Origin of the sequence: Paludibaculum fermentans, from assembly GCF_051172195.1 — a bacterium.
Lineage (GTDB): Bacteria > Acidobacteriota > Terriglobia > Bryobacterales > Bryobacteraceae > Paludibaculum > Paludibaculum fermentans_A.
Map to the genome: position 1 here is coordinate 2,249,157 of NZ_JBPJAQ010000001.1, position 57,671 is coordinate 2,306,827.

Annotated in this window: 35 protein-coding genes (1 of these 35 only partly in view); 9 read left to right on the forward strand and 26 right to left on the reverse strand. The window is 59.7% G+C overall.

Going from position 1 to position 57,671, the window contains the following annotated elements; all coding sequences use genetic code 11:
• The 6 genes from ACR9Y2_RS09095 to ACR9Y2_RS09120 all read right to left on the reverse strand — a co-directional run.
• Positions 1–71, reverse strand: partial view of a hydrogenase gene (locus ACR9Y2_RS09095; protein ID WP_435040811.1) — the 5' portion only. It extends 616 nt beyond the left edge of the window; 71 of the gene's 687 nt are visible here — the first part of the coding sequence; its start codon is at positions 69–71; its stop codon lies off the left edge, out of view.
• Between the two features lie 8 nt (positions 72–79).
• Positions 80–1,021 carry a respiratory chain complex I subunit 1 family protein gene (locus ACR9Y2_RS09100; RefSeq protein WP_435040813.1) on the reverse strand — a complete coding sequence of 314 codons (942 nt, stop codon included), beginning with the start codon at positions 1,019–1,021 and terminating at the stop codon, positions 80–82.
• Positions 1,018–3,063 carry a hydrogenase 4 subunit B gene (hyfB, locus tag ACR9Y2_RS09105; protein WP_435040814.1) on the reverse strand — a complete coding sequence of 682 codons (2,046 nt, stop codon included), beginning with the start codon at positions 3,061–3,063 and terminating at the stop codon, positions 1,018–1,020. Before hyfB (ACR9Y2_RS09105) ends, ACR9Y2_RS09100 begins: the two co-directional genes overlap by 4 nt.
• A 303-nt stretch (positions 3,064–3,366) precedes the next feature.
• Positions 3,367–5,403, reverse strand: coding sequence for a hydrogenase 4 subunit B (hyfB, locus tag ACR9Y2_RS09110; RefSeq protein WP_435040816.1), 2,037 nt, complete (start codon positions 5,401–5,403; stop codon positions 3,367–3,369).
• Between the two features lie 237 nt (positions 5,404–5,640).
• On the reverse strand, positions 5,641–7,044 hold the full coding sequence (locus ACR9Y2_RS09115) for a sigma-54-dependent transcriptional regulator (protein ID WP_435040817.1): 1,404 nt from the start codon (positions 7,042–7,044) through the stop codon (positions 5,641–5,643).
• A complete protein-coding gene (locus ACR9Y2_RS09120) occupies positions 7,034–8,329 on the reverse strand; it encodes a two-component system sensor histidine kinase NtrB (protein WP_435040819.1) in 1,296 nt (431 codons plus the stop codon). The genes ACR9Y2_RS09115 and ACR9Y2_RS09120 overlap by 11 nt, the downstream gene beginning before the upstream one ends.
• A gap of 848 nt (positions 8,330–9,177) precedes the next feature.
• Here ACR9Y2_RS09120 and ACR9Y2_RS09125 point away from each other — a divergent pair.
• The gene (locus tag ACR9Y2_RS09125) at positions 9,178–10,869 is read left to right on the forward strand and encodes a SulP family inorganic anion transporter (RefSeq protein ID WP_435044843.1); all 1,692 of its coding nucleotides are present in this window, start codon (positions 9,178–9,180) and stop codon (positions 10,867–10,869) included.
• A gap of 321 nt (positions 10,870–11,190) precedes the next feature.
• Entirely contained in the window at positions 11,191–11,940 is a 750-nt protein-coding gene (locus ACR9Y2_RS09130) for a hypothetical protein (RefSeq protein ID WP_435040820.1), read from the forward strand.
• Between the two features lie 116 nt (positions 11,941–12,056).
• On the opposite strand, the gene ACR9Y2_RS09135 is transcribed toward ACR9Y2_RS09130, so the two are convergent.
• The 12 genes from ACR9Y2_RS09135 to ACR9Y2_RS09190 all read right to left on the reverse strand — a co-directional run bounded on the left by ACR9Y2_RS09135 (position 12,057) and on the right by ACR9Y2_RS09190 (position 34,009).
• On the reverse strand, positions 12,057–13,403 hold the full coding sequence (locus tag ACR9Y2_RS09135) for a sigma-54 interaction domain-containing protein (RefSeq protein ID WP_435040821.1): 1,347 nt from the start codon (positions 13,401–13,403) through the stop codon (positions 12,057–12,059).
• A gap of 376 nt (positions 13,404–13,779) precedes the next feature.
• On the reverse strand, positions 13,780–14,010 hold the full coding sequence (locus ACR9Y2_RS09140; protein WP_435040822.1) for a DUF2934 domain-containing protein: 231 nt from the start codon (positions 14,008–14,010) through the stop codon (positions 13,780–13,782).
• A 69-nt stretch (positions 14,011–14,079) separates the two neighbouring features.
• The gene (locus ACR9Y2_RS09145; RefSeq protein WP_435040824.1) at positions 14,080–14,733 is read right to left on the reverse strand and encodes a response regulator; all 654 of its coding nucleotides are present in this window, start codon (positions 14,731–14,733) and stop codon (positions 14,080–14,082) included.
• 610 nt (positions 14,734–15,343) lie between these two features.
• Complete coding sequence (locus ACR9Y2_RS09150) at positions 15,344–16,027, reverse strand: hypothetical protein (protein WP_435040826.1); 684 nt, start codon at positions 16,025–16,027, stop codon at positions 15,344–15,346.
• Positions 16,028–16,203: 176 nt separating this feature from the next.
• Positions 16,204–19,557: a Swt1 family HEPN domain-containing protein gene (locus ACR9Y2_RS09155; RefSeq protein ID WP_435040827.1), complete on the reverse strand. Its 3,354-nt coding sequence runs from the start codon at positions 19,555–19,557 to the stop codon at positions 16,204–16,206.
• A gap of 17 nt (positions 19,558–19,574) precedes the next feature.
• Positions 19,575–22,274, reverse strand: a complete 2,700-nt coding sequence (locus tag ACR9Y2_RS09160; protein WP_435040829.1) for a DUF1156 domain-containing protein — start codon at positions 22,272–22,274, stop codon at positions 19,575–19,577.
• Positions 22,275–22,397: 123 nt separating this feature from the next.
• Positions 22,398–24,038: an ATP-binding protein gene (locus tag ACR9Y2_RS09165; RefSeq protein WP_435040830.1), complete on the reverse strand. Its 1,641-nt coding sequence runs from the start codon at positions 24,036–24,038 to the stop codon at positions 22,398–22,400.
• Entirely contained in the window at positions 24,035–27,556 is a 3,522-nt protein-coding gene (locus tag ACR9Y2_RS09170; protein WP_435040832.1) for a helicase-related protein, read from the reverse strand. The genes ACR9Y2_RS09165 and ACR9Y2_RS09170 overlap by 4 nt, the downstream gene beginning before the upstream one ends.
• Before the next feature lie 1,944 nt (positions 27,557–29,500).
• Entirely contained in the window at positions 29,501–30,091 is a 591-nt protein-coding gene (gene traF / locus ACR9Y2_RS09175; RefSeq protein ID WP_435040833.1) for a conjugative transfer signal peptidase TraF, read from the reverse strand.
• Positions 30,030–30,464 carry a single-stranded DNA-binding protein gene (locus ACR9Y2_RS09180; RefSeq protein WP_435040835.1) on the reverse strand — a complete coding sequence of 145 codons (435 nt, stop codon included), beginning with the start codon at positions 30,462–30,464 and terminating at the stop codon, positions 30,030–30,032. The genes traF and ACR9Y2_RS09180 overlap by 62 nt, the downstream gene beginning before the upstream one ends.
• A 3-nt stretch (positions 30,465–30,467) precedes the next feature.
• Positions 30,468–32,450 (reverse strand): type IV secretory system conjugative DNA transfer family protein, encoded by a 1,983-nt coding sequence (locus ACR9Y2_RS09185; RefSeq protein WP_435040836.1) that lies wholly within the window; start codon positions 32,448–32,450, stop codon positions 30,468–30,470.
• 14 nt (positions 32,451–32,464) lie between these two features.
• Entirely contained in the window at positions 32,465–34,009 is a 1,545-nt protein-coding gene (locus ACR9Y2_RS09190) for an ArdC family protein (RefSeq protein WP_435040838.1), read from the reverse strand.
• 454 nt (positions 34,010–34,463) lie between these two features.
• Between ACR9Y2_RS09190 and ACR9Y2_RS09195 the strand changes: the two genes are divergently transcribed.
• The 4 genes from ACR9Y2_RS09195 to ACR9Y2_RS09210 all read left to right on the forward strand — a co-directional run bounded on the left by ACR9Y2_RS09195 (position 34,464) and on the right by ACR9Y2_RS09210 (position 35,815).
• Entirely contained in the window at positions 34,464–34,946 is a 483-nt protein-coding gene (locus ACR9Y2_RS09195) for a hypothetical protein (protein ID WP_435040839.1), read from the forward strand.
• Entirely contained in the window at positions 34,925–35,167 is a 243-nt protein-coding gene (locus ACR9Y2_RS09200; RefSeq protein WP_435040840.1) for a transposase, read from the forward strand. Before ACR9Y2_RS09195 ends, ACR9Y2_RS09200 begins: the two co-directional genes overlap by 22 nt.
• Positions 35,168–35,179: 12 nt before the next feature.
• Complete coding sequence (locus tag ACR9Y2_RS09205) at positions 35,180–35,377, forward strand: hypothetical protein (RefSeq protein ID WP_435040841.1); 198 nt, start codon at positions 35,180–35,182, stop codon at positions 35,375–35,377.
• A gap of 72 nt (positions 35,378–35,449) precedes the next feature.
• The gene (locus ACR9Y2_RS09210; protein ID WP_435040842.1) at positions 35,450–35,815 is read left to right on the forward strand and encodes a hypothetical protein; all 366 of its coding nucleotides are present in this window, start codon (positions 35,450–35,452) and stop codon (positions 35,813–35,815) included.
• Positions 35,816–36,135: 320 nt separating this feature from the next.
• On the opposite strand, the gene ACR9Y2_RS09215 is transcribed toward ACR9Y2_RS09210, so the two are convergent.
• Complete coding sequence (locus ACR9Y2_RS09215) at positions 36,136–36,624, reverse strand: PEP-CTERM sorting domain-containing protein (protein WP_435040843.1); 489 nt, start codon at positions 36,622–36,624, stop codon at positions 36,136–36,138.
• A 195-nt stretch (positions 36,625–36,819) separates the two neighbouring features.
• Complete coding sequence (locus ACR9Y2_RS09220; protein WP_435040844.1) at positions 36,820–37,152, reverse strand: YfhO family protein; 333 nt, start codon at positions 37,150–37,152, stop codon at positions 36,820–36,822.
• Positions 37,153–37,753: 601 nt separating this feature from the next.
• Between ACR9Y2_RS09220 and ACR9Y2_RS09225 the strand changes: the two genes are divergently transcribed.
• Positions 37,754–42,415, forward strand: coding sequence for a hypothetical protein (locus tag ACR9Y2_RS09225; protein WP_435040846.1), 4,662 nt, complete (start codon positions 37,754–37,756; stop codon positions 42,413–42,415).
• A 1,270-nt stretch (positions 42,416–43,685) separates the two neighbouring features.
• Here ACR9Y2_RS09225 and ACR9Y2_RS09230 read toward each other — a convergent pair.
• The 4 genes from ACR9Y2_RS09230 to ACR9Y2_RS09245 form a co-directional block, all read right to left on the reverse strand.
• Positions 43,686–44,051 (reverse strand): hypothetical protein, encoded by a 366-nt coding sequence (locus tag ACR9Y2_RS09230; RefSeq protein ID WP_435040847.1) that lies wholly within the window; start codon positions 44,049–44,051, stop codon positions 43,686–43,688.
• Between the two features lie 1,000 nt (positions 44,052–45,051).
• Positions 45,052–49,227 carry a DUF3472 domain-containing protein gene (locus tag ACR9Y2_RS09235; protein ID WP_435040848.1) on the reverse strand — a complete coding sequence of 1,392 codons (4,176 nt, stop codon included), beginning with the start codon at positions 49,225–49,227 and terminating at the stop codon, positions 45,052–45,054.
• 764 nt (positions 49,228–49,991) lie between these two features.
• Positions 49,992–52,451 carry a response regulator gene (locus tag ACR9Y2_RS09240; protein ID WP_435040850.1) on the reverse strand — a complete coding sequence of 820 codons (2,460 nt, stop codon included), beginning with the start codon at positions 52,449–52,451 and terminating at the stop codon, positions 49,992–49,994.
• 481 nt (positions 52,452–52,932) lie between these two features.
• Complete coding sequence (locus tag ACR9Y2_RS09245) at positions 52,933–53,154, reverse strand: hypothetical protein (protein WP_435040851.1); 222 nt, start codon at positions 53,152–53,154, stop codon at positions 52,933–52,935.
• A gap of 422 nt (positions 53,155–53,576) precedes the next feature.
• Here ACR9Y2_RS09245 and ACR9Y2_RS09250 point away from each other — a divergent pair, with 422 nt between their 5' ends.
• A complete protein-coding gene (locus ACR9Y2_RS09250) occupies positions 53,577–54,764 on the forward strand; it encodes a sensor histidine kinase (RefSeq protein ID WP_435040852.1) in 1,188 nt (395 codons plus the stop codon).
• 229 nt (positions 54,765–54,993) lie between these two features.
• Positions 54,994–55,506 (forward strand): PilZ domain-containing protein, encoded by a 513-nt coding sequence (locus ACR9Y2_RS09255; RefSeq protein WP_435040853.1) that lies wholly within the window; start codon positions 54,994–54,996, stop codon positions 55,504–55,506.
• A 36-nt stretch (positions 55,507–55,542) separates the two neighbouring features.
• On the opposite strand, the gene ACR9Y2_RS09260 is transcribed toward ACR9Y2_RS09255, so the two are convergent.
• The gene (locus ACR9Y2_RS09260; RefSeq protein WP_435040854.1) at positions 55,543–56,784 is read right to left on the reverse strand and encodes a DUF3363 domain-containing protein; all 1,242 of its coding nucleotides are present in this window, start codon (positions 56,782–56,784) and stop codon (positions 55,543–55,545) included.
• 193 nt (positions 56,785–56,977) lie between these two features.
• On the reverse strand, positions 56,978–57,418 hold the full coding sequence (locus ACR9Y2_RS09265) for a hypothetical protein (RefSeq protein ID WP_435040855.1): 441 nt from the start codon (positions 57,416–57,418) through the stop codon (positions 56,978–56,980).
• Positions 57,419–57,671 lie beyond the last annotated feature (253 nt).

Sequence of the window (57,671 nt, forward strand, 5' to 3'; positions counted from 1 at the left end):
AACACGAGGACGAGCGCGGCCATCAGTGTGATCATCCGTTCGCCGAATTGAGGGTCCTGATAGAAGTACATAGGGTCGCTTAGAACAGGAAGGTCGAGATCAATGCGAGAGCTCCAAGGATGAATGCAACAGCCAGCAATTCCGGGACCCGGAAGAGCCGCATTTTTGCGTTTGAGGTCTCCACCAGGACGATGAGCACCGAAAGGAGCACCAACTTGAGGAGGTATGAGCCCAAGCCGATCGCGATGCTCACTGGAGTCATGGCGGTGCTCAATCCAAACGGGTAGAAGGTGTTGATGAGCAGCGTCATCAGAATGAGTTGCTTGATTGAAGCGCCCCACTCAATCAAGGCGAGGTATGGGCCCGAGTATTCGAGGATCATCGCCTCGTGAATCATCGTCAGTTCGAGGTGAGTTGCGGGATTGTCCACCGGTACACGCCCAGTCTCCGCAATCAGCACAATGAACAGGGCGGCGAAAGCGAGGATCTGCGAGGGTGCCAGGAAGCGCCAGCTTTGTCCGATGGCCGAACGCGCCACCTCACTCAGATTTGTAGAGTTCGCGCTGAGTGCCACTGTGAAGATGGCCAGCATCATCGCAGGCTCGGCCAGGGCCGAGATCGTCATCTCTCTGCTGCTGCCCAATCCTCCGAACGATGTACCCGTATCCAGGCCGCCCAGCGCGAGAAAGAACCGGCCGAGTCCAAGAAGGTAAACCACAGCCAGAACCCCACCGAACAGGCTGAGGGGAGCATCGGCGGACACCATCGGGATCATCAGACCTACCAACACCGCGGTTGAGAACACGATGATGGGTGCCGCACTGAAGATCCACGAAGCGCTGCCGGGGATGACCATGCCCTTTCGCAGCAGCTTGTTGAGATCGTGGTAAGGCTGCAGGACGCCCGGGCCTCGACGGGTCTGCAAACGCGCCTTGAGGGTCTTGATGATTCCGCTAATCAACGGAGCGATGCTCAGGATGAGGATCAGCTGAAGTGTCGTCGATAACAAGAATGAGGTCATGAGCGCACCGCGAACAAAAGGAGGATGACCAGAGTGATGAAGATATAGGCGAGGTAAGCGTGGATGCTGCCGGCCTGAATGGCACGGAGGCGGCCAGCGCGTTCCAGGATCTTGTCTTTGAACGGCACATAGATCCGGCTCTCAAACGTCTGCTCGACTTCGGACTCGAAGACGATGGACTTCGGGTAATAGGGCGAGACGTCGAACTCCGCCTGTATTTCCCGCTTTGGCTGGTAGAGCGCCGCGAAGATCATGCGCAGCGGCTTAGAGAACGCGGTCGCGGTGTACTCATTTTCGGCCGTGAGGCCGGGCAACCCGCAGTCCCAAGTAGGGCCGCTTCGGCACACTGAGCTTCGCAATCCTTTCCTGGTCAACAGGACGGCGGCGGCGGAAAGGAAGATCAGGAGGCCGGCAATTACTGAAATGGAGATAGTTCCGCCACGCACTGTGCCCGACGAAAGAACCAAGCCCCCAAAGGCAGTCAAGCTGCTCGAAGGCCGCACCGACAGTAGTTGCTGGGTGACGGTGTCGAGGGCCGGCAGCAGCCAGGTGGAGCAGAGCCCGAGCACCAGACAACCGACGGCAGGGACCCCCATGCCCGCCAGCATCGTCCAGTGCGATTCGTGGGCGTGTTCGGCCTCCGGGCTGCGTGGCAACGCCAGGAAGCTGATTCCGAACGCCTTCACAAAGGTGGCCGCGGCCAGTGCTCCAGTCAAGGCCAGCAACGAGCCCGCCACGGGAAACACCAGCCTGATCAGGCTATCGGTGCTTCCGTATCCGGCCAACAGCGCCTGATAGGTGAACCATTCGCTAACGAAGCCGTTAAGCGGCGGGAGGCCGGAGATGGCGATCGATCCGACAAGGAATAGGGCTGCGGTTGCGGGCATCACGCGCAACAAGCCACCCATGCGCTCCATGGCGCGGGTTCCGGTCCCGTGAAGCACTGACCCGGCGGCCAGGAACAAGAGCGTTTTGAAGAGGGCGTGATTGACGATGTGGGCAAGTGCGGCGACCAGCGCCAACGCCGCAAGAGTCGGCCTGGAGAGGGAGTTGAAGATCAGCGACGCCCCAAATCCAATGAAAATGATGCCGACATTCTCGATAGTCGAGTACGCGAGGAGCCGCTTAAGGTCCGTCTCGATCAGGGCATAGAGAACACCCAACAAACCGGAGCAGATGCCTACGGCGAGGACTAGCATAGCGGCCCACAGAGGCGGCGTTCCAAGGAACTCAAAACAGACCCGCATCAGACCGTAGATGCCCGTCTTCACGACGATGCCAGACATGAGGGCAGACACGTTACTTGGCGCCACAGGGTGGGCAGCGGGAAGCCAGATGTGCAGCGGAACGATGCCCGCCTTGACACCAAAGCCGACGAGGAAGAGGACGAAGAGAGTAGCGTACTGAAGCGGCTGAGAAATCCCATGGAAGGAGCTGAACTTAAAACTCCCGGTGAGGGTGTGGAGGACGAGGAACCCAAGGATGAGGCAGCCCGTACCGACATGGGACATGACGAAGAAGAGAAGTCCAGCGTCGCGGGTCTCTTCTTTACGGTGCTCGAAGCTGACCAGACTGTAGGCCGCGAGGGCCATCACTTCCCAGGCGATGAGGAAGAACACTGCATTCGACGCCGTGAAGACCAGGCTCAAGCTCAACATCTCCAGGTTGAGAAAGAAGCCGATGACTCCGGGGCGGCTGTCCTGTGAACCCGCCAGGTATCCGAACGAATAGAGAGACACTGCAACTCCGACCACACCCAGAGCCAGAAGGAAGACCGCGGCCAAAGGATCCAGCCGGAAACTGATCTCCAGCAATGGGACGTAGGAAGGAGTGGACCAACTGATCGTGTTGCCGTCCAGCAAGACCGTAGCAGAGCTCCAGACCTGCAAAAGGCCCGCCACAACCCCAAGCGCCGAGGAGATGAGCCGAGCGCCGTTGGCGTTGCGAAGGCACAGAAGCGAGCCGATGGCGGCGGCCGCATAGGCAAACCAAACAGCCATCCAGGAGTCGATCATGACCTCTGAGACGAGACCGTCAATCACGCTTCACCCTCGCAACGGTTCTCGAAGATGAAGACGCCGGCAATCCGTCTTCGTCGCCCACAATTCTTCCTTTCTGAGTCTGCCAGACTCGCGCGCGCTTCGATCACGGGTTGGCAACTCGCCCGGACGGCAGTACATTCATCCATCCCACTGCAACCAACCTGCCAATTGACGGCACCGCCGTTGAGTTGTGATTCAGCAGACGGTTAGCGGCGATATCGAACGAGCGGCCAATGGCCCTTCGACAGCGCGCCGGCTCCTCCCTGCAAATGTTGCAGCACAGATCAGACTGGGCCTCTTCGGTCAAGCGCGCAGGGTGTAAAGCAACAGTACAATCAGGGTCACAAAGATATACGACAGATAGAGATGGATACTGCCGGCCTGGATGGCCCGCATTCTGGACGAAACCCAATAGACCATCGACTGAATCGGCTTGTAGATCCTGTTTTCGAACGTCGGCTCAATCTCGCTCTCAAAATGGATGGCCTTTGGGAAATAGGGTGAGATGTCAAAGACAGCCTGGATCTCCCGCCGAGGTTGGTAGAGCGCGGCAAACACCATGCGCAGCGGTTTTGAGAAGGCGGTTGCCGTAAACTCATTCTCCGGACCAAGACCAGGCAGTCCGCAATCCCACGTAGGGCCGGTCCGTCGAAGTGTGGTGCGCCGGGCAAAGAGCCACGCGGGGATCGCCCCCACTGCGATTAGCATGGCCGCGATGGCAGCGGTCGAAACACTGCCGCCATGGGGCGCTCCGGATGAGATCACAAAGCCATTTGCCAGGGAGAGGTCGCGACCGACGGCTGCGCCTACCAGTTGGGTGGTGATTCCGTCAAACATGGGCAAGAGCCACGACGCTCCAATGCCCAGGCCAAGGCAGGAGACCGCCAGAATTGCCATCCCGGCAATCATTGTGCCCGACGACTCTTGGGCGTGCTCAGCCTCGGGACTGCGAGGTAGAGCAAGGAAGGTGATCCCGAAGGCCTTAACAAAGCACGCGGCCGCCAGAGCGCCAGTAAGCGCCAGGAGTGAGCCTGCGATCGGGAACATCAGGCCGACAATACCCTTGGCCGCACCATAGCCGGCGAGCAGACTCTGGTAGGTGAGCCACTCACTGACGAAGCCATTCAGAGGAGGAAGCCCGGAAATTGCGATTGCTCCGACGAGGAAGCACGCCGCGGTCCACGGCATCCGGCGGTTCAGGCCTCCAAGCTCTTCCATATTCCGGGTGTGAGTCGAATGAAGGACCGAACCCGCGCCAAGAAAGAGAAGGCACTTGAAGACGGCGTGATTGACGGTGTGGAAGAGGCTGGCGATCACGGCCACGGCCGCTAGCCGTGGATGTCCTGCCGTGCGGAACATCATTGCGGCCCCAAGGCCAAGCAGGATGATGCCGATGTTCTCGATGCTGTGGTAGGCCAGCAGACGTTTCAGGTCGTGCTCCATGAGGGCGTAGAGAACGCCGAGGATCGCTGAAGTCACAGCCACGACAATCACGACGATGCCCATCCAGTTCGGAACAACCCCCAGGAATTCGAGGAAGACACGGACCATCCCGTAGATGCCGGTCTTGATGACGATTCCGGAGAGCAAGGCGGATGCATTTGTCGGCGCAACGGGGTGGGCCGCCGGAAGCCAGACATGGAGGGGGATGACACCTGCTTTGATACCGAAGCCGAGGAAGAACAGGAGGAAGGCGGCTGTCTGGTGTTGGGGCGGCAACCGGGAGGCCGCTTCGCGGAGTGCGGAGAAGTCCAGACTCCTGGCGTTGCTGGCGAGTAGGGAGAACCCAAGCAGGAGACAGCCGGCGTCGACGTGCGACATGATCAGGTACAGCAAACCGGCGCTTCTGCTCTCCGATGAGGTGTGCTCAAACGTCACCAGCGCATAGCCAGTGAGAGCCATCAGTTCCCAGGCGATCAGAAACAGGAAGGCGTTCGAGGCCGTGAAGATGACAGCCAGGCTGAGAAGGAGAGCGTTGTAGAAGAAAGACAGGAGCCCCAGATTGTGTCGCGCGTCCATGGGTGCCAGGTATCCAAGGGAGTAGATCGAGACGGATGCTGAGAGCAGCGAGAGGGCACAAGTAAAGAGCGCGGAGGTGGCGTCCAAAGAGAAGCCGAATACGAAGAGCGGGACGCCTGACGGGACGGACCAGGAGACGGAGGCTCCGAGCAAAGCGGCGAGACCGGCGGCGCCCTGGAGGAGACCGCCCACCAGAGCGAAACCGCAACCGGCGCGGCGCGCGTTGGCCGAAGTATTCCTCAGGAATAGTCCTGAGACCGCCCCAAGAGCATATGCGGCGAGACCGGCGACAAAGACCTCACCCGTCGGAAAAGAGTTCATCTATGGCAGGCGCCCGACCGCCGGAAACACGGAGGCGCACCTTCTCCGGGAGAATTCCTGCAACTGAGCGGCCAAGTACAGTGCTCGTGCTGTGTGAGGTCGAAATGGTGGCATTCGGCGGGAAACTTGCCCGCACGACGGCCTGTGGGCGTTTCCAGAGTCGTCCTCCTGCAAATATTGCAGCCACCCGAGTCGAATCCGTCCAGGCGGGCACCTTTGCCTGAAGAGCGTTAGCCATTATCCATTCTTCGAAGTATCCCCGGGGTCCGCCGGGCGTTCGACCACACCCTCGCTCTCGATGCCCATCCGGCGCAGCTTGTAATGCAGCGCGCGCGGGCTGATCCCGAGAATCGCGGCCGCCCTTTCCCGGTGGGTCGTAATCTCCGCCAGAGTGCGGCGGATCAGGAGTTCTTCCACTTTCTCCAGTGTCTCGCCGAGGGGGACCAGGATCGTTCGCAGAGTGGGCTGGGCCGGGCAGTACTCGTCCGGCAGGTCCTCGGTCCGGACGAGTGTATCGTTCGTGAGCACGGTGAGCCGCTCCATCAGATTCTTTAGCTCGCGGACGTTGCCCGGCCAGGAGTGGCGCAGCAGCGTTTCCACCGCGTCACGGGTCAACCGCTTGGTTGGCCGAGAGTAGGCCGCGCCGAACTCCTGAAGAAATCGATCGGCCAGCAACGGGAGGTCGTCCAGCCGCTCACGGAGTGGGGGAACCGTTACAGGCACGACATTGAGGCGGTAGAACAAGTCTTCGCGAAACCTGCCCGCGGAAACCTCCTCGTACAGGATCTTGTTGGTCGCGGCCACGACGCGAATGTCCACCTTTACGAGCTTCGCTCCGCCGAGCCGCCTCAGTTCACGGGATTCGAGAACGCGAAGGAGCTCAATTTGCGTCTTGGGGTTCATCTCGCCGACTTCGTCCAGAAATAAAGTGCCCCGGTCGGCCATCTCTATCTTCCCTTGCCGGGCACTGTCGGCTCCCGTAAACGCCCCTTTCTCGAAGCCGAACAACTCGCTTTCCAGCAGGCTTTCCGGTATGGCGCCGCAGTTGAGCGAGATCATCGGTCCGGATGCGCGGGCACTCCGTTGGTGTATGGCACGGGCAATCAATTCCTTCCCTACACCGCTCTCGCCCTGAATCAGGACCGTCGCTGGCGTGGGCGCCAGCATTTCGATCATTTCGTAGAGCTTGGCGATTTTGTCCGATTTTCCAACCAGATTTCCATACTCTTCTCGCGCCGAGATCACCTGTCGCAAGCGGAGGTTGTCTTCCGCGAGCGACTGTTTCTCAAGGACGCGTGAGAGCAGGATTGGAAGGCGTTCCTGATTGATCGGCTTCTCGATGTAGTCGTAGGCCCCATCCTTCACGGCCTCGACCGCCGACTCAATTGTGCCGTACGCAGTCATCATGATGACGTCGACCAGGGGATCAATATTCCTGATTTGGCGCAGTAGCTGCAATCCATCCTGACCCGGCATTCTCAAGTCGCTGATGACGATCTGGAAGCGCGCATGACGAAGGATGTCCAACGCTTCAGGCACGGCGGCGGCAGTCTGGACGGTGTGGCCGAGCCTGGCGAGCAACTTTCCCAGCGCCGTGCGGATATTCGCCTCATCGTCGACGACCAGGATCCTACCGGTCATGACGCTCATTGTCCCCGTTTGCAGGAGTCAGAGTGGTGGCAAGCGGCAGCCGCACGGTCATCGTCGTTCCCTCGCCAGGTGTGCTTTCAACAAAGATCCCCCCTCCGTGGTCGGAGACGATCCGGTCGGCGATGGCCAAGCCCAGCCCCGTTCCATCCGGACGGGTGGTGAAGTACGGATCGAAGAGCCGTTGCATATTCTCTTTAGGTACCCCTACACCCTGATCGGCGACGACAATTTGCACGCAGTCACCCGCCTCGCTCGTTGTTCGGCTGCAGGAGATGTGGATCACTCCTCCTTGCGGCATCGCCTGCATGGAGTTGATGAGGAGATTCAGACACACCTGCTCGAGCTTGGTGGAGTCGCCGAGTACCTCAAGTCCGCCGCCCGGCAGGTCCAGCGAGAATGACACGCCTTTCGCGGTCGCCTCAGACTCCAGCAGACGAATGACCTGCTTCAGCGGTTCCTGAATCGGCACCCTCATTTTCGTGATGGGTTCCGGCCTGGACAGTTGTAGAAAACTGGAAGTGATCCTGTTCATGCGCCGGGTTTCCGCAAAGAGCACATCGAAGTACTCTTCCAAGTCGGAACGACCGGGGGACAAGACCTCATCCCGTAGAAGCCGGAGATTGAGCTCGATGGCGCTGAGCGGGTTGCGGATCTCGTGCGCGACGCCGGCCGCCAGGGTTCCGGCTGTCACCAACCGGTCTCTTCTTCGCAATTCCTTCTCCAAGGCGATGATTCGCGTCACGTCCTTGACGAGCACGACCAACCCGACCCTCCGTCCGGATTCGTCGACCTGGGCAGAAACGGTTGTCCGGAGGATTGAGCGATCGCCCCGCGAGTTAGCGAACGCCACATCATCGTCCTGAACATACTCGTTGACCTGGAGGGCCTGACGGATCACTTCCGCAAGCCGAGGATGTCGCACTGCCAATGTCGCAAGATCGGGGTATGGAGCCTGGGAGGGCAGTTCCAAGATCTTACTGGCCGCACGATTGATGATCGTGATCCGCGCTGCTACATCGACCGTCAGGACTCCGCCGACGAGACTTTCGAGAATTGCCCTGGAGGTCGTCTGAATTCTTGCGAGGCGCTTTCTGGTGGAGAAGTAGGAGAAGACCGTGAGAACTGAGGCGGTGAGAATGACACCGAGAAGCGCCGAGAGTACAAAGAGCCTGATCCAGCTGTGGTGAAAGCGTTCGAACAGATCGCTGACTGCCGTCATACTCTGCCCCGGCGTCGGGATGGAGGGCAGAGTCAGCGCCATCAGTGAGACGATCACGAACGCAACGATCGTTAGGGAGACCAGGACGGTCCGGTACCTCAGGCCGAAAAGGCGGATCTCCTGGGTTTCGCTCAACATCTTTATGGAACGAGTCTATCGTTTCGGACGAACGCATCTGCAACGCTGGCCGGATCGAGGCGGCGTAAGGGCTATCGGCGGGGCCATATCCGCCTGGCGATCACAAGGGCCGTCCCGGTCGCGTTCGCAGGCACAATTCCAACAATTTGCGGGCGTCCAGGTGATTGGGGAACATTACGATAACGCTTCGAAGCATGTCGATGGCCTCGTCGAGACAGGAGGCGTCGACGAGTTGCCGCGCAAGTTGGCACCGTAGCTCGGGGTCGTGAGGAGCAAGTTGCACCAATCGGCGCAGCCGTGCCAGTCGTTGTTCCGATGTTTCCGCAGACACCGTTTTAGGGTCCCCTCTTATCCCTGCATGCCCGAGTTGTGCGGCCTTGCCGCAGGTTTGAAAGAAGGCATTTTGTTCCTCGTGTTGAATGTGCTCGGCGATGTTGTGTTCCCTGTGCCTTGGCCTCAATCCCGTTCCCATGCAAGCGTCCAGCCAATTCGCTCAAAGCGCCTCCCTTGCATCGCATTTGAGACAGCGGTGAGGTCCTCCCTGAGATCGGGCCACATTCGTCCAACTTGCTTGTCTGCAACTTTTGCAGATCTGTGCGAGAAACGACTCCGAAAGCTTCCGCGATCCACCCCCACATTCCAGGAAATCGGCCATGAAGGACGCTTCGATCACATTCCGCACTGTGGCTGGCCGCTTGCATACAACCAGGAAAGCGAATTGAGCCTGATCAGGATTAGCCCCTTGGCCTCACGAGGCACACATGCAGATGAACTGGCTTTGGACCCCGCGCGATACTTGGAAGCCAAGTTGGCTGGGCTGCGTTTCCGGGTATTCCGGAAGCCATTTGACTTGCGACCTGGTGGCTGGAGCCACCGCCGCCTCCGTTGCGTTGCCAATTGGAATGGCCGTTGCCATCAATTCGGGGTTTCCACCAGAGACCGGGATCTACTCGGCGATTGTCGCAAGCTTATGCGCCTCGCTCCTTGGCGGCTCGAGATTTCAGATCGGTGGCCCGAGCGCAGCGTTTGTTTTCTTCTCACCGGGCGTCGTCAGGCTGTACGGTGTACACGGGCTTCAAATGCTTACGCTAATGGCCGGATTCATGCTGATCTTCCTGGGGCTAACCAGGCTCGGTAGCGCCGTCAAACTGCTTCCTGCTCCCGTCCTCATCGGGTTTGCAAACGGCATCGCGATTCTGATTGCTGCAAAACAGGTGGGGCTGGTTCTTGGATGGGGGGCGATGGGTGAGCCGGGAGAGACGCTTCCCCTACTGATGAGATTCATCGAACACCCGAGTTCTGCCAATCCTGTGTCGTGTGCTGTGGCGGTCGGCTCCCTTATCGTGATCCTCCTTGCCCGGAAGGTGACCAAACGACTTCCAGGCTCTCTGATTGCCCTTGTCACGACTGCAGGGGCAGTCCGGCTCTTTGATGCACATGTGGAGACAATTGGGAATCGGTTCGGCGGGATCCCGGCCGGCCTGCCGGCGTTCACCCTCCCATTTTTCCACCCGGACCTGATTGCGGCGTTGCTGGTCCCCGCCTTCGCCGCTGCGATCCTAATCGCGATGGAAAGCCTCATGGCTGCAGCCGTGACGGATGTAGGGAGCGGCGATCGTCACAACTCTGGTGCGGAGTTGGTGAGTCAGGGGGTTTCCAACTTTCTTGTTCCGATGTTCGGGGGAATTCCCGTCGCCGGGGCCGTCGCGCGTACCCTCGTCAACGCCAGGTCCGGCGCGAATACTCCCCTCGCCGGCTTGGTCCACGTAATTACTCTATCCCTCGTATTGGTCTTTGGCGCACCATTGGCTGGGTTTGTCCCAATCGCCACACTCGCCGTGGTCATGCTGGTGCTCGCCTTCAACTTGAGCCTCTGGCGGGAGGCTCTTTCGATTATTCGGCTCGATCTCATGGCCAAGATCTCCTGGACAGCAACTTTGGTGCTCACGATCAGTGCCGGCTTAACGGTCACCGTCGAGGCAATGCTGGTCCTCGCTGTTCTTCATTGCGTACAGCGCGTATCGGTTGCAGCTCGTGAAACTGGGGCAGTTGTTTCGGACAAAACGACCGGCACACGAGTCCTGGACGTGGCAACAATTCTCTCAGGCATGAGCGAGGGTGCCGATCACAAGCCGAGTCTAATAGGTCGCAGATACCCAGGAGTGGAGAAACTTGCGCCAATTGTGATTCTGTCCATGGAGGACATCGCCACTTCGGATCTGGATCGCCTGGAGGGGTTCTGCGACAGTCTCAAAGACTCGGGGCGGGTCCTACTGATCTGCGGAATCTCCCGTCAGTCACCTGCCTTGAAGCGGCACCCGGAATTCGTGGAGCACATTGGTATGAGAAACGTCCTACCACACCTACCGGCCGCGATCAGACGCGCGTCGGAAATCAGTGATCGTTTCCTCGGAGTCGGCGAGAGGCTGGCACACAGCTTGGCGGAGGCCGCGCTGTAGATCCAACAGTTGGTCCGCTCTAGGCGGAAACTCCGCCAGGCAGACGCGATACAGATGGTTCGGCAGAAACGGGAAAGCGAAACGCAGAACCTGGGCTTCTCCTCGCGGCCGTTTTTACTTTGTGGGATGCCGGTGAAGCGCCCGTCGAATGGATGTCTCCTTCATGAACGGCGGAACGGACGGTTCGTTCTCCAAGTCACCGGTCATCCGAGCTATGGACTCCCGTAGGGACAGGACCGGCCGTTGTCCAGCGTGCAGACGACGAGTGGCTTGCCCGATAAGATCCTCAAGTACAGTTATGTTCCGGCAGGGCTGTCATCCATGACGTACCCTTCAGGCCGGGTGGTGAGTTGGAGCTACGACGTTGCGGGGCGGCCAGACACCGTGCTGGACGGCGCAGGCGGAACGGCGTTCGCGACGGCGGCGAAGTACGACTTGATGGGCGGGCTAAGCAAACTTTCGCTGGGCAGCGGGTTGGAAGAGAATTGGACGTATAGCAGTACTCGAGGGCAGCTTCGGCAGCTGACGCTGGGCACGTCGGCGAGCCCGAGTTCGGTGGGGAGCTGGCAATACAGCTATTGTGCAGGTCAGAGCTATGCGGCCGAGTGTGCGACAAACAACGGGAACGTCATGAGTCAGACGATTGGGCCGCTGGGTGCGGTACAGACAGACACGTACGACGGGATCAACCGGCTGAAGACGTTTTCGGAAACGGAGAGCCTTAGGCAGACCTACGTCCAATATGGGAACCGGGCCCTGCTGACTGGGTCGACGATGCCGCCTTGGCCCTCCGGGGCGGTAGTGACAAACGACCAGCCGAGCGATGTGGCCACGATCTTCCCGTCGAACCAATGGAGCCAATCGACGGTGGTGAATGGGTATGTAACGAAGCCGAAGTCGGACGAATATCCGACGCTGAGCTATGACGCCGAAGGGAGAGTTGCAAATGCGGTAACGGGCGCGACCGGAAGCGCGAATGCGAGCTATGGGTACGATGGGGAAGATCGGCGGGTGCAGAGGACGGGTTCCGGGGCGCCTATCGGCACGCACGGAGTTCTAATTGTCGCCTGACACTCATCAGGCCAAACGAGGGCCATAGCTGCTTCCGCGGGCATATAAAGGCGTGATCTTGATGCCGTTCTGTCACACCGTTAGCGAGACTTGAAGGCTCGCCCCTTGATTCCGTCTCAAATGTGGCCCAACGTGCGAGCGCCGTACTTCAATCTGTACCGGAGAGCGTCGCGACTGATGCCAAGCAGTCTTGCGGCACCGGACTGATTTCCGTTAGTTCTTGCCAGGGCGTGGGAGATCATGAGTTGCTCACTGTTCTTAAGAGACAGGCCCTGATCCAGGAGGCAGGGGCCCGGTAGCCCTGTCGGAACAGTGCGGCTCGCAGTGAAAGACGAGAGAGAATCAGGCGAGATCAAGCCGGCTTCGCCCAGTAGGACATGCCGCTCGACCCAGTTGCGCAGTTCGCGGGCATTTCCCGGCCAATCGTAGGCGAGCAGCAGCCGAGACGTCTCCGGAGAAAGAGTCGGTGTGTTGCGCATGAACTTGCGGCTAAAACGCTCGATAAAATGCCGGGCCAGAGGCAAAATGTCGTCACGCCTTTCGCGCAGCGGTGGGATCGTCAATTGTATTACGTTAACTCGGTAGTACAAGTCCAGTCTGAATGCGTGCTCGGCGACGGCAAGCGGCAGATCGCGCTTACTCGCAGCCACAATCCGAAAATCCGAGTGAATGTCCTGTAATCCGCCTAGCCGTCGAAAGGTCCGGTCTTCGAGCACCCGGAGGAGCTTTGCTTGAAGTTTGAGGGGTAGCTCTCCGATTTCATCCAGAAAAAGAGTTCCCTTGTCAGCCAACTCAAACAGGCCTCGCTTCGGGCTCCGAGCATCCGTAAATGCACCTTTCTCGTAACCGAACAACTCGCTTTCAAGCAGAGTTTCCGGCATCGCGGCGCAGTTGATCGCGACGAAGGGCTGAGTGCTGCGCCGGCTGTCTTCGTGCAGGAGTCTCGCAATCAGTTCTTTTCCTGTCCCGGTCTCACCACCCAAAAGAATCGTAGTGGCTTCGCTGGCAGCCACTCGCCGGGCGAAGCCAAGGATCTCACGCATTTCGTGCGACTGCGCAACAATCGCTTGAGGTGGGGGTGATGATGTTTCGATGACACAAGTGAAGATGGCGAGCGCGCCTTCCAACGCACCGGCGTCGCCGGTCAATTGAGACACCTTAACAAAAGCCAGATGCTCTCCCCCTGTGTTGGAGCGAATGTGAACCGTATGATCGGTCGTGGCGGGCACCCGCTCAATCGCAGCCATAACGGCACAACCGTGGCCACAGTTGCGGCAATGAAAGATCTCCGAACACGACCGACCGGTTTGGTTCTCGGAAGACGCTCCCAGTAGATCCTCAGCAGCCCGGTTGACCGCTACGATGGTTCCGACGTTGTCATAAATGAACGCTGGGTAGGGGAGTTGATGGAATGTCGCTTCGATCAATCGAGGTTGGCGGTGCGAATCGTGGTTCGCGTTCATCTCTGGCCCCACTGCATTCGAATCTCTCTCGCGGCTGGGATTGAGCTTGCCACTCGCCTGTCGCCCTTCCGGCCCCATGTTGCTATAGGGGCCCCTGTTGCACGCGACCCTACGGCAATTTGGGCGCCATTACCAGATCGCCGGCTCTGATAAAGCATCGGGTTCGGTCCGGGGCGGGCTTGTGTCCGCAAATGTACTGCCTGCCTAAGTAATCGGGCTGCTGGAGTTGACCAGCATGAAGGTCCCGCGTCCGCCGTCGCTTCGGGAGGTAGCGCGAAAGCCCCGAGTCTGCTAGTAATTATGAATTGGCTTCGCCTATCGGACGCGGCTCTCCCAGACTCGTGGAGGATACCCTTTTTGAACAGAGGAAGATCCGCTAGGCCTCGACCGCTGTCCGCTCAGCCCTCAATTCCCCTTCGGCGACGAGCCAGTCTTCTCGTGGTGATCCACCTTGGCACCCACGAGCTTCCCAGTAAGAGTACGCGAGCCGTGCAATCTGCTCAGTATCTTGGGCAACACTCCCTGATTCCGTGTCCAGCAGCCGAGCTTTGCTGGCAGCTGCTTCTTTTGCAGCAGCAGATCTCTTCGAAACAAATCCTGTCGTCATCCGAATTCTCCGTTCTACACATTTGTTCAAAAACTGCGCGGACTGCGGGCACGCATCCGGTAGATGTGACTATGCAATTGGTCGGTTTAGGCCCCGCTGAGTGCGGCCTGCGGTACCGTTTCTTCCCAGCGTCGCTTCCCACTGCTGATGCCAGGATTTCCAGGCATGACTGAAGACGTGGAGGACCTCCCGGGATTCGAACGGAGTGGCCAACACGTCTTGCCCTCCCAAGATCAGCACCTCAACCCAAAGACCGTCGTCCGCGAGTCGTGACGAAACGATGAACCGCGGCGGAAGTCGCAACTTCTCCGCCTCTCGGAACAAGAGTTTCCAGCTCCCGTCCGGCAGGTGCTGGTCGCTGATGACGATCGGCAGCGGGACCGCGCGAATCATCCGCTTTCGCGCTTCCCGAATCGTCTGTACGACATGCAGCGTCCAGTCCAAGCGGGAGAAGATGCCTTGCAGAGAGTGGCGATCCTCCTCGCTCGCGCTGACGAGTAGCGCCGTTACGGATAACTTCTTGGAGCTGATTTTCGCTGGCGTGGCGGGCAATTTGGGTGGTTCCTCTCCACCGCATGGGATTTGCTCTTCCAGAGTCACCGGCACACTGTCGGTACCGCCCTGGATTCCAATGGTCCGCCTCGACGCGTCGCGGCCCTTGGCGTTTGAACGGAATGAGCTAGAGAATCCTGGCGAGAGTGCCGAGTTCATGGCTTCTTTCATCTGTCGTATTTAAACGCGTAGACGCGGTTGGGGTGCGCCTTCTGTTCGTCTCTGGACGCGTTCAAGCGGCAATGGACAACAAGCAATTCGTGTGCCATCAGCAATTGCGGGCCTAATCCGGCAAAAATTCCGTGTTGGTTGCCGGATTTGCGTGTGCAGGCGAGCCCCGCAACACGCTTCAGGAGGTCCGAAACTCGACCAAATGCAGTCGCGTGACCTTATTGAGTCACCTGCACGGCCCCCGAGGATGTGGATTCCTGCCTTCGGTTCGACGGCGCAGAAACGTTGGCGATGCCCGACCGCCCGTACTCGCTGTCGCATCTGGCGATCCTGCCTGGTGCAGCTGGGAACGGAAGCCTTACTTGATCGTGAAGGGTAATGCGGATTCCCAGCGATGCCGATGAGCGTTCCGATCGCAAGCCGATCACGATTCCGAACTTATGCCGATCACGTTCGGAGTGTTGGTCGGTCCAATGCAAGCAGGTCGACCTCTACTTCAAGACAGTGTCCGGTGCGAGGGGTAGTACTTATTTCAGCGCGCTGGCCCGACCGATCGCGCCGGCTCAAGTTTGAAATTCGACGGCAGATTTGACACACTCCAAGCGCTCCGTCAGTACCAGTCCGCAGGAGACCAATTCTGCTGGATGTGCCTGAGTTCCTGTGGGTCGACGTTGATCGGGGCCATGTCCAGGGGATAGAGGGGCAACCGCCACTCGTTAACAATGAAGTCGTAGTCGGATTGAGGCCGGCGCCTGAGAAGGTTGTTTTCGTCAAGGAGTTCCAGTGTCCGACGATTGAGCTCGCGGGTCCGAAATCCTTCGACGCTTTCGTCGAGCACTAGCCCGCGCCAGTGGTCGGCAATCACGCGCAGGGCAGCTGGCCTGCACAGCCCGGCTGCGCGCAGTGCGCGCGCCATTCTCAACACCATCGGTGGTTGACTCCACATCCCGATGCGAAGGCGCTCCGGAACCGGACAGTGCCAAAAATGCCCATCATCGGTGGCGACGTAGTCGACGTATACAGCTTCCTCACGCTCTCGGAGTATGTCGTTCCGGAAGATCCAGTCAACGTCACTGGGTCCGTCCAGGTAGTGGGTCCGCCGGTCCCGCTCCAGATGTTCATTCGCTTCTTGCAGGCTCATCAGCACATAGCCGTAGTACCTGGAGTACAAGCCCTTCGCCAGGTGCTGGTTAAAGTTCCCCAGATGGCGAGTGAAGATGTTGGGTGGCGTTGGCGGGCACCTGACAGCGTCCATCAGGATTAGGAACTTGGCGGCCTCCTCTTCGACGAACATTCGGACGATTGTGAAGCATTGCGGTTTGTCCACGTGGTGCAGCGACCGGCACCCCCTCCAGAGTTGCAGGCTGTTCTGCATACACCGGGAGAGCCCACGCGAAAGGGCGTCCAGCAGATCCGCATCGGACAACTGTGCCAAGTCCTTGATAGCCCTAGGGCGCATGTTGCTCCTGTCTAGCTGTCCTCAAACCCCGAGTTCTCAAACTTAAGCGTCCGGCAGTTCTCCGTCACCGTACGCACCACGTTGTCCGGGGCCCCCCGCGGAATCTCCGCCTCGATCTCTACCGTGATGGTCACTTTGGCATCCAGCAACCCGGCAAGATGCTGCACGACCGAACTCGCGAGCAGATCCACGTCCCGCGACATTCGCGTGGCATCGATCTTCGCGGATCCGTGGAATCGCCGTAACACTCGCGCCTTCGGCTTCGGGTCTCCTTCTCCGGTGCCTGGGCCAGTCCCTCCTCCGGCACTACCGGCACCGCCTCCAGTCGTACCGCTCCCAGTCCCGGCGCCAACACCGTCACCGCTGCCGGAATCTGTTCCTGGGGTCGTGGCCGGAGCCGCGTCCTTTTCAAACTGGGCCGTCGCAACCTCTGGTCTTACCACCACGCTGTTGGCGTTCAACTGAACAACTGGGCGGCTGCCCGCTGCCAACCCCCGATACCGGTCACTGATGGAGTCGTAGTAGTCCGCATAGGCGAACGTATCCTGCGACCACGTGAACAGGCCCACGCCATCCTGAATCGCGTCCAGAAGCACTTGGGCATTCCGGACGCGCGGCAGATAGAGATACTTAGCGAAGTCATCCACCAACTGCTTCACGCCGACGTGATTCCCACGCCACAAGGGCACCTGGTCAATTTCGAATCGCAGGACAGAGCCAGCCAAACTGGTGATCAGCAGCCCGTCATTCTTTAACTTCTTCGCCGCCCGCTCCGCTAGCCACTCCTGCCCCTGGAGCCGGAACTCCTGCCACTCGACTGCTGGGAATGCCTCGCCAGGATCCGGTCGCTTCCGCCCCGCTACCAGAAGCCAGACATACGTTTCCGGAATTCTCCCCTTCACCGCCAGGTCAGAACCAGACAATCTCTGATCCACCTGGTTTGCCTGAAATGGCGTCAGGTTCAGTGAGACCTTTTCCTTTTCGATCGACTTCCATGCCAAGTAAGAGCGGACCGCCTTGTCGAGGTCAACCAGTCGCGTCTTATCAGCCGCCAGGAACACCAGCATATTGCCGCAATTCCGGCCCGCCGATCCGCGACTGAGGATCTCTGCGGCCGATTGCCGGCCCGGACTCGAATCCGCTTTTGCGCTGTGGGTATAGTCCGGACTCAGGATGACCAGTTTCGCCTCGGCTTCATCCACGACGTCACCGGAACTGGCCGGGCACACCTGGACCTTGGAGAAGTCCCCACGGTGCTTCGCCTCGTCGGCCAGCCTGCTTCGGATCTCTTCTGTCACGTCCTCTGGGTGATACCGCTCTGCTCGCTCTTCGGCCAACCGGTTCACGCTCGGCTGAGTCGCGTACCAGTAGCGGCTCCCATCCACGTAGAGGTACGTCGCCTGGTCAGCCAGTTTCCGTAACGCATCGCCGAACGTCCCGGACGTCTCCCCCGGTTGCACGCAGCCGAGCTTGATCTGGCGGTCTTCCAGGCCCTTCTTCGTCGCATCCTGAGTCGGAGCGGATCCAAGGTAGAGCGTCCGCGCCACACGGCGGGCTGCGGAATACCGCCCGAGCATCGGGTTCTCACGGTCAATTCTCAGAGGAAGTGAGTTCGGCCCATCGATGTCCTTCTCGATAATCGGATCCCAGACCGGTGGCAGGTACCGCGTCAGTTCGCTCTGGACGGTGGGCGCGTCCACCGGAACACTAGCTGGCAGAATCATGAGCCCCCTGTCTTCGCGCTCCCACAGGGCATGAATCACCGCCGACATCAGGCGCAGCACACCACGGGTCCGCTGGAACTTATCCAGTGTCGACCAGTCGTTGTACAGGCGATCGAACAGTTCCGGGTGGATCGGATACGCCGCCTTCATCCGGCGCTCATACTCGGCCTTGCCCGCCTCGGAGGGGAACTCCTGCGCAAATTTGCGATACTCGTCCCCAAACGCCTTCACCACCGCATCCCGCGCAGTGAACAGTTCCGGGTCTGCAATCGGCTGGAACAGTCGCCGCCGCACAATCTCAAATCCTTCTTCCGCGCTCGCCGGACGCCACGACGTCTCAACTCGTTCGATGACGTTCTTCAGGCGCTCCAACGCTGCCAGACCGCCCTCGCCGCCGATCTCGTTCTGTGAAGCCGGAATGCTGACCACCAGCAATGCCTTATCCGCCAGCTTCGCCGATTCGCTCAGCGTCTGCGCGAACGTGAAATGGGCGTCAAAGTCCCCGGCGGGCAGGTCTGACTTGTTATAGAGCTGCCGTGCGTAGGCCACCCACTCATCGATCAAAATCAGGCACGGCGAATACTTATTGAAGAGCAGACGGAGTGAATCTCCCGGGCTGACGGCCTTCTCGTCGGCGCTACGCACCATCGCGTAGCCCTCTTTGCCGCCCAATTGCCAGGCCAATTCGCCCCACAGCGTATGGACCACAGTTCCGTCGGGCTTCGTGTGTACATCGGCAGGCGACATTCGGTTGCCGACGAGAACGGCACGCCGCACTTTGGGTGGCTGGGAGACTCCCGCCAGGTTTGTCACCGTCTCCAACCCCGGCAGTTGTCCCGCAGGCACGCCGGCAAACAAATGCCAGAGCGCGAGCATCGAGTGCGTCTTGCCACCGCCGAAGTTCGTTTGCAGCTCAACAACCGGGTCGCCGCCATGGCCGGCCAGCCGGCGTAGCGCGTTGGCGAGCAGCTTCTGCAATCCTTCCGTGATGAAAGTTCTGCGGTAAAACTCGATAGGGTCCTTGTATTCGTCCGAGCCCTCACCCAGATAAACCTGCCACAGATCGGCGGCGAACTCGGCCTGTTGATAGCGGCCAGACGCTACATCCGGGTGCGGTGTCACGATCTCCCGCCAGGGACGCAGGCCTGTAGCGGGTTTGCCTTCCACCGCGAGGCTCGCTTCCTTCCGCTTCTGGCTCCTGAGTTGTTCCTCGAATTTGACGCGCAGGATCTCCGCCTTCATCTGCTCGACGGCCTCAACCTGCTCCGCCGACACCGCCGCCAGCAATCGCGAAACGCTGTCGATCGCACGGTAGGCGTCATCCGTAGAGAAGGGTTTCTGGTGGGCCCATCGGTTCCGCACGTCGCGGAGTTCGAACGCCAGGCTCCGCTCCGAAGGCCCAAGGATCTTCTTGAAGCAGTCGTTCCACATCTCGCACAACACCTGGAGGATGGCTTGGCTATCCCAATTCAGCCCATTGCCATCCTTGCCAACCTTCTGCCAGTCGGGGAAACTCGGACGGGCCGTCTCCACCCATCGATCCTTGTAGGTCGCCTTCAATTCGCGCTCCACGTAGGGGCGCAAGCCGTCTTTCAGTTGATCCAGCGCTTTGCCGACTCGTTCGCTATTCGTGATGGCCATGTTGTCTCGACAGCCTCCTACCTTAGCTCAAATGCTTCTGAGGCCATGGATGGCCATGCGACCACGAGGCTGTTGTAGTAGCCCGCCTCCTCCGCCCAGCCCTTCCGCTCACACAGCGTGTAGAGACGATAGGCGAGGTCGCGAGCGATCTCGGCCATCCCGCCGATTTGGGCTTTCAAGTTAGCGGCCTCCGACTCGCCCTGCTTCTCAAGGCGGCGGATCAAATGCTGCGTCACCTCCCAAACTGTCAAGCGTTTGTCGGATGCCGGATCCCAGTCCGTCGGAAGCTCTTCTCGTCGAAGCAACCGCACCTTACCGGCGCGGGAGTGGAGGATTCCGGCCTCTGCCAAGCCAAGGAGACTGAGTGCCTTCGCAGTTGCCAGCACTTCGGCTTCGCCATACAGACCCTCGTCGAACTGGTGCTGTTCAAACCATGCTAACGCCCAGCGGGTATCTGGATCGAATTCACTCTCCTGTTCGGACAGGACTTCGTCCAGGCCCTGATTGATGAGCGCCAACGCTGTCCGAACACGCATTTGCGAGCCATCGGTTTCGAGGACCTTTTTGTACCGGGAGAAAACTGCCATGCCCGGCCCAATGGCGGCTTGCGCCAAGTCGACAGGTGCGATGTTGCCTTTTTGCAGGTTGCGCAGGGCATGCGGAAGTTCTTTCTTCAGTGAGAAGAGAAAGTCCTTGCGCGTTGTAATCGGCGCAGATTCCGCTCGCGGACGGCAGACAAGTACGATGGACGAGGCGAGCGCATTGGTGCCACTCGCGATCTGTCGGTGCGTCCATTCGCTGCGCATGGGCCAAGTTCCAGTGACCTGAAATTCCGATTTCAGGAGTCCCTCCAACATCGTCTCCCACCCCGTGGAAGCGACTGCTGCGTTTTCGTCAGAACTCTCTTCCGATTCCGACTGTTTGAAGGCGTAGTAGAGGGTGAGTGGGTACTTGGAATCCTGTGCAGCGCGAATGTTCGAGAAGGCCCTGCTGAAGCCGTCCTCGAAGTTAGCCCGGGCTTTTTCTTCACTCCCTTCGAAACGGTATGGGGTGGCAACCAATTCCTGCACTTTTGGTGTCAACAACGTGCTGAATAAATCTGGGTAGATGCTACCAATGGAGTGCCTCAGCCAGACATAGAAGAAGTCAGAGAGGTCAGCATAACCAATGTTGTCATAGTAGGGCGGATCAGTTGAGAACGCATAGCCTGGCTGTCCCGCGTCGCGTGCATCCAATTGAGTCGCCACTCCTTTCTTCCTTACGCAGGCTGGGGCACAGTCGAGGCTCTCTGCAGTCCAGGCCACTGAGCCTTCCAACGTGCCTGTGCCGGCGAGAAAGGGGTTGATCTCGACGAAGTCCCATGTCATTGGGATTGCCTGACGGGCGAAGGTGTGTTGCACTGATTCGCGTTGGATGCCCCAAGTGCAGATTGTGGAACCACGGTCCGCCATCTTGGAGAGCGCAAACGCAAGGTAAGTCGAGATTGCATCTGCACGCTCAGGATCTGCTCCATCAGCGACTGCTTGACTGTGAGCCTCGGTAACGAGCTTCCCAAGGGTTGTAAGAGTGAGGCATTGGCGTGAGCTGAACAGATCGCGGTACGTCAGCAATCCATACCCGGGGGGCGAAAACCACCGTGCGTTGCCAGGCAACGGCTGACTCAACCAGGGAGTAGCAGGGGCCACTTCTTGAAGTTCCTCGATCTCTGGAGAACGCAGGTAGACTCTCCCGCGCTTGCCTTCGGCTACTGTCGCAAGAGGAATTGGGTCTGCACCGTGATTCCGTGCCTGTTCCCTCAATTGGGCGTCGCTAATGGTGTTCCCGCAGAACAGGCAAGTGCTTCGACCTCTGAGCTTGGTTCCGCCAGGGGGGGACCCTTGACCTGACCCTATCTCAAATCGAACCCGCTTCAAAGCGTGATCAATGACCGGCTCAACCCAGGCTTTCTTGGATGCTTTGTTGGAAAGCTCAAAGGACCGCAACATTGGCATCCGGGCTCCACATGCCGGATTTGGGCAGACAACAGTTCGAACCCAGAGCCGTGCAATGACCGTCGCTTCTCCTCCTCCCTGTTCCATGGGCACCTCCACCTTGGGGTAAAGATGTCCGATACGTTCGAACGCCCGATCGCGCATCCACTGACCGTAGTAGCGCACGTCATCCGCCAACCCGCGGGCACCGGTCCACATGCCCTTCCCGCTTAGTTTCGCCTTCGCAGCTGGATTCACCGGCGGCTGGCCAGCGAACTTCGGCGGGATCTCGATGAGCGCCTTTGTGATTAGGACCGCGACTGGGTTCAAATCGCTGCCGTGCGCCTCCAGCCCAAGTCGCTGGGCCTCGAGCGGAATCGACCCACCTCCACAGAAAGGATCGTAGATTGCGGGCGGATGTCCACCCGTGGATTTCAAGATCTCCGCATGCGCCTCATCCAGCACTGCGCGGTTGTTCGAGTTCTCCCACAGCACGAGTCTCTCGATCAGCCGGAAAAGCCGCTGCCGCTCTCGGTCTTGGTCGGCTTCGGTCGGGAACTGCTCGGGAAGGCTCGAAGGGTCATCTACCAGCGAGGCGAACAGGACCGCCCGGCATGCCGCAAGAGGCCGTCGCGCCCACCAGAGATGCAACGTTGAAGGGTGCCCATGCCGGATCGACTTCTCCCGGGCCGACTCCTTGTTGATCGCTTCCAGCGGCAACGCGACTTCAATCAGTTTCTTCTTCATCGCGTCTCTTCACTACCTTCTTTGCACCCGGCAAGCACGATTGGCCTGAAAGATGATGCATATAAGTCCTTGAAAACACAAGCGCTACCTTGCCCCTTTTGCGCCGTTTTGCGCCAAACGAGTTTATTCCGGCGCATAACTCGGGCCCCCTGGAAACCACCGGCCACCTCTCTTCAATCCAGTCAGCCGGATTCGGCCCTCTGCCTTCAATTCCTGGAGGAGCTTCTGCACCTGGTTGCGGGACAGCGCCGGCAACACCTGCTCTAGGTCACGAAAGGCACTTCCGGCCTCCTGGTTCTCCTGGATGTGCCGGCAAAGCAAAGCCTTGTTCGTCTCCCGATCGAGGCCTTTCCGCCGCGTGTAGGCACCATGCTGCCCGAGAAAGGAGTGGAACTTGCGCGAGAGAATGAACCGCACACCGCGTCCGTGACCGATCCGTTCAATAATGCCCTGATCCAGGAGGTGCGGCAGTCGCTCTTTCAGGTCTTCCGGCAGCGGCTCTTCACGTTGGACGGCATCCAACGCAAGCAGGTCCCTGGTGCCAAACGTGGCCAGACGTTCAGCCCCGATCTTTTGGAGAAACCCCAGGAAGGCAGGATTCTGAATCTCGCCACGCAGGGTCAACTCAACCTGGTAGTCATCCGTCCCCTTGAAGTCCGGTCTCGGCTTTCCTTCCTTGATGGACTCCTCGAACATCCTGTTGGCGCCCTGGCCGGATCGTTCCACAAGTCCGCACTTCGCACAAGCGTCAGCAATCCTCCGATTTCGAGGCGACTGCCGCCAGAGCAGGTTCGCGGCGGTGATGCCCGGTGGGAAGCCACCAGGGCTAACGATTTCGAGGCGCCGAGGGTACTGGCGAACAAAGATGGAACCAGGCAGCCGGTAATCCCGATGCGCGAGTGCATTGAGAACGGCTTCGCGCACCACTGCCTCATTGAAGGCGGGAATGTTCCCCACAAAGAACCCTTCCCGGTACTGGAGCACCTCGTTGCGAAGATTGATCGTGTTCCACAACTCGTCCAAGTACCCCAGGAACCCGAAACGGAACTCGATTCGCTGTTGGAAGGGGATCGAAGCCTCGCTACTTCGATACTCAAAGACCAATTCCGCCTGGGCCAGCCGTCTTCCCAGCGCCGGGCGCGTTCCCAGCAGGACCAGTGCGGCATTCGTAATCCTTTCGCCGGCCGCCAGTTCCGCGTCTTCTAGCAACTGACGGGGCGTCATGCTCGACAAGGCGGCATTGCCCGACTTGCGCATCCACATCTCACGGAAGCGCTCGATCAGAGCCGGGTCCAAATCGTCGAGGACGGCATCGGGATGCAGCTCAGAGGAGAAATCCGGTCCGGATTCCTGAAACACCCTGCGCAGCCGATCCGCAGAATACGGCCGTAGTTCGTCACCCGCTCGCGACCAGTACACGCCATCATATTGGATGGGCACACCCACCAACCTGGGCGGAACATGGAACACCAGCACCCGGCCGTTCGCATGCAGGATTTCGTCGAACGTTACGTGGATTCCGAGCCGGTTGACCAGACTGGCAACTGTTCCGCCCGGTTCGGCAAACGCGGTGGAGCCTACAACCCGCCGAGGTCGCCGGTCGGTGACACCGAATATGATCTTGCCACCGCCTTCATTGGCCAGCGCTGCGCAGTATTTAGCCAGTGTCTCGAAGTGGAAGTTCGACTTGGCTTCTTTGAACTCCAACCGCTCCCCTTCCGGTTCGGAGAGCCAGGCATCCAGTTCGTCAAGGGTTGCACTCATGCGGGTGCCTCCCCGCGGCTGAGAAGTTCGTGCAGGTTGTAGTTGATGCTCTCCACCGCGAAATCGGGTTCCTGTTGGAAGGGCTGGCGGATATAGACGAGCTTCTGCTGCCCATCATCCACTTGGCCAATGGCGAGGACGAAGTCGTCCGGCTTGTTGAGCGCCGTTAGGATTTCATTCCGCGTGACCGTCACCGTGATGGCGCCGGCGACACGTCCCTTCACCTCGATGAATCGGAGCTTGCCGTCCGTCGGAACCTTCGATTCTATGTCGTATCCGCACTTCTCAGCACTGACGTCCCGGGGTTGGTTGCCAAGCTGCCGCTCGGCATCCATCACCATCCGCATCGCAAGCAGCTCCATTCTCTTACGGGCCTCCGACGATGCAGCTTCGTCGGCCGCCCAGGGCTGATCGGAGGACGGCAGCAGCTTCTTGAGCAGCCCAACGGGAACCACCAGCGACCCGCCGATGGACACCGGGGGCAGAGGGGAGATCTGTCGCTCCAATTCAAGTTCCGCCATTCGCCTCTGCAGACGGGCTTGCAACTCATCGGCCCGCTGGCGGGCCTTCCCCGAATTGATCTTTGCGTTCGTCTTGCCGGCCAGTTCCTGATCCTTGAGCTGGTTCGCGCGATGATCCCAATACGTGATCTCTTTAGTCAGCCGGTCCTTCACGGCAGCCATGGTCCTGGTTACCAGATCCTCCCGGCGATTCCGAACCTCTTCGAGATGCTTCGGGACAATGTCCGTGATTGCGTGGCCGACAACCACCGACTCCAGGTCGCCCTGCAGCCAGCCGAGAGATTCCAGCGTTATGGTCAGACAGGTCCGTTCTTCCTGTGTCGCAGGCCGATAGTCCAGGTAAGGAGCGTAGCCGGCGTTTGTGGTGGTGCCTGTGGCATCCGTCTCAACAAACTGCAATTGCCGAGAGACCACGCGGCGGTTACCAGCCTTGTCGGTGCGGCCGTCCTGGATAGTGTGCTCCAGGTAGAAGAGCGCGCGGACTGCTTCACCAGGATCGTCTGGGTCCACCAGCATCGTGCCGCGTTTCAGGAGGTCTCGATGGCGCTCCAAGATGAGATCGATCGTCGCCCCGAGGAGTGGCTGGCCGGGACAGACGAAGGTGGCCAGCGGTTGGCCGGGAACCGCGCGCAGGGACTTCTCGAAAGTAATCCGCTCATACTTGCCCAGCACTGGCTCACCGGTACCGATCAGGCGGTCCCGCTGGCGGACTAGTGCGGGGACGTGAGTGATTTCGTAGCGTCGTGCTTCGCGTTCTTTGATCGAGCCACCCAACAGTCGGAAGGCCTCCAGGAAGAATGATTCAATGAAATGCGGTTGCAGGCGCCGTGCCTCGCCCCGCTCCATGTCCTCGCGGATGCGTTGGACCTGGGAGGCATCCATGCTGTCCTTGGCCAGTGCACGCTCTTCCAACAGTTCCTGGCAGTGCTTGCGGTCGGTCAGGTTGTCGACGATCTGGTGCAGGCGGGCCTTGACCTCGGGCCGGTCACCGTACCGGATAGCCTCAATGAGCAGGTCGCGGAGCCGCTGTTCGCGGAAAAGCTGTCCGAGGATATCGAAGACTCCTCCACCCAGGGCTTCCCGCTCCAGCTCGATTTTTTCCAGGAGCCGCTTGTAGACATCGCCCTCCCGCGTCTCTTCCGCCAGCAGATTCCAGAGGTGGCAGACTTCGGTCTGTCCGATGCGGTGAATGCGCCCGAACCGCTGTTCGAGACGGTTCGGGTTCCAGGGCAGGTCATAGTTGACCATCAGATGAGCACGCTGGAGGTTGATGCCTTCACCGGCGGCATCAGTAGCCAGAAGGATGAGAACGTCCTTGTCCTGCTTGAATGCTTCCTGGGCTTTCGTTCGCTCCTCGCGGCCCATGCCACCGTGGACTGTGACTAGCGCCTCGGGAGCACCGAGGAGCGCCCGGAGTCGTTCCGTCAGATAGTTCAACGTGTCGCGGTGCTCACTGAAAATAACCATCTTTCGACGGTGGCCCTGCGCATCGAACATCTCTGCCTCATTTTGGAGCAGGGCCGACAATTCTTCCCACTTCTTGTCCGTTCCGCTGCGGCGCACTTTGAGGGCTAGTCCCTCGAGACTCCTGAGGATCTCGATCTCGGCTTGGAGTTCAGCGATCGTGCGAGCCGCTGTCGCTTGGTCGACGACAGCTTCTTCGGTTTGCTCAACCTCTTCGTCAGGTGCGTCTTCCAGATCGTCGATGTCTTCGTCAGTGAGGCTGGGCAATCCCAGTGCGCCGGTATCCTGAAGCACCGCTCCACGCTTGAGAATCTGTTCTTCGCGTAGGCGCCGCTCGAGCCGCTCGCGCCGGCGCCGAAGGGATTGCAGAATAGCTTCGGGTGAAGATGCGAGACGCCGCTGCAGGATGGTCAGCGCGAATCCGACCGTCCCCTTGCGGCCATCGTTCTCGAGCGAATCTGCCCGGTTGAACTCCTCGCGGACGTAGTCGGTGACGCTCTTGTACAAGACTGCTTCTGCATCAGAAAGCTTGTAGCTGACAGTGTATGCCCGCCGCTCAGGAAAGAGCGGTCGGCCATCGAACTGGAGGAGTTGCTCTTTCACCAGCCGGCGCATGAGATCAGAGACATCAACGGTGTGCACACCGTCGCGCGCTCGACCTTCGAAGCGGTCGCTGTCCAGCAGCGCGAGGAACAGTTGAAAATCCTCGGGCTTGCCGTTATGCGGCGTGGCCGTCATGAGCAACAGATGTCGCGTGAGTTGGCCGAGGAGTTGGCCAAGGCGATATCGCTTGGTGTATTTGACCTCATTGCCAAAGTAAGTAGCCGACATCTTGTGTGCTTCGTCGCACACCACCAGATCCCAATCGGTGTTGGCCAGCTTCGCCTGCACGTCCTCATTCCGGCTCAGCTTGTCCAGGCGGCAAATGGCCATCGGATTCTCGGCGAACCAGTTGCCGGTGCGCGCTGATTCGAGCTTGTCGTTTGTCAGGATCTCGAAGGGAAGCTGGAATCGCTGGTAGAGCTCGTCCTGCCATTGCTCTGCGAGATTGCCGGGACACACGATCATACAGCGATGGAGGTCGCCGCGGATCAGCAGTTCTTTGATTAGGAGGCCGGCCATGATCGTTTTGCCGGCGCCAGGGTCGTCGGCCAACAGAAAGCGGAGCGGTTGTCGCGGCAGCATCTCGCCATACACGGCTGTGATCTGGTGCGGCAGAGGATCGACCATCGACGTGTGGATGGCGAGGAGGGGATCAAACAAGTGCGCGAGATTGATCCGGTGTGCCTCAGAAACCAGACGAAATAGCTTCCCGTCGCCATCGAAACTCCACGGCCGACCTGCCTCCCCAATCTCAAGAGTAGGTTCGCGATCCCGGTAAAGGAGCACCACGCTTGGCTTACCGGCGGGGTCTTTGTAGGTAAGCTCAATTGCGGCAGAACCGTACCACTTGACGTCAATTACCGTAACGAGGCAATCGGGCAGGATTCCCTTAACAGCGGCTCCGCGCGTGAGATCTTCGAGCTTGGCCATAGGTGGGCTGCGGTCTCTGCATCTATTCGAGAATTCGACCGAATGCTCATGATATTACTTTGTGCGGCCGGGTGCGCAATTAGTAGGATTACCTTACATTGCGTCCAGTGCGGTAAGGTACGACGACCTCCTTGAGGATGACGAGACCCTGCCTCCGTGGTCAGGCTTTGAGTAGTGCCAATCCGCCGAGGAGTGGCACCACAGAACAGGTTTCCCGCACGGTATGCCAGCCGACTCCGACAATCCATGGCTGCGGAGTTCTCAGCGTATTGTGGCCTCGCAATATCAGATTCCGGGGGCATGGGGAGGTCTCTGATGCTTCAGTGGAGCGTGACCCGGCCGGCGTCCAGCCTGTCACTCCACCGCCCTTCCGCTGCTCCCCAAATTTGCACGCCGGTGCTCGCAGTCAAGGCCGCACTCCCGGCGGGCATGCGCCGGGCCCTGACTGCTTGCGCGCCGGACGTGGTGGCTCCTGACCGAGCGGGAGGTGCTCGAAATCATCACGATTCGTCGTTCGCGCCGGAAAGGAACCGACCCATGTCTTCCTTAGCATCCGTCGTTCCGAATGATCGAGAACAGACGATTCTCAGTCAGCTTCACCAAGTCGAGCTGCTGGCGAAGCAGATCCATCGCCGGTAGCCCATGATTCCATTCGCGGATTGATCGGTCTCGTTGAGCCCCTCGGATAGAAAGACTAGCGATTTGATGCAGTGATAGTAGGTAGCTCGAAAAGCTGGGCCCATGCACGCAGGTAGAGATCCTGTAGGCAAGAGATCGGGGTCTTCTGTAGTCCGTAAGTGTTAGCGATCCCAACGATGACCGTAGGCTTTTGGACCACAGAGGTGAGGATGGGCCACGCCAGGAGTTGCTCGTAACATATCAGGATTGCGACTATCTGCCCCTCTATCTCGATGGTTGCCGGTCCGGTTAGGCTCAGTGGTACCCCAAAGCCGGAGAAAGGGTTCCACATGCCAATCGGCACGGGAACTCGCTGATCAAGAAATCCGGATTGCTCCCCTCGAACTAGGACTATGTTTCGATAGTGTCGCTCCGCCACCGAGACGGTTCGCGCGCCCCGGCCTCGATCTCCGCTTAGAGCCTCTATTGCGACATCAAGGTCATGGGGTTGAAAGGTGCTGTTGGATGAAGGAAATTCGACGGTGGAACCGAGCAGAACGGTCTTCCCGCTGGCGCGAAGGCGAGCGAGGGGCTCACGCCAATAGACGTCCGAGTCGTGCGCCCACCTCTCTACCGCTGATTCTGGAAAAACGATGACAGCTGCGTTCGATTGCTGCGCCTGACTGAGCACTTCTTGGATCACCTTGTACTCTTGAACGACACCTTCGGCAGGTCCTCGACGCGTATTGATTCCCTCCCAGGTCTTGGGCGCTTGAGGCACCCCTTCGTACCGAAGATTGACCACGGCGATGCCCAGAACGAATCCGAGAGTGGTGGCTCGCGGCCAACCTGATAGTGCAGCTGGAAGAATCAGTACTAGGGCTATGCCCAGCCATCCAGTGCCGGGAAGCATCAGCCCAGCCGCAGAAACCGGGCACGCTACGCCGATGAGGCCAAGTGGTGGAATGATGCTCAACACCTGCGCAAGGGGCGTAAGCCATAACCTTCGCCGACGGTCCTTATTCCAAGCTAGTGCCCAAGGCAGCGAAAGGAGGGCGGCCGCGCAACACCAGATGAGGATGCAGACGAACTCTCCGGGACGGTTCTCATTTGGCATTGCGCGAAGAACACTCGGTACCGGCCAGAGGGCGGCAGTGTAATAGCAGCAAGCAGATACATACGCACTGCGCCTCGACGGCTGAAGTAGCCAAATTGCAGGCACGACGGTGGTTAATGCTAGTAGCGGCGCACTCCCCAAAGTGGCAAGCCCCCCGACCGCGGCGGACATGCACAACCAGACGATAACCTGTGGACGGGTCTCGCGCTTCACGGCTCTGTTGCCAGAGGCTGCAAGTGGCCTCTGATCGACGACACGGCGATTGGGCCAAAGTAGCGGCTGTCGAAGCTTCGGGGATTGTGGGACGAGGCCACCCAGACTGTGCCGGGCATGACACGGTAGCTCCCAACCGGCCACTGGCGCATTGGCCGGCCCATGGTATCGGTTCCGCGGGGCGCCGTATTGGGGAGCAACTTGCCATTAACTGATAAGCCCTGTTCACTTACTTGGACTCGGTCTCCGGATCGAGCTACAACAGGCTTCATCAGCGGTGTGGCCCCATCCGGACAGCTTCCCTTCGTTCGATATCCACGAGCGGCGGCGAGCGAACCGTAGGGTTCCGCTGGGCAGAACTCCACCAATGATGCCTTCAGATCTGACGTCACTATGTATAGTCCCAACGGGAGTGAGGGCGAAGCATTGATGCGGATCCCAAGTGCACCCAGAAGGGCCAGAGACCCGGCGCAGATGGAGAGCGCCACGACTCCGATCCGGGCTGCGATTCGAAGATTGGTGCTCCTAAGCCGGTGCCACAGGCCATGTCTCGTCATGGTGGTTGCCTCCTGAATCTTGCACCACATTCGACAGAGCCATCGTGTCTCCGCACTGGATGGACTCCGGGGAGATCCTTGCGGATGCAATGATGTGGCACGCCTTGACGTGGACTTCGTGGACGGTCCGGGTTGCGCCGTCCGCGGGCTTGAACTTCCTTTGCTGAATGCTGCCTTCGATGTGGATATTCTCGCCCTGCTCGTACGTCATGGCTACGTCGGCAATCTCGTTGTAGAAAACAAGGCTGTGCCAGTTTGTGTGGGACTGCGGCTTTCCGTCTTGTCCAATGAAGCGGTACGTTTCGCCGATACGGACGTTCGCGACCTTGGTTCCCGATGGAAGGTAGCGAAGCTCAGGCTTCGCTGCCAGGTAGCCAGCAAGTTCGATTCTGTTCTTCTGCATTTGCTAGGGCCTCCGTAATTCCTCGATAAACCCTCTCTCCATGCTTGTCGTGGCATCGGCATCGTCGATGAACTCGGGCTCGTCGAGCCTGGTTGGTCGCTGCGGGACTCTTGGGCCGTGCCCTCCAATTGGCGGGGGGATGGCCGCCCGGCGCGCCAGTTCCGGATCCGCAAAATACAACATCTGCATGCCAAGAATCGGGTAGTGCCCCGAGACGAAGATCAGCATGTCTCCGGGCTCTGTGATCACCTCGGATTCTCCGTTGCCCTCTTTCCTCGGTGGCCGGAGCCGCATGATCTCGTCGGTCGTCATGAGCGGCCGCTCGATGTGGTCCACGCTGGCATTGACGTGGGACATGACAGGGGAGAAGCGCGATCCGGAGAAGTTGAAGCTCGCTTTCTGTACAGTGGTCGTTCCGGTCATCTTTGACAGCAGTTCCGCCGTCTCCACTTGATTGGGCGCGAAGGCGATCCGCACATGGCAGTTTGAGACGATGCTCTCGTTCTGCCCGTAAGCGTCCACGATCTGGCGGATGTCCTGCGTGATCAGGTAGGCCTTCAGGCCATAGCCTGCCATGTAGGACAAAGCGTCGGCGAAGATCTCCATCCGGTTAAGACTCGGGAACTCGTCGATCAGGAACAGCAGTCGATGCTTGTTCTTCTTGTGCTCCGCACCGTCGAAGGCCATGCGCTCGGTCAGCCGGTTTACCACCATGGTGAACATGAGCCGGATGAGGCGCCGGAGGCGGATCTTGTCCGATGGCGGCACGACCAGGTAGAGCGATACCGGGTTCTCGCCATTCACGAGATCGTTAATGCTGAAGTCGCTCGCCGACGTATTCCGCGCGACCAGTGGGTCGCTGTAGAGAGAAAGCGCGGTCTTCGCCGTCGAAAGAACACCAGATAACTCCTTGCTCTCTTTGTCGAGCATCTCCTGCGCCTTCTCAGCGACGACGGGATGGGTCGAAGTGGTGAGACCTGCCGGCGTGCGCCAACCGTACCTGAACTCGGCATCGTGGGGTGCGCTCAGCATCTCGTTGAGCGTCTCGCGGAAGTCGATTCCGGGACGGGTGAAGAACCCAGCCAGGTCAGCCAGGCAAGCGGTCCGATCTTCAGCGGCGGCGGCGTAGCAGGCATGCAGGATCATTCCGGTTGTGAGCGAGGCTGCACTGTCCTCCCAATGGCGCTCCATCGGGCTGTCTTCCCCGCTACGGATGATCATGTCGGCTATGTTCTGAGCGTCGGAGACATCTCGCGGGGTGAACAATCGAACCTCTGCCAATGGATTGAATCGGGCGGACGACTCCGCTTCCACTGGTGAGAACTTGAAGCAGAGCTGACCGCGGCTCGCCCGGAAGCCCGCTGTCTTTGCCCAGTTCTCACCCTTGATGTCATAGATGACGGCACTTTCTTCCCACGCGAGTAGTGTTGGAATGACGAGACCGACGCCCTTGCCCGACCTGGTGGGCGCGAAGGCGAGAACGTGCTCAGGTCCGTTGTGGCGCAGATACCGCAACCTTTGAGTTGAAGCGTTGTACCAGCCCCCAACGTAAACACCCCCGTCGCACCGCATGATGCCAGTGGCCTCGATGTCCGCTTGCGTCGCCCAGCGCGCCGAACCGTGAAGGTCCTCTGCATTCTCCGAGAGGCGTCGAGCCTGCCGATTGGCCGCAACGAAGAACGCCAACATCGAGAGGACGCAGCCTCCGAGGACAATCATTTCGCCCTCGAAGAGTGGCTTGCGAACACGCGGATCGCGGCTGGTGCAGTTCCGATAGCCCCAGACAACCCACGCGAACGGCTGGTAGAACGCCGTCTGACGAGTCCGCAGGAGTGGCGTCCCGAGCGCCGCTTGGTATCGGAATCGGTTGGCGACGTATTGCGTTGCCAGGAAGTTGAATCCGACCAGCAGAATCAGTCCCGTGCCGGTCGCCCTCCAGTTGTAGCCAAACGGGAATCCTCCCGGATCCTGTGGCGTTCGATACATGCCGGGCTGGGCCATCATCGAACGAGTTCCCTCTCTCTTGGCTTGTCTCGTAGTGCCTTACACGAACCAAGCCCGTTGGCATAGGCGATGCCGACGTTTTCGCCAACCTCCGGCACAGATTGGAGCAGATGTTTCCTGTGGGCGACCGCGGACTGAGGCGACAACCTCTGAATGACGTGCAGCGCGGTCTCACCGATGATCTCGCCTCGATAGTTGCCACTCTCTGTCTGGGCGGTAAACGTTCGCGCGGAGTCCCCCAACTTCTCGACGGCAATCTGCTTCGCCGATGCGTAGGAACTGCTCAAGCCGCCGTGGGCGTGGTTCCCAGGCGTCTTGCCCTCTGCCTGAATAGGGCCGTTCTGCGAGGAGGAGATCTCTACAGGTGTATGCCGGTCCGTCTCCTGGGTTTTATCCCGAACAGCGATGGTTCCGGATTGCGATTCCAAGCGGGCTACGAAACGAGTACTCTCGCGCTCTGCATCACTGAGTGGTGCCGGCGCACTCACGGTCGATGCTTCAGCGTCGCGTGATCCGGCTAAGTCGCGGTCCTGTTCAAGAATCTCGACTTCATTCCGGACGTCTTGCGCGGCCTCAATTCCGGTTGAGGCCGCTGCGCTCACTTCCAGCGACTCGGCTCTGGACGCTTCGCGTTCCAAGGTGAGGACGAAGTCTGCTGCAGCGGAGGCATCGTGGGCAGCGCGGAAGATCTCATTCTTATCCTCTTTGAGCGCCTTGATCCAGGACCCAACGTACGCCGCATGGTTCGCAGGGTTGTGTGGCAGGCCGACCTCAACGGCGATGAACACACTTGCCAGCTCCGCGCGAAGCTCCTCCTTCGCGTAGTTCAGGTCGCCGAAACGGTAGGAATCGTTCAGTGTGGCCCGGTTCAGCCGAGATGAATGTCCGGTCCAGTGTGCCAGCTCGTGAAGCGCGGTCCCGTAGTAGCCTGGCGCGTCTTTGAACGCTTCTTTCGCCGGGAGATGGATGCTGTCGGTCGTGGGCCGATAGAAGGCGTGGTCACGCTGGTCATGGGCGATCTTCGCTCCAGAATTCGTTAGGATCTGCTCGCCTCTTTGAACGGCCTCAAACGTCGACGGCCGTTCGCGGACAAACGCCGGCACCCCGTCAATCTGTTTGGCATTGAATACCGTATAGACGCGATGAATGAGACGGCTCCGGTTCTCTTTGCCCTGTTCTTCGTCGCCCTGCTTCGCCGGTTCCGGGCTCTTCGCTTCCTGCCTGGTCTTGACCTCCCAGAATTCGACATGGGTTCCCTTTTCGCCCTGGCGGACCTGCCAGCCTTTCTCAGCCGCCTGCTTATAGGTCATCCAGCGGGGATCCTCGTAACCGCGGGCCAACCCCGTGGCAATCAGATGGATCGCATTGCCGCCCCGGTACGCCTTGTCCGTTGTCGGGTTGATCGGCATGCCCGCCGATTCCCAGGGCTTCTGCCAAGGGGCGACGCCGTCTTCGAGCATCTTCACAATCGAGTCGGTGACTTCCTGTCGATGGTCCCGCTTTACTGATGGTGTACAGCCGGGCTGCTCGTGGGGTTTCATTGGTCAGAGCCCTCCTCTTGCGAAGCGCCGGCAAAGCCCTCTTCAGTCGCAGGGTCTTCGGTTTCGAAGCCTGATCCTTCTAATGGCTCACCCCCGACCTCCTGGAGCTCATCCGTGTACGGACTGGTTGAATTCATGTTTGTGTCTCCCGGCTCGCGTGGTGCTACCCGGTAAGGCGCGATCGGGGGAAGCTGTGACAGATGGTCGATCCAGGGGGCGCAGGTAGGTTCGTTCCCTCAAAATCCGGCATGGGTCTGTGGCAGGCGACTGGCCGATGGGGGTGAGAGGGGAGGCGCGGCTGTCCGACGGATTCCGGGTTTTCCCGAGGTGGGTTCGTTCCCTCAAAAACGGAAGTGGGTTGGGCCGCCTGGATTGCGCTGGGGGCGGCGTCCGAGGTTGGGGGGCCCGGGATGGGCTCATTGAGTTCATCAGTAGGATCAATGGGTTCAGGGGCTTGCGCTGGCGCGGGTTCGGCGGGCAGGAGGTCGTGGGGGCGCTGGAGGCGGCGGGTGTTGGCTTCGAACCAGCCGGCGTAGCGGTTGAGGGCCTGGATGAAGCCGACTTGGCGGAGGACCCATTGGGTGGCGGTGGCTTCGTCGGCGCAGCCGTATTCGAGGCCGGCGTTGAAGAGGACGCGTTCGCGGCTTTAGTGGAGGGGGGCGTGGCCCTGGCGCATGTGGACTTCGAAAGAGAGCGTGCGGCGCTGCGGATTGGCGATCTCGCGGTTGGCGGCCTCGCCAAAGGCGCGGAAGTGGGCTTCGTTGCGAGCAAGCATTTGATAGCCCGCGGAGTAGGCTCCGGTTCGGCGGGCATTGCCGGAGGAGGCGGCTTTGCCGGCGCCTGTGCGAGGGCCGCCTTCCGCCTTCCCTGCAGGACTGGCTACCCTAGGGGCACCTGGGCCGCTTTGTCGCCAATGTGGTCGACGCCCTCGATCTGAGTCCCATCCTCGACACGCATGCGCGCAAGGATGGTCGAGGGAAAGCCGCTTACAATCCAATCCTGTTGGTCCGCCTCCTTGTCAACGGTTATGCCGTAGACAAGCGGAGTTCTCGTCAGTCGGAGCGCGCCACGTATGACGAGGTGCCTCTTCGTTTCCTTGCCACCGATCAGCATCCCGATCACGATACGATCTCCACCTTCCGGCAGGTCCACCTATAGAAACTCGCAAAATTGCTTCTGCAGGTTCTCGCTCTCTGCCGGAAGGCCGGCATGGTGCAACTGGGCCAGATCGCCACTGATGGCAGCAAGGTCGCGGCCAATGCGAGCCACCGCAAATCGCATAGCTACGCCAAACTGAGCGAGTGCGAGCAGAAGTGGCTGGAGACCGTAGAGCAGATTCTCAAAGAGGCTCAGGCGATGGATGAGTAGGAAGTCAGCGAGTTTGGGCCCAAGCGGTGAGGCGACGAAATACCGGCGGAAGTGGCGACGGCTCTTCTGGAGTTGGCCGGCATTCGCGCGGCGAAGCAGGGACGAGAAGATGCCCGGGGACGCACCGAGCAGGCCGCGAAAGCTATGGAAGCGCAGGGCAGTAAGGTGAAGGACGAATCACAGCGGAAGCGCTGGTACCCGTGGGTCGACGGCGTGCCGTCGCAGAAGGGGTTGGGCAATCCGACGGATCTGGAATTCCTTGTAATGATTGACGGTGCAAATGCTTGCTGCATCCAGGGCTGCGACACAAAAACTGCGGTGGATCAGAGGCAGCAGATGATCGTAGCTGCGGCAGTGACGAAACAGCAAAGCGATAGAATGCAACTGGCGCCGATGGCAGATACGGGGAAAGCAACTTCCAGGCCATGTGTGGCCTGATAGGTAGTGGCCGACGCCGGTATTGGAATGCGGAAAGCATAGCGTACTTGGTGAACATGGAGTGGACTTGATCGTGCCTCCGGATGGATTCGCGACGTGGCGGCGGACGGGCGAACTGCCGCGCGATGGAGCCGGAGGGTTGCGGGCAATAAAGATGAGAGAAGGGCTGCTGAGCGAACCGGATGCGAGGCAGTACCGAAAACGAAGTGGGATCGTGGAACCGGATTTCGGGCTCATCACGGAGCTGAGACATTACCGCGGCCTTCTGCCCGCATCCTATCCCCGATACCGAAGAGGTGCCCGGCGCAAACGATCAAGACTCACAGGCGCTCATGGCCGGAGCGGATCAGGCTGGCCGTCAGCCTACTATTGCCGGCCGCGATGAGCACAGACAGCCCCATCATCATCAGCAAAAGCGTCGATGGCTCCGGCGTCTCTTCGACCGTGAGCACTCCTAGGTTCGACGTGATATACGGAAAATATCCAAAGGCAGTGTAAGTGCCCGGATTCGAGAACGCCTCCGGGACAAAAAAGAATCCGTATACGATTCCATTCGCGTCAGTAAAACGGATGAGGTCGACAGGAATGACGACATCCAATGCACCATTCGGGACGAAATCGATCGCCGGGCCCGATGAAATACAGGCGACGCAGGCGTCAAGGTCACCTGCCGAGAGGGTCGTCCACGAATTGACAAAGCCCGACGCGGTGAATCGGAAACTCTCCGAATGCGTCGACCCAAAGACCGGATTGGTTGTCCCAGTCAGCGTGTAGACGATGGGAGCCGCGCTGGTCGTAGAAGCGTTCATCAACCATATAAGGAAAGCGGAGGTAAATAGCCGAAATAGCCGATTCATCACCTCAGCGTACCACCTGACAGATCCGCTAACAACGCAGGCATCCTGCAGAATTGTGGAACGACGCGTACGCGGGCCCAAACTTCTCATTCAGCGCGGACATCGAACCGCTCGGAATGGCTGCCCCCTCATTCGGGCTCGGCCAACTCACGATGAAGCGGACTCGCGGGCCTTCAGAATCGGCGGCCTGCTTCGGATTCGGAAGAGAGCCCAAGCCAAAATCGCCGCTGTTAGCAGGGAGGACAAACCTGATATGAAGGACCCCAGCCGGAACCAGGTGGAGTGATAGACGACTGTCACTTCGTTATTCCCCGGGGGGAGGTGGATCCCCGTTAGTGCCAAGTCCACCGGAACAACGGGCACAGGCTGTCCAGAAACTGATGCGGCCCAGCCCGGATAGTACGGTATGGCGAAGCGAATCAATGTGGGAGAGGCGGCAGTGTATCGAATTCGGTAGCTGTCACCGGTGTCTGGCGTCAACTATTCCGCCCGGTCGCTGAATGGCGGGGAATTGTCGGCTATAAGCCTTTCGTTTGCAGGGGCTTGCAGAAGTTCACTGCGGGCTGTCCGCGTTCTGTGATTGTGCCGAGCCGACCCTTGAGTGGGCGGCGCTCGTTGGGCCGCTTCTTCGCGACCTGGGCTCGGAAGCCCCCGCAGCGGGCTCGCCGAACTTCTGCCACAGACTGTCAGGCATGCGTTCATCCAGATGGGCATGAAAGCACTCACTCAAACCCCACATGGTGATGACCTCCCTCCGGCCGACGTAATCTGACGCTCCCAAACTAGGGCTGAAGCAGTCTGGCGCATTACGAGAGACTCGTAGAGCAGAGGCGAAAACAGTGGAATTGGCATGAACAGGCACGACCATACATAGAATTCGATTGGCACTGCCTCCACCAAGTGATACTCTCGCCCTGTCAATGGATTTTATGGTCTGGTGATCTGTTTGCGCTGCGATGTCCGAGGTCGGCTGCACTCATCCTGATGAGTTCACGCGAGACAGGGATGAGTCGACTGGCAGAGGGACAGCAGTGGGCTGTCGCTGGACGCGCGCCTTTCGTGTGGGAGCTGCATCGTGCAAATGAGACTCATTTCCTTTCCGCTGACTTCATTCTTCCTGATCGCCGCACTTGTCCCCGTTACCCAAGCGGCCGAGGCCGCCGCCGGGAAGCCGCAAGGAATTGTTCGCTTGCTGGCGACATCGCCAGCAGATAATGATGCGCGCTACGGAGTATTGGAGGCCGGTCAAATCCCGGGAGCTGTTCGCATCGCGATCCCTGAAGCAGGCGGCCACGTGTTGGTGCTGACGAGAGCTGGCACGGTGTGGGCTTGGGGCGACAACTCGCAGGGCCAGCTTGGCACCGGCGATCGGGAGCAAGTCTCGGGTTGGCGCGCGGTGGAGGGACTCTCGGCGGTCAAGGCGATTGCGGCCGGCGCCGGTCATTCCCTAGCCCTGACTGAAGACGGCGACGTGTGGGCATGGGGCGCGAACTTTGAAGGCCAGTTGGGGGATGGCACGCTGCTGGCGAGGATGCGTCCGCAGAAAGTGCCTGAGTTGTTGAACGTCGTTTCGATTGCCGCAGGCGCAAAATTCAGTGCCGCCCTTCAGTCAAACGGGAATGTCCTGGTGTTTGGCGCGAACTGGAATGGTCTGGCCTCGAACCAGACAGACCGCATTCTGGTGCGGCCCGTCACCCTCCCCAGCGTCAGGTTGACCGGTGAACTGGCGGTGAGCAACGGGCGATTGGTTTCGCGAGACCGGCGGGCAACGGTCAACACGGTTCCCTGGCCGGGAGAAGGCGGGCTGTCCAGAGTGGTGAGGTGGACGAATGACGGGGTAGCAGTCGAGGAAGGGGGCAGCGTACAGCAGAGAATTGACGTGGCCGAAGGGATTGTGGACTTGGCGGCGGGCTGGACGGTGGGGTGGATTGAGGGCGGCGGGGACGAGGGCGTGGAATCGCAGGGTTCGAGTTCCGACGGGAAAGAGTACCGAATGGGCGGTGCGCTGGCCACAGCGGACTTGGCGATCTCAGTGACGACGGGAGTCGGCTTCACGGTTGGGAGCCCAGCGGGCTACGTGGTAACCCTGACAAATGCCGGTGGAGCAGCGACGAGCGGGAATATCACGGTGACGGACGTGCTGCCCTCGGGGCTCGGCTTCCTGGCGGGCGCGGGCACAGGATGGAGTTGCGCGGCGGTGGGGCAGACCGTTACCTGCGCGAGTGCGGGATCCATCGGCGTGGCCGGCACCAGCGTGATCTACCTGCATGTGAAAGTGGGGCTGGCCGCATTTCCTTCGGTATCGAATACGGCAAGTGTGTCGGTGACGGGTGACGGGAATACCGCGAACAATTCGTCGACCACAGTGACGGCGGTTGCCGCGCAGCCGAGCATTCCGAGCACCGGAGCGATCGCCGGGGGTTCTTTCCATAGTCTCCGGTTGGCCACGGACGGGAGAGTGTGGGCGGCTGGGCAGAACAGCTCTGGGGAGTTGGGCGATGGAACCTATTCGCCCAGGATTGCGCCAGTACTGGTGAGCGGCCTGAACGGTATTAGGGCTGTTGCGGCGGGGAGCAATTTCAGTGTGGCCTTGAAGGGCGACGGCACCGTCTGGACTTGGGGCGTCAATTCGAATGGGCAGTTGGGCGATGGAACTACAAGCGGACGCAACGTGCCCCAGGCTGTGACTGGTTTGTCCGGAGTGGTGGCCATATCGGCACAATACGCGCAGGCGCTGGCACTAAAGGACGATGGGACAGTCTGGGCATGGGGCAACAACAACTCAGGGCAACTGGGTGACGGGACGACGACGAATCGATTGACACCCGTTCAGGTGACGGGGCTCAACGGCGTGATTGGCATCGCCGCAGGACGAGTGCACAGCCTGGCCCTGCGGATGGATGGAACGATGTGGGGCTGGGGTAACAATGCCAATGGCCGGATAGGCGACGGAACAACGCAAGCCCGATTGGCTCCCGTGCAAGTGAGCGGGATGACCGGCACGATCGCGATTGCGGCCGGGTACAGCCACAGTATGGCGCTGAAGGGTAACGGGACGGTGTGGACTTGGGGGATGGGCATGGCTGGGGAGCTCGGAAATGGAACGAATTCCACGAATCAGCTTCTGCCCGCACAACTCAATTCTCTGTCTGGGGTGACTTCAATTGCGGCTTTCACCATGGGCAGCCTGGCCTTGCTCGGAGATGGCACGGTTTGGGAATGGGGCGCGCCAAGCATGAGCAGTGTGCCAAAGAAAGTGGGGGGCGTGAGTGGAGCGACCGCAATCGGAATAGGGGGGTGGTGGACTTACAGTTTCGCATTTGCCATCCAAAACGATGGCGCGACGATGTGTTGGGGTGACAATAGAGCGGGCCAATTGGGCACGGGGGCAGCAGTCAGCCGGGTGCTCCCCGCCGCAGTAGCAGGTCTCGCTGGAGTTTCGGCGCTCTCAGCCAGGGAGTATGCGACGCTTGCGCTTAAAGGCGATGGCACCGTCTGGTCGTGGGGGAACAACGACTTTGGACAGTTGGGCGACGGCACGACGGTGAGCCGAGCGACTCCAGTGCAGGTCTCCGGACTGTCTGGCGTGACGGCTGTGAGTTCCGGTGCGTACCACAGCTTGGCGATCCGATCAGATGGGACGGTATGGAGTTGGGGGGATAACGAGGGTGGAATGCTCGGCGATGGAACAACCCTGGGGCGTCAGACTCCAATGGCGATACCTGGGCTGAGCGGGGTTTTGCGCGTGCGTGCTGGATACAGCCAATCTCTGGCAATAAAGAACGATGGCACGCTTTGGGCGTGGGGTGCGAACACACATGGAGAGATTGGAGACGGCACAACTACTACGCGGCTGAGCCCCGTCCCGGTGCCTGGCCTGACAGGCGTTGTCGCCATGGCTACGGGTGATGACTTCAGCGTGGCGCTCAAGAGCGACGGCACAGTATGGAGTTGGGGCGATAACAGCAATGGTCAAGTTGGCGATGGAACAACCGTGCAGAGGCTGAGCCCCGGGCTGGTGCATGGATTGTCGGGAATTGTGGCCATTTCCAGCGGGTATGGACACGGAATTGCACTGAGGAGCGACGGTACGGTCTGGGTCTGGGGTAGCACCGCCGGCAATGGAATGGGCGACGGAACCAATGAGGTTAAGGGCGTGCCGGTTCAGGTTAGCGGCCTAAGTGGAATTGTCGCGATTTCGGGGGGCGGACGGCACAGCCTTGCCCTGAAGAATGACGGCAGCGTCTGGACGTGGGGTGCGAACAGTGAGGGACAGCTTGGCGACGGGACCAGAACCAACAGATGGTCGCCCGTACGTGTAGCAACGCTGGCCAATGTGGCCGGAATTGCGGGCGGAGGCGCCCACAGCCTAGCCTTGATGCCCGACGGAACTGTCCGCGCCTGGGGTTCAGAGGAATATGGACAGGTTGGCGACAATTCGCCTGTCAGTCCTGCGACGCCTATGCAGGCTCTGCCATTCGGCTATGCGGACCTGACAGTGTCGATGTCGGACGACGGGCCTGTACCGGTGGGCGGTCAACTGGTGTATACCGTAACGGTCACCAACCTTGGGCAACTGGCCAGCTCCGGCGTCACCACGGTTACGAACATCCTGCCTGTGGGTACGTATTTTGCCAGTGCGAGTGGGGCGGGCTGGACTTGCCAGGCCATTGGACAGGTGGTGACGTGCACCACTTCCGCGCCCATCGGGCCAAGTGTTGTTACCTCGATCACGATCAGGGCCAACGTGTCGGCATCGGCAGTTCCGGCAGTGAGCAATGTCGCGACCGTTACCAACGCGAGCGATTTGAACTTCGACAACAATACCAGCGGCGACCCCTTGGTGGTGGGTATTACCAGCGCGCTGAGCGTGACTCCGGCTTCGGGCAGTGGGGCCCAGCAGATCTTCCAGGCTGTGTATAGCGGCGCGCTCGGCTTCCAACAACTGCGATGGGTGCAATTGCTGTTCGGGACAGCCCCGGATGGCGGCGGGCAGCCGTTCTGTTTCCTGCACTACGACGTGCAGGGCAATGGGTTGTGGCTGTACTCCGATCAGTATGGCTTCTTCCGGGGGCCGGTGCCGCCGGGCGCCGCTTCGCTGGAGTTGCAGGGATCGCATTGCGCTTTGAATGCGGCCGGATCCACAGCATCCGGGAGTGGGTCGAACCTGACCCTGAATCTCTCCGTCGCCTTTAAGGCCGCGGCGACTCGCAATATTTACATGAGGGCGATGGACACCAGCAATTTCGACACGGGCTGGCAGCAGCGCGGGACCTGGACGCAGGTGGGCGCAGCACTCCCGACGCTGGTGGTGGCACCGAACAGCGGCGGCGGGCAGAACCCAACGTTCACACTGACATTCCCGGATCCTCCTGGATTCACCGGCTCGGCGCTGGGCTGGGAGGAGTTTCTGGTGGCAGCCTCCACGGACGGCGGCGGGCAACCTTTCTGCTTCGTGCATTACGACAGGGCCGGGAATGGGCTCTGGATGTATTCATCCGATGTGGGGTTCTTCCTGGGCCCGGTGCCTCCTGGAACGGCCTCCGGTTACCTGAATAGCTCAGCCTGCACAGTGGTCACCGCCGGCACGATGGCACAGAATGTGAGCGGCAACCTGGTGATGACTGTGACGCTGGGCCTGAAGCCGACGATGGTCGGAGTGAAGAACCTGTATTTGCGCATGATGGACCCGCTGAACCGGGACACGGGCTGGCAGCAGAAGGGCACCTGGACGATCCCGTAGATAAGGGGGGAGCCGGGTTTTCGACAACTGATGTACGAACATAGAGTTTCTTTTGGTTGCGCGGCCATTCGTGTGAACTTGGCAGGGATCGTCTGACCACTCGCATTCCAACATGCCCAGACCTCAGGCCGAAGCCCTGGGGGCAGCGGAATCACGTGACGAACCTAGTGATCCTCCTAGCTTGACTTCTTGGGTGGGTGCAGTAAGTCGGGCCGCCGCGAACGGAGGACTAGCCTCAGCTCCGGCAGTTCCGCCTTCCGTTCTCCCCCCCCCCCCCCGAGGATTTCCGCTGGATGGTAGCCAGTTCCGGTGGCCCTTTCGATCAATTGAACACGCACTTCAGGGTGCGCTTCGGGCGGGGGGGTGGACTGTTGAGGTGCTGTAAATTATTGCATTCTCGAAAGTTGTCGGATGGTGAAGTATGCGGCGGGCCTCCGGACGCATGGAGTTCATGGGCCAAACGGTAAGGAGGCTGCAGCAGTAAGTTTCTTATTTTCTATTGACTGCGGAAATCCGCACGTCAGCGTGTCGCCTTTCCGGTGTGGGCTCGACGCGCGCTCAACGAGCGATCCAAGGGCATCAGCGCGGCCGGCGATGCCAGGAGTCTCAGCTGCGGGCTGAGCGGGCCGAGCGACTCTTCCAGGAGGGGGAAGAGTTCCTACTGCGTGACATGCTCGAACTGCAGAAGAAATCTGACGAGAGGTAAACTCCATATGGGGTGTGCTCGTGGTATCCGGTTTGTTTGGCGACAACAGTTCACTGCGGCCGACCCCATTCCCCCCGACCTAATTTCCCCAGTTCCTTTAGCTTCAACGCGGAGTTTTGCAAGAGCCTCGTGGGCATCAAAGAAGCTTAATGCGGGGAAACGAGGGAGAAGTCGACGGGGCTGGCGCGGTGTGGTGTGATCTACCGTGCTCAGCGGCGGCGTGTTGGGTGGGCGTGATGAATGGGGATGGCCTCAATTGGCCTCAGCTCCGGCATCTCCACCTTCCGCTCCCCCCGAATCTGTCCGTGGGATGGCGACCCGTCCCAATGGCCCTTTCGGTAAACTGAACCCGTACTTCGGGGTGCGCCGCAGGCGGAAGTCGGGACAGTAGGTGCTCCCTAAGCTACTGCATTCTCGTGATTTGCGGGATGGTGAGGCATGAGGCGAGCCACTCAACGCCTGGAGGTAATACACCGAACGGCGGGGAAAGCGCGGAAGTAGGTCATTTATTTTCTTATGTTTGTCCGGGATGCACGTCAGACCGAGGCGCTTCCAACGTCGAAATCAAGGCTTCTCGCTGCCTTGCACTTTCGGCTGTGCAGGCACTGCAATCGGCTCCTTCATGAAATTGGCATGTTTGGCAACAACATACAGCGCTTCCAGATAGTCCACCATCGCAATGCGCCGCGCATCAGACGGTTTGAGCAGTTCAGACACTCGGCTTATTTTGTCAGTGTATTGCGCGAAGTCGTCGTGACGGAGCATTAAGGTAACAAACGCAGCTTCGACCTCACGCTCCACCTCTAGCCTTGCTGCATCCTGGCTGGATTTTGGCGCCGACTCAGCGCTCTTTTGATTCTTTACAGACTCAGCTTCCGCCCGCTTCAAGCGTTCAGCCTCCGCCTCCAGCAGTTGAGTCTGCGCTCTCATCCGTCGCATTTGCTCTTCATGGAGGGATTGTTCCATCCGGAGCCGTTGGCGGTCCGCCTCTATCTTCTCTCGAATGGCGCGGGACTCGACGCCTTTACGGTATGCGTCGACGATGGGTGTTCCCGCGTCTTGGTATGGAGGCTGAGCCCAAGCTGAGGCACAGAACAATACAGCAAAAACTCGAACCACTTCTTCGGATCTCCTTAGTGGGACTTTACACTTGCGCGCCAAAGAAGTCCAGGTAGTGACTCGCTTGAAGACGCGCAGATGGGGTGTCCCTCAGTTGTCCACCCGTAGCGAGCGGCTCTTGGCGTGTCACCAGCAGAAGATACGACTCGCGAAAGAGGAGGAGCGAGGCGGTGCGGGTATGTGGATGAAGCCGATCGGGCGACGCTGCCAAGTGTATGTAATACAGTGCAGGTGCTGGGCACAGTCGCACCCGCCTCAACGGCTTTTTCCTGCCCCTGATTTCCGTCTAATAGATGGGTGGGACGCCTTAAATGCCGAGTCAACGGCGACTGAGGATTCCCGCCAGTCGTGGGGACTTCGTCAGTAATCTGGCGGCTCACGGAGCGGAAGCGAATGGAGGCGAAGCTGCGTCAGATCAATCAGCCGCTCCAGGTGTGGAGGCAAGGGCCTGTGCCGGGGGCGGCGAGTGACTCGGAAGAGTGCTGACGGGTCTCTACCAATGCCACGCGGTGCCGGGTAAAGGGGCGGCAATCAACCGATTCCGGGAGCGGATTGGTCGCTACTGGAGACGGGTGCCGGAAAGGCGGAGCCAACGGGTACGGCTCACCCGGCGCAAAGGGTCACTCGACTGTCTTCACGGGCCTCCAGGGCCGCGGTTCGCTCCTCCGTCTCCTGGATTTCGCTCTCACGCCACGCATCGTAGGCAGGCGCTGTAGGCATCAGCAGCGCAAGTACGGAACTGAGCAGGGGCGGTCACACAGTGATGATCGACGCTACCGCGACCGAATCCTGGGGCCACGACTCGAGCAAGTTACGGATGTGTCGTGTCGAATTCAATCCTCGTGAAATCGCCGCGCCCGGCGGCAATTCCGCCACCACCCGAGACGCTGAACTGAGGTGTGGCCTGAGTCCCAACTGCGCCCTCGATGGCCACAGTGACAGTAATGGGCGGATAGGAAGTCCCATCAGCCAAGGCGTCGGAGCGTGTGCACTGAGAGGCAGAGCAATTCCAGTCCGAACCAGATAGAGATTGAATCGTCATACCTGCGCGGACTGCGGCCGTGAATGTCACCGGTCCGATGGTGGGGGCAGCCCCGAGGGCATTAGAGACAGTGACAGTATAATTCCCCAACTGCCCGGCGGCGAAATCGCCGGTGTGGACTGACTGTACGTCAAGGACCGGCTGACGGCCGCTGGGAATCAGTACGCGGATATTGTTATAGGCTTGGTCGGCGACGTACAGCATGCCTGCAGTGTCTGAGAAGAGACCAGCCGGATTCCGGATGCTGGCATTCAACGGCACTCCTCCATCGCCCGAATAGTCCCATCCCCAGTCGCCGTTGCCAGCGACAGTGTTGATCGCACCGGAGGTGTTCACCATGCGGATGCGCCCATTCCTGGTATCGGCGATATAGACGTTGCCCATGGCGTCCACGGCGACGCCTGCAGGAGAACCCAATTCTGCGCGAGTGGCTGCTCCCCCATCGCCTGAGTTTCCCGAAATGCTTCCCGCGAAGAGGCTGATAGTGCCATTGCCGTCGACCATTCGGATCAAGCTATTGTCAGTATCGGCTATGTAGAGGTTGCCTCTGGAGTCGGCAGCGATTGCCTGGGGTGCGCGCAATTCGGCGCTTGTTGCGAGGCCGCCATCGCCCCCGGCACCTCCGTGCCCATCCCCGGCGACCGTTGTGATGATTCCGTTCGGATCCACCTTTCGTATGCGGTTGTTGCCCGTATCTGCAATAAACAAGCTGCCGGACGGGTCGATGAAGAGGCCACGCGGATAATTGAGCTGAGCCTCCGCCGCCGGACGGTTGTCTCCCCCATAGCAGCAGCCGGTCCCCGCGAACGTCGTAATAGTGCCGTCCGCCGCCACTTTTCGGATGCGGTGATTGAGGCTATCGGCGATGAATACTGCGCTGGAAGAGTCGACCGCTACCCCGGCCGGTTGGTTGAGCCGAGCGTTGGTGGCTCGGCCGCCATCGCCGGAATACCCGGATACACCAGTGCCGGCCAGCGTCGTGATGCTGCCGTCGGTTGCAACTTTGCGGACGGAATGATTGCCGCTGTCAGCGATGTACACATTCCCCTGGGCATCTTTTGCGACCGCGCCAGGCTGATTGAGCCCCGCGAACACTGCTGGCACCCCTTCTCGAAATGCCGCGCCGGCTATTGTGCCAATGATCCCCCCAGAGACCGTACGTATCCGCTGATTAGTCTTATCAACGATAAGTATTCTGCCGCCATTGTCCACCGCCACTCCGGAAGGGGAGGATATCTCAGCGGAAGCGGCCGGTCCGCCGTCGCCTGTATTGCCGTTGCCTCCGTTCCCGGCAACGGTTGTAATCGTCCCATTTGTTCCCACCACGCGGACGAGTCTACTGCCCGTGTCCGCAATGAGTAGGCGGCCCGCGTGATCTAGCGCAATACCATTGGGCGAGTTTAGCTGCGCGCGGTTGGCTGGGCCGCCATCGCCCGAGTAGCCGCGTTCCCCGGTGCCGGCCACGGTGGAGATTGTTCCATCGGAAGATATTTTCCGAATTGCATGGTTGTATGAATCCGCGATGTACAACTCCCCCGAACTGTTCACGGCAGCGGCAATCGGGTAACTGAGTTGCGCCTTTACCGCTGGGCCCCCGTCCCCTGAGTATCCGGCGGTGCCGCTTCCAGCGAAGGTGGTAATGATTCCGGAAGGGCCGACTTTGCGCACGCGCGCTCCGCCACTGTCCGCGATGAATAAATTGTTGTCGCCGTCCACCGCGACGCCTTGCGGAGAGCCCAGTTGGGCGATGGTAGCCGGTCCATTGTCCCCCGAGTAACAGCAGGAGCCGTTGCCTGCAACTGTGGCGATGATTCCCTCCGGGTTGACCTTTCGAATTCGCTGGTTAGCGACGTCGGCGATGAAGAGATTCCCCGCGGCGTCCAATGCTACGCCCTGAGGCTGGTTCAACTGTGCTGATAGAGCCGACCCGCCATCGCCTGAGAAACCAGGTTCTCCCTTTCCGGCGACCCGGGTGAGAATGCCTTCCGTACTCAGCCGGAATACCGAGTGAAGCTGCTGGCTGGCAAAGTAAACGTTGCCGACTGAGTCTGAGGCGATTCCGGTGGAAAGCGGAATCGAAGTATCTACTGCGGGTGCCTGGGTTGCCGGCAGCTCGCTGCCAGCCAAGGTCGTGATGAGACCGGAAGTGACAGGGAGTTGGACGCGATTGGATATCTGCCCGGTGCGGTTTGTCACGGATACGCTGGCGCTGCCAGCGGACTCGAGGAGATCCGCAGGAACCCGCGCTGTGAGCTGGGAAGGACTGACGTAGGTTGTGTCGAGCGCGGTGGAGTTCCAATGCACAACCCCAGTGGGGGAGAAGTAACCTCCATCGACCAGTAGAGTGAAAGGCCCCCCGTTCACTGGCACCGAGGAGGGGCTCACGGACGAAACCTGAGGCGGGGGTGCCAGAATGATAAATAACAAGGCGTCTGAAACCGCGCTGTCAGGATTGGTCACGACCACGCTCCCGGTACCGGCCGAAGCCAGCATGCCCGCTGGCGCGATTGCAGTGAGTTGCGTCGGGCTGACCAAAGTCGTTGACAACGCCACTCCATTCCATTGGACTTGAGACCCCTCCGCAAAACCATTGCCGGTCACAGTCACCGTGAGGTCAACGCTGCCCGAAACGGCAGTCCCGGGACTCAGACTTGAGATCACCAACGCGCCTGCCCGATTTGAGTGTGTTATGCCGATCGGTTGGGCCTGCTGATCGAATATATCTGCCGTTATCACACGGATGTAATGAACCTTGTCAGGAGGCATGGCTGCAGGCACTACGATCGCGCGGATGTGAGGGGCGATATCAGACTGGGTGAATTCGGGGATGCCTTCCCAATCGGGATTGTCAAAAACGTCCACCTTGTAGGAGAACTGAGGACTTAAGCGAGGATCCGCGACCCATGAGACATTGAGCTGGTTGGTTGTAACATCGTACGAGGCGCTGGCGATGGTTGTTTGGCCGACCGACTGCATAGGTCCCGTGCCAACGACCGGGAGTGAAAGAATTGTGCCAGGGTGCAGGGACGGAGTGGTATCGCCCCCACCTTGCATATAAAATGCTCCATCTCGCACTCCAGCGTCATACGCATCCTGACCGTTGCCGGAACCCACTTGAAACAATGCGTGCCTCAGGGCCGCCCAGTTATGCGAAGACGACCTGAGCCAGATGGCATTGTATTCAGCTCTTCGTTTCTCGTTTGCGTTTGCACCATCCTGCGGACCGAAGTACTCAATAAACGATCCGATGCCTCCGGACAAAAGAATGTTGGGAGCTGGGTACGCCAGCGTCGCATGATGTGTCCAGGTATCGGCTGATTCGTCAAGGGACCAAAAGGCAAAATACGTGTTGGAATGATAAGTCCAGGCTTTTAGAACGAACTGATACCAATTTCCGATTTGCCAGGGCATCCCATAGTTCAAATAGCCAGCACCGCCGCCCTCTCCCGTGCCATGGCAAGCATTTCCGGAAGGGGTCGAATAAACCACGAAGGATTGTTCGCCACCCGAAGTGGGGTCCCAAACCGTGAAAATATAGTTTCTTCCGCTGTTGGCCTCGGCGCACCGAGTCCCGCCGCCGGAGGTTGCGTCCTGAATTCCAAGATATCCTCCACCGGCAACCCCGGCGTTCCAACCCGTGATGGAGAAGTAAGTTGCTGGCGCCGTAAGGGTCACACGAGCCCGTAGAAAATACATGTCAGCCGGGTTTGAATGGTTCCAATCCTTAGGCGAAGCAGTGTAACTCAAGAAAGTGGCCGGCCAGTTCTGACCGGAGAGGCATTGTGAAATCGCCAGAGTGAGGAGGAGGTACTTGAAACGCGCCGATACAGAAGCGGATTGCCGGCACGGTCGATGCCATGGGTATGAGCGGCGAGAACGTGTCAGCAACCTGAATGCAAGATCAATGCCGAGCGAACCAAGCCGTCCGAAATTATTGAAGTTCATTCCACTACTCCCCGTTGAGTCTATGCCGGCGTCCACACAGCAGCAAGGGGTCCGGCCTCGCATGTCGCTCGGATGAGAGGAAGGGGCACGGTGCGGCCGGGTTAGCATGCGATCAGAGTGATCGGATCAAGTGGTGAGGGACACTTGATGGGTAAATGCCCTCACTCATTAGTCTGCCGCGGAGGGGGAGCGGACGATGAGGCTACAAGATGATCTGCTGAGGTCACTCTCGGGGCCGAGGGTCCTGGTGGTTAGTTACGGACACCTACGAAGCAGCAGCCACTAGCGTCGGATAGGGCTGCTGGCGTCAGGGGCCGCTTTGGGAGACTCGCCGGGGCAGTTGTCGCGGAGATTGTGACGGTCCATTCTGCCGGCGTCCTGGGTCCCGGCAATACCGACGCAGGATATCGATTCTTGTCCAACCTGAGAGCCCAGAAGGGGCGGATCCTGGCAGGAGCTTCCAGGCAACCCGGGAACGCTCGGCGGCGGCAGGCGGTTCATGCTGATGCCTGAAGGCAGCACGGAGTTCGCTCATTTGGCAAGTCAGCGGATGCGTTTGGCATTCCGCAAAGTGGCTACAGGAGTGAATCCAATGGGTGATACGTCGTGCGCGGCGCTCCAGCGCACTCTGGCGCCGCAGTCACTCTCGATGGTTTGCCTGCCGGTGTGATCGCAACCGAGCTCTGAATATGCGCACTGATCAAGAGCCCCGCGTGGTCCTACCAACATCGGGAAGCAGTTGAATGACTATGAGAGTCGCGGCGTCAAGCGGCCGTCTCGGCACCAGCGCTGGGTTGAATCGGGGAGGTTTGGGGCGATGGGCCTAGCCGCGCAAGTGCGGCATAGAGATCTCTGAAGATGATCGGCTTCTGGAGAAAGCCATCCATTCCGCTCTCGAGACATCGTTCCCGATCCCCCGCCATCGTGTGCGCCGTCAAGGCGAGAATCGGGGTGTGAGTACCGTTAACTGCTTCCTGCCGTCGAATCGCGGCGGTCGCTTCGAAGCCGTCAATATCCGGCATTTGGACATCCATCAGAATCAGGTCGAAGTGTTCACGGGCCGCTGCTGCCACGGCCAGTTGACCGCAATTCACCAGATGGACCGACTGGCCTGCCTTTTCCAAGAGCCGCTGGATTACCCGCTGGTTTACCTCGTTGTCCTCGGCGACGAGGATGCGTAGACAGGGAAGCTCCATCCCCACCTTGGCCGCGGCAGAAACGATCCGTCCGCTCTCACTCGGGCGCTGCTCAGGGCTCGACTCCTGGCTGGAGGCTTGACATTTCAATTCCATCAACTGTCGAATGGCGTCAACCAATTCATAGCCTCTAACAGGTTTCAGAAGATGCCGGCTAATTCCGAAGCTGCGGCACTGCATCGCGTCTCCCATATCGGTGGCGGATGACAGCATCAGGATCTGACCGCGATACGCGGGCCACCGGGACTGAATCTCCTTGGCCAGTTGGAAACCGTCCATGCCGGGCATGTGGCAATCCGTGAGGATCACGTCAAATGGCCTTAGGCGGTCTGCGAGCAGGTCGAGAGCCTCCTGTGCGCCGTTGGCCGAGAGAGAGCGGATCCCACGGTGGGAAAGCTGCTTCTCCATGATCCGCCGATTCGTGGCGTTGTCGTCGACAATGAGCACTTCTGGATCACCGCAATCCTGCGTGAACTCCGACAGTGCCAGTAGATCTGATGAGGCGGCGACATCCAGGTTGACGGTGAAGTGCATGGTTGTCCCCACGCCAAGCTCGCTTTCGAGCCAAATCCGTCCGCCCATCATGTCGACGAGCTTGGAACAAATGGACAAGCCCAAGCCGGTTCCCCCGTACTTTCTGGTGGTGCTCCCATCTGCCTGTGTGAATGGCTGGAAGATCAACTGGCACTTCTCAGCGGGAATGCCAATCCCGGTGTCACGCACCTGGAAATGGAGCGGATGCGATCCGTCAGCATTCGGTTCGCTCCACCTTGCCACAGATACGACCACCTCGCCGGATTCGGTAAATTTCACGGCATTGTTCACGAGATTCAGTACTACCTGCCGCAGGCGCGCCTGGTCCCCAAGGTAGCGGGTGGAAACCTCTTCCGATACATCACAAGCCAACTCGAGTCCCTTTGCGTGCGCCGCCTGGGCGACGACCCGCAACGCGTCGATGATGGCGTCGCGCAGGTTGAATTCCACGGGATCCAAATCCAGCTTGCCGGCCTCGATCTTCGAGAAATCCAGGATGTCGTTTATCACCGTGAGTAGAGCCTCACCGGACCTCTTCAACATATTCAGGTAGTCTTGCTGCTCCGTGTTGAGCTCAGTCTCAAGTAGCAGCTCAGTCATTCCGACGACGCCATTCATGGGAGTCCGGATCTCATGGCTCATGTTCGCAAGAAACTCGCTCTTCGCGCGGTTTGCAGCTTCGGCGGCCTCCTTGGCGGCCTCCAGTTCCCGTTCGGCCAGTTTGCGTGCGGTGATGTCTCTGGAGACTCCGAATGTCCCCACGATTCGGCCATTCATGTCCCGCCAGGGCAACTTCGTGGTGAGGACCCAAGTCTCGTGGCCGTCGGGCCAGGTTTCCTTTTCCTCCTTGGACACCACACTGCGTTTGCCCCAGACGAGTTCCTGCTCGTCCGCGTAGGCTTGTTGGGCGTGTTCCCCAGTGAAGAGATCCGAGTCGGCCTTGCCAATTAGCTGGCTGGCGTCCGTGCACCCAAACAGGTGGACCATCGCGGGATTGAGACTGATGAATCGGCTCTTCCTGTCCTTAAAGTAAATGTGCATCGGGAGCTCATTCATTAGGACCTGGAACAGGTGCCGCTCCTCCTTCAGTTCGGCCTCCGTTTTCCTCTTTGCTGTGACGTCGCGAAATAGCCAAACTCGCCCGTTCACCGAGTCCTCGCTTTTGAGGGGTTCTGTGTGGCATTCCATTGTATGGCCATCCCGAAACTCCAACTCAAAATCGCACCGGTAGTTGGGATCTTTCTGCAGCCGCTGAATGTGAATCATCAGCGTTCCTTGTTGCTTCAGCTGCGGCCAAATCGATCGTGATAGCTCTTCCCACGAGCCGGAATTCCCAAGGTTCGGCGGCAGGTGCACCATTTCCGTGAACTTCCGGTTGTATGTCAGAAACCTCCCTTCGCGATCAGTCAGGAGAATGCCGTCCGCAGTCGATTCGAGGGCCGAACGGAGCGTTGAGATTTCCGAACCGCGGTTCCTGAGACGCACCCATGCCATTGCGACGGCGCAGAGTCCAACAAGCCCAAGGGACACAGCGGATGTCGGAGAGTCCGAAGGGAAGCCCGGCAGGAAGCCAGCCGAAGAGATGGCTATGCTCGCCGGAAGGGTGGACGCTGGACGGCCGCGGTTTTGCTCAACGCACGTATTCGTCCGTGCGAAGTTGTGTCTGGTGTTAGCTGGAGGGGGCAAAAGGACCGTACTCGCGACAAGCACAAAGAACACCGACGACCTGCAAAAGCGCAAAGAGCTGAGTGTGCGAGGTACCGCGCGGCACTGCCCGCAGGTCGTAAATGGGAAGGCAGACAAGGATACTCTCCGACTGATTGATCGGATGGATCCTCGTCAGGCTTTAGCGCCGCATTGGGAAGTCCACCGGAACCGGTAGTTTGGACACACGCAATTGCCCGCCCTGGGTATGCATGACACCGTCACGCCCGCGTAGACGGGGCCCGTGAGATAACCGACGAGCGGCGTAGAATTACGTAATCGACGATTCGACCAACCCGACCCAGTTTTCATCCATCGCAAGCAGCATCTGATACTCCTCGCCAAGGGAAGCCGCAAACGCATCGTGTCGGGGGGAGGCTGCTTCGGTCCACTCCAAGTCATCACCGCCGGTGGCACAGTGATCTGCATAGTCGAGCTCCGCGAGGCGGCAGAGTTCCGCGCGGAGTTCCTCGATGCGGTCTCGGGCGATCAATTCGGAGTCGGTGGCCGCTTCTGCGGACTCGTCTGGGTGAGGGCGCGCCCCGGTAATGAGTGTCTCTTCGGAGTTCCGCCTGTTGCGGAGATTAAGCGTCGCTTCTCCCATAAACCCAGGGTAACAGCCAACTACCAGCTATGCACTTCGTGGACCATCCTCGGACATCGAGACTCGGCGCGAAAGTACGGACCATTCGTCCGCGGAGGGCGGCTGAAGTATTTCAGGCAGCGCAGTTTGAAGCGGGAACGTCCGCGATCGATAAGACGGCTGTAGAGAATTTCGACAGGATTCGAGGAGCCCGACTAGAGTGGAGTGCGACGCTGAAATCCTCGCCGCGCATCTCCATTCACCCCGAAACAAGCTGCCTTCTTAGACTGTAATGGTTCAGACTGTTTCGTCCGATATGCTTTGGGTGAAGTATGCCAATCCATACAGCGTTCCTGCCGGCTGAGCGGTTGTCCGGCGAGCAGATGGAGAAGCAGAGCCGGCTTGTCGGGGAAAATCCGACGCTGATTGCCATGCTGGACATCTCGCCGACCATGGTCGCCCTGGTCAATGCCGAGCGGCAGATCGTCTTCTGCAACGATGCCTGCGCCAAGGCAGGTGGGCTGGCCCACAAGAAGGATGCCGTGGGGATGAGGGCTGGTGAACTGTTGCACTGTGTTCATGCAGCTGAACAGCCGGGCGGTTGCGGTACCAGCGAGTCGTGCCGCTATTGCGGATTGGTGCAGGCGTTGGTGGTGGGTAAAAAGGACACAACGAATTCGGGAGAGTGCCTCCTGCAATGCGATGACGGGGCGGGCTCCGGATCGGCGGAGTATGCAGTGGAGGTCAAACCACTGCCTGAGCTGTGTGAGGGCTGGCAGTGCTACTCGCTGCGTGACATCAGCGCTGAGAAGCGGCGCGAGGCGCTGGAAAGAACATTCTTTCACGACATCATGAACCGGGCCAGTGCGGTGGAAGGAGTTTCAACCGTGTTGGCCGGGGAGCAGATGCCTCAGGAGGAGCAAGCCGAGTTTATTGAGATGCTCTCGACCTCCGCGCATGCGCTGGTTGAGGAGATTCGTAGCCAGCGCATGCTGCTATCGGCTGAGCAGGGCGACTTGTCTGTAGTGAAGGCCGAGGTGGACTCTCTGACTGCGCTGCATGACGCCGTTGCCGCATGCCGGTCATTCGGCTTTGCGCAGGATAAGCGCCTAGTGGTCCAGCACGGAGCGGTTTCAATGGCCTTCGAGACCGACGCGGCATTGCTCGGCCGTGTTCTTATTAATTTGTTAAAGAACGCACTGGAAGCGTCAGAGACGAGTGCCACGGTTACGGCGGCTTGTGGCGAGATTGAACCCGGCCTCGTACGGTTCTCTGTGCACAATGACGCCGTAATGAGCGACGACGTGCGTGCGCACGTGTTCACTCGGTCATTCAGCACAAAAGGGGCCGGCCGGGGCTTAGGGACGTACAGCATTAGGTTGCTTACGGAGAGCTATCTAGGCGGCAAGGCGTGGTTTGAATCAAAACCAGGCGTTGGGACAACCTTCCATGTGGAGTTCAGAACACAAGGATCGCGCGAGGGGACGACTCCGGTTGCAGTGATACCCAGCAAGGTGTAGTCAAGTCCGGCAATTCGCGGGGAAGCCTCGACCTGATCCAACCGCGCGTTTTTCCCCTATGCATCGAGCCCACAAGGCGTTTGGTGGGTGATGGTCGGCAGCTGGCTAAAGTCAGCCGGATGGTGCTTCACCGTTCCGACCCCTCCATTGCCACACCTTCGTGCCAAGATTCGAACTCGGGATGTTCATACAAGGCAGAATAGGTCCAAACTGAGGACAGAGTACCGACATGCCGCTCGAATGCAGTGCCTACACCGACGACGAGTTAGAGGGCTACCTTCTGGGACGTTCCCCGGAGGATTTGGCTGAGAGAATTGCAGCCCACTGCCGTGTATGTCCAGACTGCCAGGCGCAACTGGCGGAGCTGGAGCAGTTTATTCTCAAGCTCAAGGTGGCGCTCGAGCGTGTCGAATCGGAAGGCACCGTCGACGACTGGTTCGATGCCACGGATTCAGAGCGGGTGGAAAGTAGAAGCGCTCATCGACTGCCATGCAACACGCCCGTCTCGGTAAGGTATCTCGACGACACCGGAGCCGGGCAACTCTCCCGTGGTTACCTGGTTGACAGAAGTGTGGATGGCGCGGCTCTCATTCTGCTCGATCCTCTCGCGGTCGGCGACAAGGTGTCGATAGCGTTCAGCAAAAGAAGTATCGATGCGACTGTGAAGTACTGCCAGGCCAATGCAGGGGGCTTCCGAATTGGGCTGAAGTTCACCCAAGAGCCTGCCCCGTCCAGTTCCTGAGTGAGACTTCACAGCATTCGGCAGCCAAGAGACACTTTAGCGCCTGCGGCCCGCAGATCGATCTGTGCGCCATGCCCCTGATTTGTTTGTTCTGTCGGTGACGGCCGCATGGTAGCGGCCCAGCCACCCTCCCCACGCCTCCGCAAGAGGAAAGGCTCCCTGATTGCGAAGTGACTTGGCTCGATCCGCAATGTGCTGTTGGTTACGGAGTACGCGTTCCGCGTCTCCCAAGTCTTCGATCTCCAATAGGGGCCGCCCGTTTACGAATTGCTTCTGGAGCCGCACAAACGAGTTCGCCCTAAGTCCTCCTCTGCTCCGCGATTCTTCCATTTCAGGCGTGTAGTAGATCAGATGAACCTTGGCGTCGGTTCCTTCCAGTAAAAGGTAATGGCGACCGGCGCCGTGCCCTGCTTCCTCTTCGCCATGGCCCAATACCCGACCTTCGGCGGACTTCAGTTTCCTCATGTCCATGACAACAAGCGGCAATCGTTCATCAGAGAGGAGTGCTCCGTGGGAAGCAAGCATTTTTTGACGATCGCTGGTGCGCTGCATCGCCTTCAGCACCGTCTCGAAGTCACGGCGCACCAACCATTCCTGCGGGCCGGTCGGTTCGGCCAGGCCCATCTGTTGCAGAACGAGCAGGCGTGCATCAATGTGCTGCTCTCGTGCCCGGGTCGGGATCTGGCCCGGACGCCGGACGACAAATTGCTCGGCCGTCTGACCGACAGGTCCCTCTTCGACCCTGCCCGCCCGGCTGATCGCCCGATCTAGCGAGGTGAACCGACGCTCCTGGATCTCACGACGCTCTGACTCATTCGCATCCAACTGAGTACGGTGCCCCAGTTGCCTGGTGCACAGATCCTCCGCGATCGCCCTGATCCCATGCCGTATGTAGTCACGCGATAGTTCGAGTGCCGACCTGTCCTCTCGGATTCCGCGCAGCGCGATGTGGACATGCGGATGCTCGGTGTTGAAGTGCGGGACGGCCACCCATTCCAACTTCGTTCCCAGGTCGCTCTCCATGCGAGCCATCAGTTCTCGGGTCAGCCGGTCCAGGTCAATCCGCTCACCGAACTCGGGGGACACGATCATCTTCCACAATCGTGGATCGCCCTCATGCTGCCAGCGCTCCAGTTCCTTGGCGGGATCCAGCGGCCGATTCCCGTTGTCGTCCAGATTGCTCGCACCCCGATTCAGAACAGCCCTGCCAGCACTCTCTCGCGCGATGTACCGGCCATGAGCCTTCCACTGGCCAGGCGTTTTGTTCGAGGTGTACATCGTCCGGACGGCGCAACGCTGGTTGAACTTCTTCCGAATCCCTGCACCTGTGCCGGCACTCATGGATGCCTTGGACCGGCGAGAAGTCCCCGCATAGCGGAGCATGGTCCTCAGTGCGGTCGACCAGGCGCGTGCCTCGCTCTGGCCACCCGACCGTGGGCGATTGGGTCGGACTCGGAACTCCCGCCCGTCGTCAGTCGTCTTTGCCATGTTGCTGCAGCTCCTTCATGGCCGCCTGGGAATCGCCCGCCATTCCGGCTCCGGCGCTCTTGAGGAAGCGATCGTATCGAGCTTTCCCACGGGCAACGGCCTGGTCATAGGCGTCCCTGGGCGGTTCAGGAACGCAGGTCAGCAGGGTCTTTACCAACGAGTCCACGAAAGCGAACAGCGCCTGCTGTCCAAGCCGGATGCCTCGGATCCCGCGGGCGATGCGGTCGAGGCTGGCCGCGATCCGCTCTTCCGCGGCGTCGACCCCGCTCTCTCTTCCGGCCAACTCTCGTTCAATCGCCGCCCTCATGAATGCCGCCGGGCTCGTATAGCCGGCCTCCTTGGCCGCGCTCTCGATCCGCCCTATTAGCTGGCCGTCGATTCGGAGCCCGCGGCTTACAGTCTTCGCCTTGGTTCGGCTCTTCACACTCCGTATGGCGCAGCGGATAGGGCCAGTGACAGACGCGTGCCCAAACGGGCACAATCCGGTTCAGAGCGCGCCCGCTGCAACCAACTCATATCCCTGGGGATGGACGCCATCCGAACCCAAAACGCGCAACGACCCTTTATGTTCCACTACCCGTCTGTATGGCCATCATAGTCTTCGCTGCCCGCACTGCGGTTGCAACGAAGTGGTAAGCAGATGCAACATTCTGAAACCCACCACCCCCGGCGCGAAC

Bases quoted from the DNA above. Each gene is read 5' to 3' on its own strand.
- ACR9Y2_RS09165 (WP_435040830.1), bottom strand. From the start codon at position 24,038: ATGAGTGCAACCCTTGACGAACTGGATGCCTGGCTCTCCGAACCGGAA.
- ACR9Y2_RS09185 (WP_435040836.1), bottom strand. From the start codon at position 32,450: ATGTATCGAACGCCACAGGATCCGGGAGGATTCCCGTTTGGCTACAAC.
- traF (WP_435040833.1), bottom strand. From the start codon at position 30,091: ATGTGGTGCAAGATTCAGGAGGCAACCACCATGACGAGACATGGCCTG.
- ACR9Y2_RS09160 (WP_435040829.1), bottom strand. From the start codon at position 22,274: ATGAAGAAGAAACTGATTGAAGTCGCGTTGCCGCTGGAAGCGATCAAC.
- ACR9Y2_RS09180 (WP_435040835.1), bottom strand. From the start codon at position 30,464: ATGCAGAAGAACAGAATCGAACTTGCTGGCTACCTGGCAGCGAAGCCT.
- ACR9Y2_RS09100 (WP_435040813.1), bottom strand. From the start codon at position 1,021: ATGACCTCATTCTTGTTATCGACGACACTTCAGCTGATCCTCATCCTG.
- ACR9Y2_RS09155 (WP_435040827.1), bottom strand. From the start codon at position 19,557: ATGGCCATCACGAATAGCGAACGAGTCGGCAAAGCGCTGGATCAACTG.
- ACR9Y2_RS09190 (WP_435040838.1), bottom strand. From the start codon at position 34,009: ATGAAACCCCACGAGCAGCCCGGCTGTACACCATCAGTAAAGCGGGAC.
- ACR9Y2_RS09125 (WP_435044843.1), top strand. From the start codon at position 9,178: ATGAACTGGCTTTGGACCCCGCGCGATACTTGGAAGCCAAGTTGGCTG.
- ACR9Y2_RS09250 (WP_435040852.1), top strand. From the start codon at position 53,577: ATGCCAATCCATACAGCGTTCCTGCCGGCTGAGCGGTTGTCCGGCGAG.
- ACR9Y2_RS09260 (WP_435040854.1), bottom strand. From the start codon at position 56,784: ATGTACACCTCGAACAAAACGCCTGGCCAGTGGAAGGCTCATGGCCGG.
- ACR9Y2_RS09140 (WP_435040822.1), bottom strand. From the start codon at position 14,010: ATGACGACAGGATTTGTTTCGAAGAGATCTGCTGCTGCAAAAGAAGCA.
- ACR9Y2_RS09170 (WP_435040832.1), bottom strand. From the start codon at position 27,556: ATGGCCAAGCTCGAAGATCTCACGCGCGGAGCCGCTGTTAAGGGAATC.
- ACR9Y2_RS09230 (WP_435040847.1), bottom strand. From the start codon at position 44,051: ATGAGAGCGCAGACTCAACTGCTGGAGGCGGAGGCTGAACGCTTGAAG.
- ACR9Y2_RS09215 (WP_435040843.1), bottom strand. From the start codon at position 36,624: ATGAACGCTTCTACGACCAGCGCGGCTCCCATCGTCTACACGCTGACT.
- ACR9Y2_RS09240 (WP_435040850.1), bottom strand. From the start codon at position 52,451: ATGGCATGGGTGCGTCTCAGGAACCGCGGTTCGGAAATCTCAACGCTC.
- ACR9Y2_RS09145 (WP_435040824.1), bottom strand. From the start codon at position 14,733: ATGAAAGAAGCCATGAACTCGGCACTCTCGCCAGGATTCTCTAGCTCA.
- ACR9Y2_RS09235 (WP_435040848.1), bottom strand. From the start codon at position 49,227: ATGAACTTCAATAATTTCGGACGGCTTGGTTCGCTCGGCATTGATCTT.
- ACR9Y2_RS09255 (WP_435040853.1), top strand. From the start codon at position 54,994: ATGCCGCTCGAATGCAGTGCCTACACCGACGACGAGTTAGAGGGCTAC.
- ACR9Y2_RS09130 (WP_435040820.1), top strand. From the start codon at position 11,191: ATGACGTACCCTTCAGGCCGGGTGGTGAGTTGGAGCTACGACGTTGCG.
- ACR9Y2_RS09225 (WP_435040846.1), top strand. From the start codon at position 37,754: ATGAGACTCATTTCCTTTCCGCTGACTTCATTCTTCCTGATCGCCGCA.
- ACR9Y2_RS09150 (WP_435040826.1), bottom strand. From the start codon at position 16,027: ATGTTCGTCGAAGAGGAGGCCGCCAAGTTCCTAATCCTGATGGACGCT.
- ACR9Y2_RS09115 (WP_435040817.1), bottom strand. From the start codon at position 7,044: ATGACCGGTAGGATCCTGGTCGTCGACGATGAGGCGAATATCCGCACG.
- ACR9Y2_RS09135 (WP_435040821.1), bottom strand. From the start codon at position 13,403: ATGAACGCGAACCACGATTCGCACCGCCAACCTCGATTGATCGAAGCG.
- hyfB (WP_435040816.1), bottom strand. From the start codon at position 5,403: ATGAACTCTTTTCCGACGGGTGAGGTCTTTGTCGCCGGTCTCGCCGCA.